Below are 57,671 nucleotides of genomic sequence, written 5' to 3'. Positions count from 1 at the left end.
CACGGTGACGCTGTCCACCACGACGCAGGTCGCAACCACCACCGTGGAGACCGAGAATGTCGTGGTGGGCTATGAGACCGTCTACAGCTGCACCATTACCCTCTGCTATGAGGAGATGGAGCCGATTTATGAAACGGTGCAGGTTCCGGTAACCACCTATTCCACCGTCACCACCACCACCGAGGTGGCGGGCACCGCATCCCTCTATGGCAATGCACCGGGCATTCTCGCCCAGTCCATCGGCGGCGGCGGCGGCGCGGGCGGCTTCGCGGTCGGCGCCTCCCTGTCGGGCTCCGACGGCGCGAGCCTCGAAGTGGGCGGCGGTGGCGGTTCGGGCGGCGCAGGCGGCGCGGTCACCATCTTCAACAGTGGTCTGGTGAGCCTCCTAGGCCCCATGTCCGGCGGCCTCATCGCCCAGTCGCTGGGCGGCACAGGCGGCGCGGGCGGCTTTGCGGTCGGCGGCGGGCTGGACAGCGGGGTCGCGGCCAATGTGGCCATTGGCGGCGGTGGAGGCAGCGGCGGATCGGCGGGCACGGTGAGCGTGACGCAGACCAACATCACGCTCATCACCAATGGCTCCCAGTCGCCCGGCATCATGGCGCAGTCCATCGGCGGATCGGGCGGCAATGCCGGTTGGGACGTGGCGGGCTCGCTGGCGAGCGGCGCATCGGCCGCGGTCGCGCTGGGTGGTGACGGCGGCAGCGGCGGGACCGCCGGCAGCGTCACCGTCCTGCAGGACAGCAACTCGCCCATTATCACCAACGGCCTGATCTCGCCCGGCATCATCGCCCAGTCCATCGGCGGCAATGGCGGCAATGGCGGCTTCAGCGCCGGCGCGGCGGGCTCCATCGTGTTCGCGGCGGATGTCAGCATCGCCGGCAATGGCGGGTCCGGTGGCGGGTCCGGCACGGTGACGGTGACGTCGGACGCGGCGATCGCCACCAGTATGGCCCAGTCGATCGGCATTCTCGCCCAATCCATCGGCGGCAATGGCGGCAATGGCGGGTTCGCCATCGGCGGCAGCGGCTCCACGGGCGGCGGCGATGCCAAGGTCTCGGTGGGCGGCGCGGCGGCCACCGGCGGCAGCGGCGGCTCGGGCCAGATGGCGGGCGCGGTGAGCGTTTATGCCACCGACATCAATACCGATGGCACCCTTGCCCCCGCCATCCTGGCCCAGTCCATCGGCGGGGCCGGCGGCAATGGCGGATCGAGCCGCGTGTTCAGCCTGTCCGGCACGCCGGATGAGACCGATGGCATGGCGGCGAGCGTCGCCATCGGCGGCAGCGGCGCTTCGGGCGGCAATGGCGCGGGGGTTCAGGTGGTGCAGGCCGGCTCCATTCTCACCGGCTATTCGGGCATCGTGAACGACCAGTCGGCGGGCATCATCGCCCAATCCATCGGCGGTTCGGGCGGCAATGGCGGCTCGGCGGATGCCAATGCGGTCGCCAGCACCGCCTCGGTGGCGGTGGCCATCGGCGGCGGCGGCGCGGAGGGCGGGACCGGCGGCACCGTCAGCGTCGCATCCAATGAGAGCCTCACGTCCGGCCAGATCACCACCACCGGCGCCCATTCCAGCGCGATCATCGCCCAGTCCATCGGCGGCGGCGGTGGCCATGGCGGCTGGTCGCAGGCGAGCGCCTCCAGCAATGATTATGCGGCCGGCATCGCTATCGGCGGCTTCGGCGATGGTGGAGGGGCGGGCGGCGCGGTGAGCGTGAGCAGCGGCGGCACCCTCATCACCTATGGCCTCCTGTCTTCCGGCATCCTGGCCCAGTCCATCGGCGGCGGCGGCGGCAATGGCGGCGCCGCCTCCAGCACCAGCGATGCAGGCGAGGGCCAGGAGCTCCAGGGGGGCGTGACATCGGTGGCGGGAGCCGGAGCCGGGCAGACCGCCAGCAATGTGAGCTCGGCGGTGTCGGGCAGCTCCAGCAGCGCGCCGGAAAGCAGCGATGACGGCGCGGTCTCGGGCATAGCCGCGTCGGTTACATTGGGTGGCTTCGGCGGGGCCGGTGGCGACGGCGCCACGGTGACCATCTCCTCCATCTCTTCCATTTACACCTTCGGGGACCAGTCCTCCGCCATCCTGGCCCAGTCCATCGGCGGCGGCGGCGGCAATGGCGGCTCGGCTGCCAGCAACGCCAACGGCGATTCCTATGCCGCCTCCTTCAGCCTGGGCGGAGGGGCCGGCAATGGCGGCGCCGGCGGCACGGTCAGCGTCGACGTCACGGGCTATTTCGCGACCACCGGCATGGGGTCCGCGGGCATCTTCGCCCAATCGGTGGGCGGTGGCGGCGGCAATGGCGGGTCGTCCTCCAGCACCGCGAGCAGCGGTGGACAGGCCGCGATCGCCATGAGTCTCGGCGGCACGGGCGGAAGCGGCGGCGATGGCGGCACGGTGGACGTGACCGTGGGCAGCTCCGAGGTCGGCTATGTCAATACGCTGGGCGCGAACGCGGCGGGCATCTTCGCGCAGTCCGTGGGCGGGGGCGGGGGCAATGGCGGCTCCAGCTTCGCCAGCTCCAACGTCACCCCGTCGAGCGGATCTTCCAACTCCGCCTCCAGTTCCACCGGCAGCCTCTCCGGCTCCGCCAGCGGCGACGAGACTTCCTCGGCCGCCGGCCAGCAGGGGGACAAAGGCGGCAGCCAGGCCGGATCGGACGGCGGCTATTCCCTCGCCATGGGCCTCGGCGGCAGCGGCGGCACCGGAGGGGCCGGCGGCGGGGTGAGCGTGACCAACGCTGACATCATCGTCACGGGCGTCGACCTCACCGGCACCACCACCAGCCTCTCGAGCGCCAATTCGCCGGCCATCTTCGCGCAATCGGTGGGGGGCGGCGGCGGCAATGGTGGGTCCAGCACCGTCAATTCCTCCGCCAGCGAAAGCAGCCTGTCCCTCTCCATCGGCGGCTCGGGATCGGGCGCGGGCACCGGTGGCGGCGTGAGCGTCACCAGCCAGGGCACCCTCTACACGGCGGGCGACAATTCGAGCGCGGTCTTCGCCCAATCGGTGGGTGGGGGCGGAGGATCGGGCGGCGCCTCCTCCAGCACGTCGGGGTCCGGCGGCACGGTCTCCCTCGCGCTGGGCCTGGGCGGCAGCGGCGCGGGAGGCGGCGACGGCGGCACTGTGACCGTCACCCTCAACGCGCCCGACAGCTATTCCGGCGTGCCGCTCGGCATCACCACCTTGGGAGACGCCTCCTATGGCGTGTTCGCCCAGTCCATTGGTGGCGGCGGCGGATCAGGTGGAGCCTTCACGGGAGCGGCGACGGCCGGCAGCGGATCGGGCGACGCCAGCGCATCGGCCTCGTCCTCCGGCACCTCGTCTTCCGCATCGAGCGGCGTAGCGCTGGCCATGGGGCTTGGCGGCTCCGGGGGCGCGGGCGGATCGGGCGGAGACGTCTCCGTGACCTCCGCTACCAGCATCCTCACCCAGGGCATGCACGCCACCGGCATTCTCGCCCAGTCCGTGGGCGGCGGCGGCGGCGCGGGCGGCGCGGTCACGTCCAATGCCAATAGCGGCACCTATGCGCTCTCCTTCGGGCTCGGGGGCACGGGCGGAACGGGCGGCACCGGTGGCAGCGTGAGCGTGGACAGCGAGGCGGCGATCACCACGTCGGGTCTCCAGGCCTATGGCATTCTCGCCCAGTCGGTGGGCGGCGGCGGCGGCCTCGCGGGAGCCGCCAACTCGACCACGGCGGGTGGCGGCGACGCCAACATCGCGCTGGCCTTCGGCGGCTCCGGCGGCAGCGGGCAGACGGGCGGGAGCGTCAGCGTGTCGGCCACGGCGGCGCTCGTGACGTCCGGCGCGGGCGCCACGGCGATCCTCGCCCAGTCCATCGGCGGCGGTGGCGGCGCGGGGGGCTCCTCCACCTCCAGCGCCTCGAGCGGCAACATCGCTGCCGGCCTGGGCCTCGGGGGATCGGGCGGCACCGGCAATGACGGCGGCTCGGTCTCCGCCAGCGGCTGGGCGGCCATCACCACCACCGGCGCGAACGCGGCGGGCATCATCGCCCAGTCGGTGGGTGGCGGCGGCGGCCTCGGCGGATCGTCGACCTCGGGCGCGGGCGGCGGCGGGCATGTGACCACCTCGCTCGCTCTGGGCGGCACCGGAGGCGCGGCGGGCGACGGCGGTGCGGTCTCGCTGACCTACGACAATTATTACAGCGTCATCCAGCTTTCCACCGCCGGCGCATTCGCCCATGGCCTTGTGGCCCAGTCGGTGGGCGGCGGTGGCGGCATCGGCGGCAGTTCCAATGGCAGCGCGACTGGATCTGGCGATGTCACCGCCACCTTCGCCCTTGGCGGGGCAGGGAGTTCGGGCGGCGATGGCGGGGAGGTGGATGTCTCCACCGACTCGGCCCAGGTCTTCACCGCCGGCACGGGCGCCATCGGCCTCCTGGTGCAATCCATTGGCGGCGGTGGCGGGGCTGGCGGCAGCAGCGACGTGATGGCCTCCGCCTCGTCCGATAGCGGCTCCGCCAGCTATGCGGCCGGCATCGCCCTCGGGGGCAGCGGCAGTGGCGGCGGCGCCGGTGGCGTGGTGAGCGTTCAGAACTGGATGTCCACATCCACCTCGGGCGCGCTGGCCCCGGCGGTGCTGGCGCAGTCCATCGCCGGGGGTGGCGGACTGGCCTCGGGATCGGCCGAGATCACTGGCAGCGCCGCCACCAGCAGCATCACCCTTTCCCTCGGCGGCTCCAACGGCCTCGGCGGCACGGCGGGCAATGTGACGCTCGACAATTACGGCTCCGTCACCGCCTTGGGCCTTGCCTCCCTGGGTGTGGTGGCGCAGTCCATCTCCGGTGGCGGCGGCGTCGCCGGTGTGCTCGCCAGCGGCGACGGCTCCACCGTCGTCACCACCGATGACACGATCACTCTGGGCGCGACGGGCTCCGCCAGCGCCGCCGCTGGCACGGTGAGCCTGCTGACGGGCAACAATGTCAGCACCGCCAGCAAGTGGGCTGTGGCCATCGTTGCTCAATCCATCGCGGGCGGCGGCGGTGTCGCGGCTCGTGTCATGGATGATGTTTCCAGCAGCAGCAGTTCCGGCACCGTCACCCTCGGCGGCAGCGCCGGCGGTAATGGCGGCGCAGTGAGCGCCTCCATGATCAACGGCTGGAACACCACCACCACCAGCGAATACGCTCACGGCATCGTCGCTCAATCCATCGGCGGCGGTGGCGGCATGGTCCTCGCCAAAGCGCAGACCCTGACCTTGGGCGGCAGTGGCGGAGGCGATGGCGGCAGCGTCTCCGTTTCCACCGCAGGGACCATAGCCACGGCCGGCTCGACCGCGCTCGGCATCATCGCGCAGAGCATCGGTGGCGGCGGCGGCATCGGCGTGGCCTCCAACAACGTGGTCTTCTCCGGCGGCAGCACTTCCGGCGACGGCGGCACGGTCGATGTCACCGTGGGCGGAGCCATCCTGACTTCCGGCACCAATGCGGTGGGTGTGCTCGCCCAATCCATCGGCGGTGGGGGCGGCGCAGCCTTGGCCGACAACGAGACACTGACCAGCAACACGCCGTCCGGCAGCGGCGTCGGCGGCGCGGTGACGGTGAACATCAACGCGGCCGTCGCCACCACCGGCAAGGGCGCGACGGGTGTCATTGCCCAATCGGCCAGCAATGGCGGCGGGCTGGTGATGAACGGCACCACCATGGAGCTGGTGAACGGTTCCACCTCCAGCTCGGGCAAGGTGACGGTGAACGTCAATACGGGCGGCTCGGTGACCGTCACCGGCTCTGGCGCCAGCGGCATCCTGGCCCAGGGCAATGGCGACCCGATCATCACCATCGCCTCGGGCGCCTCGGTGGTGGGGGGTGCCGGCGGCACCGCCATCACCAGCGACGGCCTTGAGACCTACATCACCAATCTCGGCACGCTCGGCACCGTGGACGGCGCCGGTGGGCTGGCCATCCGCACCACCGCGGGCTTCGCCGAGATCTCCAATGGCGGCGTCCTGATCGGCGACCTCGCCCTGACCGCGGGGGCCGCGAACCTGGTGACGAACCTCGCCTCCGGCACCCTCGTGGCCGGCAGCGCGCTGGATCTGGGCGGAACCGGCCTGCTGGTGAATGCCGGCACCCTGGCCCGTGGTCTGGCGAGCGTCGGCACCACCGTTATCGACGGCGACTTCCAGCAGAAGGCGGGCGGCACGCTGGTGGTGCGTATGGATCAGGACGCCACCCAGGCGGACAGCTATGTGGTGACCGGCTCGGCCCAATTGTCGGGCACCGTGCGCGGTGCGCTGATGGACCCGGCCCATGCGCGGCCGGGCCGTTTCTCCGCCTCCTTCTTCTCCGCCCAAGGCGGGATCGACCTCGATGCGCTCTCGGTGGCGGGCAACACGGCCATCTTGAGCTACAGCCTCCAGCCGGCCGGCGGCGGCCTTGCTTTGGGCGCCGCCGTCGATTTCACCCCCGCCGGCCTCTCCGAACGCGGCCAGCTCACGGGCGCGCTGATCGGCGCCATTCAGAACCGAGGGTCCTCGCCCTTGTTCGAGAGCATCGTCCCCGCTTTGCTCGACGTGCCCGACGCGGCGAGCCTGGGCGGCGCCTATGACATCGTCTCCGGCAATGCGGCCTCCCTCGTGCCCATGGCGATGATGAACGCCACGGCATCCAGCCTTTTCGCGGTGACCGGGGAAATCGATCGCTGGCGCACCGGAAGCGGCGTCGGGGTCGCCCCCATGGCACAGCAGGGCGAGGGCGCGGCGGCGTTCGGCCGGGGCTTCTGGTTCGCGCCCATGGGCACAGCCACCTGGGGCGGCGGCATTTCCGGCAGCACGGTGGGGGCCACCATGGGGCTCGACGGGGAGCTGCCGGATGCACCGCTGCTGCTTGGCGGCGCGGTGAACTATTCGTTCTCCAGCCTGGATGCGTCCGATTACGGCGCCAGCACCAGCACGAACTACGGCAATCTCAGCCTCTACGGCGCCTATGTGGCCGGGCCGGCCTATGTGTCGGCCACCGCCGCATTGGGATATGGCCACACCTCCATGGGCCGAAACCTGAACGGCCTGGGCCTCGCTCTGTCCACGGATTCCGGCTTCGACAGCACCGTTCTGGGCGGGCGGCTGGAGGTGGGCTATGCCTTCGCCATTCCCGGCAGCACGGCCAAGGTCACGCCGTTTGCGGCGTTCCAGCCCATGCAGCTGTGGCAGGGTTCGGCCGCCGAGCTGTTCGCGACCCGGGGACCCGGGCTGAGCTATGACGCCACCTCCATCACCGCGCTGCCGCTCTATCTGGGCACGCAGCTCGATGCCCACTGGACGCTCGATGACAGGCGCACCCTGACCCCCTTCCTGCGGATGTCGTGGATGCATGACTTCAGTCCGGATCGGGACGTGCCGCGCAGCTTCTCCGAGCTGCCGGGCTTCTCCTTCGCCAGCAACGCTCTGCCCACTGTGAGCGACGCTGCGGACATTCATGCGGGCATCGAGCTTGCCGCCGGCGCGGGCCTGTCGTTCACCGCCGCCTTCGATGCCCAATTGGCGCAGGGCTACAACAGCGCCGGCGCCAGCGGCGCATTGCGCATCCGCTGGTAGAAGCGACGGATGCGCCGTTCAGCCCACCTGTCGCCCGAGGGCAGGGCCGATGCCGGGCGGCATCGGCTTGTCCTTTCGCTAGGCGCCAAGCGGGCAGGGGACCTGCCGAGGGGGCGACGAAGCGGGAACCGGTTCGCGTGTGGGATGCCTGTAAAAACAAGAGGGTCGGTCATTTCCCCCGCGGTGATCCGCACCTGGCGGATCAGCTGGCCGTCGCGCCGCGACGGTGTGACATGCCGGTGGTTGAAGATTGTTGGCGCGAGGTCGACGTCTTCGGTTTCGCGGCTCCTGATCCATCGAGACACGACCATGAGGCCGTGCCTCGCAGGGTGGCCTTGCTGGTCAGAGCGAAGAGGCTGCGGCGGCGTTGCCCGCTTCCGGCGCGCCGCCGGCCGATAGCTTCGCCACATCCAGAAAGGCTGTGAGCGCGGGCGAGACGTAGACCTGTGCCCGCCGGATGAAGAGCGTTTCCACTTTTGCCTCATCCTCCGGCAGGGGCAGGAGGGAGACGGCGTGCTTGCGCGCCTGGGCGGCGGCGAGGTCGACCGGCAGCAGCGTCAGCCCCATGCCGGCGGAGACGCAGGCCAGGATGGCGTCGAGGCTGCCATATTCGAGGGTGCGCGCCACGGCGATGTTCCGGCGCGCCAGGAGCTGCTCCAGGCGCTGGCGATAGGAGCAGCCGCGACGGAAAACGAAGATGTTCGCCTGTCCGCGATCCGCGAAGAGATCGAGCGTGCGCACATCCGGTCCCGCCACCACGGTGAGCTCTTCCTCAAACGCCCGGCGGGCGACAAGGCGGGGGTGAGCCACCGGCCCGCAGACATAGGCGCCCTCCAGCTCCTGTTGCAGCACCAGCTCCGTCAGCTCGGCGGTGGTGCCGGTGCGCAGGGTCAGGTCCACATCCGGATAAAGGCCGGAAAAGCTCACCAGGCGGTCGCTGAGGCGGAGCGCCATGGTGGTTTCCATGGCGCCGATCAGCAGCGGCCCGCGCGGCCGGTCGGATGCGGTCACGGACAGGCGCGCCTCGCGCAGCAGGCGTCCCACCTCCGCCGCGAAGGGCAGAAGCCGCTCGCCCGCCGAGGTGAGCTTCACGCCCCGCGAATGCCGCTCGAACAGGATGACGCCGAGGTCGGCCTCCAGCTTCTTGATGCGGCTGGTGACGTTGGACTGGGCGGTGTTCAGCCGCGTCGCCGCCCCGCCGATGGAGGCCTCACGGCTCACGGCGAGGAAAAATTCGAGGTCGGCGCTCTGCATCAGTCATCTCATTTTCAGATGACTAAGATCAAATCAAAGCATTTTCCGAATGTCAAAGCCATTGCTAGCCTCGAAAATGATCAGGGGAAAATCTGATCATAAATGAGGCAATCGGCGGCCGGACCCGTTCCCAACCGCGGCGCCGCATTCCGTGACGCGCATGCGCTCCGCTTCGGAGGACGGCTGCGGCGCGCGCGTCGGCCTTCCAAAGACGGGAACAAAAACATGACCTTCCAGACCACCCCGCAGCACGCGTCCCCCGGGGGGAGCGCCGCGCTCGGCCTTTCCGCCACCGCCATTCTCAGCGGCTTCTATCTCGCCTTCACCGCGCTCTGTGCCTTCGCGCCGGAGCTGCTGGCCGCGCCGGTCCTGCCCGGCGGGTCCTTCAACTGGGCGTTCGCCCTCGGGCTTGGGGTGATCGGCCTCGGCTTCGTGCTGACCGTGGGCTATGCGGTGGCCGCAAACCGGCGGGAAGACGCCGCGTTCGCGCGGCGCTCCCTGCTCTCGGCGGAAGGGGCGGCGCGATGAACATGCTCGCCATCGGGTGCTTTCTCGCCATCGTGGCGCTGTCGCTCGCCATCACCTGGTGGGCGGCGCGCAACACCAAGGGCACCAACGACTTCTATGCCGCGGGCGGCAATGTCACGAGCCTGCAGAATGGCCTTGCCCTTGCCGGCGACGCGCTTTCCGCCGGCGCCTTCCTCGGCCTTACGGGGCTGATCTTCGCCAGGGGTTTTGACGGCTACATCTATGCCATCGGCTATTCCACGGGCATGCCCATCGTGGTGTTCCTGCTGGCGGAGCGGCTGCGGCAGCTGGGCAAGTTCACCTTCTCGGACGTGGTGAGCCTCAATCTCGATGAAACGCCCATGCGCATCTTCGGCGCGGTGGCCTCGCTGGTGGTGATCGCCTTCTACCTGATCGCCCAGATCGTCGGCGCCGGCGCCCTCATCGAGCTGCTGTTCGGCATCGACTTCAAGGTGGCGGTGACGCTCGTGGGCGCATTGATGATCTGCTACGTCATGTTCGGCGGCATGATGGCGACCACATGGGTGCAGATCGTGAAGGCCTGCCTCATGCTGGCCGGTGGCGCGCTGATCGCGGTGCTGGTGCTGCAGCGGTTCGGCTTCGACCTGTCGGCCCTGCTCAAGGGGGCTGCCTCGGCCCATGCGCGGGGCGCCGGCGTGCTCGCGCCGGAGGCCGCTTCCCGGTCGCCTTTCTCGGCCCTGTCCCTGGCGCTTGCGCTCATGTTCGGCACGGCCGGGCTGCCGCATATCCTGATGCGCTTCTTCACCGTCCCCGATGCCCGCGCCGCCCGCAATTCGGTGGTGTGGGGAACGGCCTTCATCAGCACCTTCTACGCCGCCACCGCGATTTTCGGCCTTGGCGCCATCGTGATCCTGTCCGGTGATGCCTCCGCCGTCGGCGCGGATGGCAAGGTTATCGGTGGTGTCAACATGGTGGCCATTCACCTCGCCCGCATCCTGGGCGGCGACGTGATGCTGGGGCTGGTTTCGGCGGTCGCCTTCGCCACCATCCTCGCGGTGGTGGCGGGGCTGACGCTGGCCGGGGCCTCCGCCGTGAGCCACGACCTCTACGCCCGGGTGGTCCTGAAGGGTCGCGTGGACGAGGCGCGGGAGCTGAAGATCTCGCGCATGGCCACGGTCGCGCTCGGCCTCTTCGCCATCGCGCTCGGCATCGCCTTCCAGGGGCAGAACGTCGCCTACATGATCTCGCTGGCCTTCGCCATCGCCTGCTCGTCCACCTTCCCCGTGCTGGTGCTGTCCATCTATTGGCGCGGATTGACCACGCGCGGCGCCATCGCCGGCGGCAGCATCGGGCTGCTGGCGGCCGTCGGGCTCACCATTCTGGGTCCCTCCATGTGGGTGAAGGTGTTCGGCTTCGCCGCGCCGGTGGTGAGCCTGGATCCGCCCACCCTCATCTCAATGCCGCTGGCCTTCCTCACCTGCTGGCTGGTCTCGGTGGTGGAACGGCGGGGCGCCCGCGCGCTGCCGGACGCCGCCTGATCCGCGCGGCCGGGCAACTGGCCGGGATGCTCCTTCCGCACTTCTGACGGGCGCGGCCCATCTGGTCGCGCCCGTCCTCGAAAAGGTAATCAGGACCCAATGACCAAGATCAATCCGCAAGCCCTCAACACGTTCCGCGAGCTGATGGAGATCCGCTCCGGCCCCGCTTTGTCCGCCGACGAGGTGACCCTCACCGGCCGCGATCCGTTCTACGCCACGCCGTTCCGCATCGGCGAGGTGACGGCGGCGGTGCTCGCCGCCCGTGGGGTCGCGGCCAATGACCTCTGGGAGCTGCGCACCGGACGCCGCCAGGCCATTGCCGTGGACGCCCGCGCCGCGGCGGCCACCTCCCTTTCCGGCGGCGAGGAAACCCTGCTGAAGGGCGAGGACGGCCAATACCGCTCCATTCCCGCTTCCGCCGCCATGAAGCACATGGTGGCGCTCACCCAGCCCTGGGCCACGGCCGACGGCGGCTGGCTCCTGCCGCACACCAATCTGCCCCATCTCGAACGCCGGGTGCTGCACGTGCTCGCCTGCAACAGCACTGTGCAGGATGTGGCCACGGCGGTGGGGCGGTGGGGCGCCGATCAGCTGGAGGAGGCCCTTGCCGCCGCCGGCGCCTGCGGCGGCAAGGTGCGCACTCCCGAGGAATGGCTGTCCCATCCCCACGGCGCCTATCTCGCCGCGCGGCCAGTTGTCGAAATCACCAAGGTGGCAGACAGCGCACCGGAACCGCTGCCGGCGGGCGGCGATGCGCCCTTGGCGGGGCTGCGCGTGCTCGATCTCACCCGCATCCTCGCCGGCCCGACCGCCGGGCTCAGCCTGGTGGAGCATGGCGCCGAGGTGCTCATGGTGACGGCGCCGGAACTGCCGCAGGTGCCCGCCTTCGTGCGCGACACCAGCCATGGCAAGCGCAGCGCCTTCCTGAATTTCACCCGACCCAAGGAGGCGGCCCGCCTGCGCGAGCTCGCGCGCACCGCCGACGTGTTCATTGACGGTTATCGGCCCGGCCGCTTGGCCGCCCATGGCTTCGGCTTTGAACAGCTCATGGCGCTGCGGCCGGGATTGATCCATGTTTCGGTGAACTGCTTCGGCTCCGGCGGTCCGTTTGCCGATCGGGCCGGATGGGACCAGGTGGCGCAGGCCGTCACGGGGATCTGCCACACCCAGGGCACGCTGAGCGGAGCCGGGCGGCCGGAGCTGACGCCGGTCTTCATGTGCGATTTCATCACCGGCTTCCTCGGCGCCTACGGGGCCATGCTGGCCCTTGCCCGCCGCGCCCGCGAAGGGGGCAGCTACCGGGTGCAGGTGTCCTTGTGCCAGTCGGCCATGCTGCTCCAGCGCGAAGGGCTGGTGGCCGACTTCGCCGACGCCTCCGGCCACCTGTCGCCGCAAGAGTTCGAAGCCCTTTCGGTGCGCGTCGACGGCACCAGCTATGGTGATCTGAAGACGCTCGGCCCGGTGCTGCGGATGTCGGAAACACCCTGCGGCTGGCCCCGCGCGACGCCCCGCCTCGGCAGTGATCGTCCCGAATGGCCGCACTGCGACGGGCCGATCCTCAGGACCGCACAGGCCATGCGCTAAGGCCTGTCGACCTTCCGTGCGTGTGGCGCGGCTTATCTCACACCACCACCGTGTTCCTCATGGCGCGGCTCCCTCTCCCGCTTGCGGGGGAGGGCTGGGGCAAAAGGTTGGGCCGGGGCCCCGGCAGCGACGCGCTGGGCAGCGCCGTGGAAATCTCAAAAGTCTGCAATCTCCCGCCTCTGCGTCACCGAGGCGGTTGTGGCGCAGGCACTCCGAGCCCAGGCGGTCCTGCCCGCGCCCTCACCCTTCCCGCGAGTGGGAGAGGGGATGAGCCCCCGGCAAACCGCGCCTCTGAAATGTCGATCGACCCTATGTGTTCAGGCCTGAGGCGCAGCGGCTGGAGCCGGGGGCGCTGGTGCTAGCGGGATGGCTAGAATGCAGCCCGCGCGGTGATCCAGGCGTGTGGTGGTGCGGCTCCATTCCCGGAGGTTGGCGAAGAGGTTCTCCCCTGCATGGCGCGGAGGCGTCCTGTCGCCCGGATGGGAGGGAACGTGACGCACTGAGCCCTGCCGCCCGCGTGGGAGAGGGCGAGAGGGGGCGATGTCACCCAAGGCGTTTGCGCGGTGTCGGTGGATCGGCGGCTTGGGCGCCGTCACCGTTCCAGAACGCAGCATGCCGCGCCCGCGCATCAGGCGGGTGCGGCATGCTCGGCAAGGCCGGCCGGTCAGGCCCGGCAGCTCACGCCCGGCGCGCGCCGGTGTGGATGATGGTGCCCACGTGCTCGCCGCGCAGGGCGGCGGTGAGGCGGCCGGGAACGAGACCGTTCACCACCTGCACCCGGTCGATGCGGCGGGCATTGCCCATGATGTCCAGCAATGCGCGATCGAAGGGCAGGGTGCCGGTGGCCTTCGAGAGCTCGGCGGAAGTGGTCTCCGAGATCAGGTGGGCCTTGTCGGCGTCCGGGCCCTTGGGGTCGGCGGTGTACACGCCGTCCACGTCCTCGACGATGGTGAGCCCTGCCGCGCCGAGGGCATCGGCGAGCAGGAACGCACCGGAGTCAGCCCGATGGGTCGGGATGCGCGAGCTCGGGAACTCGTAGTGGTGGTAGGGCGGGAAGGCGCTGCCCACCACGGCGCGGGCCGCGGCCAGATGGATCGGCAGCTGGCTGGCGATGGTGGGGTGCTCCACATAGGAGACGCCATCGGGCGCGAGCAGCGCGGCCAGGATATGGCCATTCTGCCCCGCCTCGCTCGCCGCCAGCGGCGACAGCGAGCCCACCGGCAGGCCGAGGTCGAGGCCGATGGTGTAGAGGTGGCGGGCGCGGATGCCGGCGCCGGTGAGGATCAGCAGGCGGTGCTCCGGCAGCAGCTTGCGCAGCTCATCGACGATGGGAAGGATCGCCTCCGGACCGCGGTCCATGATGGAGCGGCCGCCGATTTTCACCACCTGCAGCCAGGGCAGGAGGCTGATGGGGCGCACATCCGCCACCGGATGAACCAGCTGGCCGTCGAGAAGGGTCTGGGTCGCGAGCGGCGAGGCGACGTGCTTGATGCTGTTGTTGAGTTCGCTCATGGCCTGGCTCCTCAGCTCGCGGTGATGATGGTGCCGACGTGCTCGCCGGCCAGGGCGCGGGTGAGGTTTCCGGGCACGAGGCCGTTCACCACCTGCACCTGCTTGATGTGACGGGCCTGCTTCAGCAGATCCAGCACCGGGAACTCGAGGATGGAGTCGTGCAGGCCGCGCGCCTTCATCTCGTCGACCGAGATCTTGGGAATGAAGGTGGCATCCTTGGAGGTCTTCGGATTGGCCGTGAACAGGCCGTCCTCGTCTTTCACATAGATCATCGCCTTGCAGCCGAACTGCTCGGCGAGCAGGAAGCAGCCCGCGTCGGTGCGGTAGGGCGGGATGACGCCTTCCGCCGAGGGGCGGATCCACAGCGAATAGGGGGGCATGCCGCTGAAGATCACGGCATTCACCTCTTCGATGGCCAGCGGCACGGCCGACATGCCGGCCCCGCTCACGGAGGAGATGCCATACTTGGCCATCAGCTGGCCGAGCATCTCGGCATTCTGGTTCGCGACCGAGGAGCCGAGCTGCGCCAGGACGCCGGCCGGCAGGTTGAGCTCGGCGGCGATGGAATAGAGGTGGCGGGCGCGGGTGCCGGCGCCGGTGCCGATCAGCATCTTGTGCTGCTTGCGGGCGGCGACGATCTCGTCGACCAGCGGATAGACGGCTGCGCGGCCGCGATCCATCACGCTCTGGCCGCCGATCTTGATCACGGTCGCGTCCGGGAGAATGCGATAGTCCGAAGCGGTTTCGGCAGCCGCCAGGAGCTGGGCGTCGGTGAGCGAGCGCTCCATGAGAAGCGTCTCGAGCTCGCTTGTCGTGTTGGCCATGTGATGCCTTTCACTGCTGGGTTCTATTTATCTTCTTTGTTGGGTCAGCTGGATACCGACCGGCCCTGTGTCCGGCAATATGCGGGAACGGTGCATCTTTTACCGCAGCCGGAAAATAAGACGGGAAACGCAAGAGAAGCGCGCGTTCCACCGGTGGCGCGGAAGCTGTATCCGTCGACTCACAGGATCGTGACCCTGGGGCGTGGGGTCCGCGGGTCCCTCCCGCCAGGGTTTTCAAGGGTTTTTCACGGCGTCAGGTCGGCTGTCGTGGGCGCGCCGCCGTGGCGGGGATGACGCGTGGTCCGCGTCCTTCGGCATTGCGGCGCGGGCGCGATCCTGGCAAGTCCTGTCGAGGCATGCTGTCACGGCGTTCCGGCGTGGCGCGGGAAAGGGGGCCGGCGCGGTCCGCAGGTGGGGAGGAGACGAGATGGCACCGTCCAGGAAGAAGGAGGCAGGTCCTTCACCCGCAGAGGTTGCGCCCGAGGCGGCGTGGCCCCTGTTCGACCGGCCGGGTTTCCTGGCCCGGCGCGTGCACCAGATCCATGTCAGCCTGTTCGCCGAGCTGTGCGCGCCATTCGGGGTGACGCCAGTTCAGTATTCCCTGCTGTCGGCCCTGGCCGATCGCGAGGCGGCGGACCAGACCACCCTGTCGCGCCTGGTCGCCCTCGATCGCACCACCACCACCGGGGCGCTGAAGCGGCTGGAGGCGCGCGGGCTGGTGCTGCGCGGCACCTCGCCGACCGATCGCCGCTCGCAGAGCTGCTCGCTCACGCAGGAAGGGCGCGCTTTGCTGGAGCAGATGGAGGCGGCAGCCCGCCAGGCCCATGCCGCCACCGTGGAGATGCTGAGCCCCGAGGAGACGCGCCAGCTCATCGGCGCCATGAAGAAGATCGTCGCCGCCCACGCCGCTCGTCAGGTGAAATTCGAGCTTGGCTGATCTCGGGCGGGGACTGCGGTCCCGCCCGAGGCCCGTGGCCGTCGCGGGGGGCTAGAACGCCGCCGCCGCGCCGTCGCGGCGGGGGTCACTGGCGGCCGCATAGCCTTCCACCGCCGGATCGCCCATGCGCCAGATGAACTGGCCGGCGCCGAAGTCGTGGTAGGGGTCGGCGTTCACCGTCAGCTTGTGCCCGCGCGCGGCCAGCTCGTCGCGGGTGGCCTGGGGCATGGCGGCTTCCATGTCGAGGGCGAGGCCGGCATTGAAGCGCCAGCGCGGCGCGTCGCAGGCCGCCTGCGGATTCTGGCCGAAATCGAGCATCCGCACCAGGGTCTGCACATGGCCCTGGGGCTGCATGTTGGCCCCCACCACGCCGAAGCTCATCACCGGCGCGCCATTCTTGGTGAGGAAGGCGGGGATGATGGTGTGGAACGGCCGCTTGCCCGGCGCCACCGCATTGGGGCTCGCCGGGTCGAGGGAGAAGCCGTGGCCCCGGTTCTGCAGCGAGAGGCCCCATTCGGGCAGCACCACGCCGGAGCCGAAACCGTTGAAATTGCTCTGGATGAAGCTCACCATCATGCCGCTGGCGTCGGCCGCCGTGAGGTAGATGGTGCCGCCCTTCACGGGATTGCCCGGCGCGAAGGGCTGGGCGCGCTTCATGTCGATGAGGCGGGCGCGGGACTGGAGGTAAGCGGGGTCCAGCATGTCGTCCGCCGACACGCGCATGTGCGTGGGGTCGGCCACATGGTGGTAGACATCCGCGAAGGCCAGCTTGATGGCCTCGATCATCAGGTGATGGGCGTCCGCGCCATCGGGGTCGAGGCTGGCGATGTCGAAATGGGAGAGCATGCCCAGCGCCATCAGCGCTGTGATGCCCTGGCCGTTCGGCGGGATCTCGTGCAGCGTGTGGCCGCGATAGTTCTGGGCGATGGGCGTGACCCATTCCGGCGCGTAGGCCGCAAGATCGGCTGCGGTGATGGCGGCGCCCGCGGCCTTGGCGGCGGCCCCGAGGGCCTCGGCGATCTCGCCGCGATAGAAGGCCTCGCCCTTGGTGTTGGCGATGGCCGTGAGGGCGCGCGCGGCCCCTGGCATGCGGAACAGCTCGCCGGCGCGCGGCGCGCGCCCCGCCGGCAGCAGGGTTTCCGCGAAGCCCGGCTGGCGCACGAGGTCCGCCAGCGCCGTCGCCATTTCCCATTTGACCGCATCAATGGGGGGAACCAGATAGCCGCGCTCGGCAATCTCGATGGCGGGTTCCAGCAGGTCCGCGAAGGGCAGGCGCCCGTAGCGTTCCGACAGCGCCACCCAGCCACCCACCGCGCCGGGAACGGTCACCGCGTCCCATCCGCGCTGGGGTGGGCGCTTGGCATCGGCGCCGTAGCGGGCGCGGAAATAGTCGATGCTCCAGCCCTGCGGCGCGCGGCCAGAGGCGTTGAGGCCCTGCAGCTTCTGGCCATCCCACAGAATGCAGAAGGCATCCGAGCCGAGGCCGTTATTGCACGGCTCCAGCACCGTCATGGCGGCCGCCGCAGCGATGGCGGCATCCACCGCATTGCCGCCCTTCCACATCATGCGCAGGCCCGCCTGCGAGGCCAGCGGGTGGGAGGCGGACACCACATTGTTGCCGAACAGCGGCAGGCGGCGGGAGGCGTAACCGGCGGTCCAGTCGAAACGGGTCATCTCAGCTCCGGGCGGGTTGAAGGGGAGGGGCTCACGGCTGGCGCACGCGCGGCGCGGCGGCCGGCGCGGGAGCTGTGAGATAGCGCAGCACCACCTCCACCACCTGGGCGCGGCGGCGGGCCAGCCAGTCCGGGTCCGAAAGATCGAAACCGAACAGGGCGGAGAGGGTGTCGCGCTGGGCGACATGGGTGATGGAGAGCGACAGGATGGTGAGGTAGAGCTCCGCCGCCGCCGGATGGGTGGTGAACACCCCCTCGCGGACCCCGCGCGCCACCAGCTGCCCGATGGCGTCCAGCAGCGGCTGAACCGAGCTCGCAAGCTGGGGCAACTGGCGGGCGAAGGGGGCGCCGGCCATGTTCTCGTTGCGGATGATGGCGACGAAATCGGGCGTGTCGCGCAGATAGTCGAAGGTGAATTCCACCAGCCGCCGCACCCCCTCCAGCGGCGGCAGCGCGGCGAGGTCGAGGCCCTGCTCCAGCCCGCGCAGATGGGCGTAGGTGGCCTCCAGCGCGGCGCGGTAGAGCCCCTCCTTGTCGCCGAAATACCGGTAGATCATCTGCACATTGGTGTCCGCCGCGCGGGCGATGCGCTCCACCCGTGCGCCGGCAAAGCCCTCACGCGCGAAGGCGGCGCGGGCGGCGGCCAGGATGCGCGCGCGGGTCGCAGCCGCATCGCGCTTGCGGGCGGGCGGGGCGGGGCGCGCCTCCGTCATCTCGGCGGCAGGGGGCAGGGACACGCTTCGGGCTTTCGTCGCGAACGGGAAAAGGCTCTCTCGACATATATACAAAAATTTACTTACATGTCATCCGCCATCGCGCCACCTTTGTCGCGGTGGCGGCCGCCCAGCGGCGGCCCGCCGTTCCTCCTGCCCCAGGTTTTGCCATGTCCGGTTTCCGTTCCCCCGTCAGCCTTCCTTTGCCCCCCGCCTGGGTTCTGCAGGCGGAGAGGGTCGGGGCCTTCCTGCCCGGGCCGCGGATGGAGATCGCCGGGGCGGCGGAGGGGCCGCTTTCGGGCCTCGTCTTCGCGGTGAAGGACGTGCTGGACGTGGCCGGCGTGGTCACCGGCAACGGCCATCCCGATTGGGCCCGCACCCATGAGCCGGCCCGCGCCCATGCGGCGGCGGTGGCCCGTGCCCTCGCGGCCGGCGCAACCATGGTGGGCAAGACTATTTCCGATGAGCTCGCTTATTCGCTCACCGGCGAAAATGTGCATTACGGCACGCCGCTCAACAGCGCCGCGCCGCAGCGGGTGCCGGGCGGCTCGTCCAGCGGCTCGGCGGCGGCCGTGGCGGCGGGCCTGGTGGATTTCGCCTTGGGCTCGGATTGCGGCGGCTCGGTGCGGGTGCCGTCCAGCTATTGCGGAATCATGGGCATGCGGCCCACCCATGGGGCCGTTCCGGCGACGGGTATCGCCCCGTTCGCGCCCAGCTTTGATTGCGTGGGCTGGTTCGCGCGGGATCCGCAGGTGTTCGCGGCGGTGGGCGCGGTGCTGCTGGACGCCCAAGCGCCGGCGCCGCGGCCTTCCCGCCTGCTGCTGGCCACCGATGCCTTCGCCATGGTGGACGATGCGGTGCGTGCCGCGCTCGCCCCCGCCGTGGCGCGGGTGGAAGCGGCGGTGGCCCCGGCCGAAAGCGTGGTGCTGGCGCCCGAGGGGCTCGCCGGCTGGTCGGCCGCGTTCCGGGCGCTGCAGGCGGCGGAGATTTGGCAGAGCGTGGGCGGCTGGATCGAGGCGGTGCGGCCCCAGTTCGGCCCGGGCGTGGCCGAGCGCTTCGCCGCCGCCGCGGTTCTCAACCCCGCCGAGGTGGAGGCGGCCCGCCCCGTGCGCGAGGCGGTGATCGGGCGCACCAGCGCCCTGCTCGCTGAAGGTACCGTCCTGGTCCTGCCCACCACGCCGCGCTGCGCGCCGCTGAAGGGCTCGGCCGCCGCCGATACGGAGGTGACCTATCGCCACCTGGCCATGAACCTGCTGTGCACGGCGGGGCTCGCCGGCCTGCCGCAGGTTTCCCTGCCGTTGGCTGAGGTGGATGGCGCGCCCATCGGCCTCTCGCTCGTGGGGCGGCGCGGCAGCGACATGGAACTGGTGGAACTGGCCGCCGCCATCTGCGCCGGCTAAGGCGAGCGGGGCGCGCGGAAAGCCCGCGCCCCGCCGGGTGGCCCCCCATGGGAACGGGTCCCATGGGGGAAGAAGGATCAGCGCTCGGCGGAGGGGTCGCCCTCGATGTCCTCGGCGGGCGTCTGGCGGGTCACCGAAACCGGGTCGCTGCCGGGGAAGGTTTCCTCCAGGGCTTCGTCCAGGCGCTTGTCGGCGGCCGCCGCCTCGGCGCCGGCGCTGGAAGCTGCGCGCATGGTAATGATGCCGGTGAGCAGGTTGTCACGCCACTGCGCCAGCTCGGTCATGGAGCGGCCGTCGGCCTCGGCGTTCACGCCTTCCACCAGCTTCTTCTGCAGCGCCTCGGTCATGTCGGGGGTGCCGAGGTCGGCCCACCAGCTTTCCACCGCCGGCAGCAGATGCTCCATGAAGTGGGCGAGGCCACCCTGGCCGCCGCCCAGGTTGAAGGTCATGTGCGGGCCCATGAGCGCCCAGCGCAGGCCCGGCCCCTCGCTCACCGCGGCATCGATATCGGCCACCGAGGCCACGCCCTCCTGCACCAGATAGATGGCCTCGCGCCACAGGGCCGCCTGCAGGCGATTGGCCACATGGCCCGTGACTTCCTTGTGGATCTCGATGGGGTGCTTGCCGATGGCCTTGTAGAAGGCCATGGCGGCGTCGATGGCCTCGCGGCTGGCCTTCTTGCCGCCCACCACCTCCACCAGGGGGATCAGGTGGGGCGGGTTGAAGGGATGGCCGATGACGCAGCGCTCGGGGAAGCGGCAGCCTTCAGAGAAGCGGGTGACCAGCAGGCCCGACGAGGAGGAGGCGATCACCACTTCCTTGGGGAGCACGGCATCGATGAGGGGCAGGAGCTTGCGCTTCACCTCATAGCGCTCGGGCGCGTTCTCCTGGACGAAATCGACACCCTCCACCGCCTTCACCGGGTCGGGCTCGAAGCGCCAGACCTTGGGGTCGCCCTTGGCGGTGCCGAGGGCCTGAAGCACCGGCCAGGCGCGGTCGATGAGCTGCTGGGTGTGCTCTTGCGCGCCGGGGGCGGGGTCGCTCACCACCACCTCGAGGCCGTGCGCCAGGAAATGCGCCGCCCAACTCGCACCGATGGTGCCCGCACCAATGACGGCGACGCGACGGACGGGGGTGTGGACGGCTTGCGACATGGCAACACTCCTTGCACGCTGTTGAATGGGCCGATGGAAGGGGCCCAACGGGACCGCGCCCCGCGGGGCGCGTCAAGGCCGGGTCTACGCCAGGACGCGCCCGGCGTCGATGGCCCCTGAAGAGGTAGCGCGCGGCGCCCCGCATGCCGGATGCGCCCACTCTTCCCCGCCCGCCTTCGTGATAAGAGGGCGTGGTTGTATAGCGGCGGAATGCGGGACGGAATGGGCGAGGCGAGGGGGCAGATGCGGGGGGCGTGGCGAGCCGCGGGGCGGCTTCTCGCCTGCGGGCTGGTGGCGCTGGCGGCGTTGCTGCTCGGCGCGTGGACGGCCACGGCCCTGTGGTATCAGGCCGGAATGGGGTGGCGCGCGCCGCTGATGGGGCTGGCGCTGCTCGCCGCCTTGGCCCTTGTTCCGCTGAGTTTTCTGCGGCCGGGCCGGGCGCTGGCGGCGCTGCTGCTGGCGCTGGTGGCGGTGGGGCTGTGGTGGTCTTCCATCGCTCCGTCCAACCATCGCGACTGGGACCCCGACGTGGCGCGCGGCGTGACCGCGGATGTCGAAGGCAGCCGCGTAACCTTGCACAATGTCCGTGATTTCCAGTGGCGCACGGAAAATGACGCCGCGCCGCGCTGGCAAACGCTCACTTTCGATCTGGACCAGCTCGACCGTGTGGATGTCTATTCTTCCGTCTGGGCAAGCCCCGCCATCGCCCACACCTTGGTGGGCTTCGGCTTTTCCGATGGGCAATATGTGGTGTTCTCGGCCGAGATCCGCCGCGAGCGGGGCGAGAAGTTCTCGGAAATCGGTGGCTTCTTCAAGCAGTTCGAGCTGGTGCTGATCGCCGCGACGCCGGGCGACATCATCCATCTGCGCACCGATGCGCGTGGCGAGCGCGTCTCCCGCTATCCCCTGAGGTTGACGCCGGCCCAGATGCGGGCTGCCTTTCTCATCTTCGCGAACAAGGGGAACATGCTGGCGGATCATCCGCAATTCTACCAGACCATCACCACCAACTGCACCACGGTGGTGTTTCAACTGGCGCGGCTGGTGGAGCCGGGCATGCCCTTCGACTGGCGCATCCTCGCCTCGGGCTATCTGCCCGGCTATCTCTACGATCACCGCCTGATCGCCACCGACACCCCGCTGGCGGAGGTGGAGCGCAAGGCCGTGCTGGCGCCCGGCGCCACCCCATGGAACGCGATCGCGCCCGCCACCCGCCATTGACAGGGCATGGCGCATCCCCTGGTATGGTCTTCAACTACCATCCAGGCCAGAGGCAGGCCCCGGTTTGCGAGGACGCGGACATGCGCTTTTCCCCTCTCCACGCGGCCCGTCTGGTTTTGGCCGCCTTGTCTATGGCGGCCGGCCTTGCTGTGTGCACGGTGCCGGCGCGGGCGCAGGCGGCCTTGCCGCTCTTCAACAAAGAGGGGCACGCCATCATCGCCAATCTGGTGGATATCGAGGTGGCGGGCGGCCCGCCGGCCCGGGTGACCTTCGATACCGGCTCCACGGGCCTGCGCATCCTGGAAAGCCATGTGGGGCCGAATGTGCGCCGGACCGACCAGCCGGTGCGCGAGGTCTATGGCGACGGGACCGAGCTCCAGGGCTATCTGGGCTATGCGCAGGTGGCCTTCCGCACCATTGGCGCCCCGACCTTGCGCACCGTCGGCGAAGTGCCGGTCCATGTGGTGACGCAGATCACCTGCTTGGAGGCCAAGCCCCATTGTCCGGGGCTGGTGAAGGATACGGTGGGGGTGATGGGGGTGCGTTTCGACAGGAAGGGAGCGGGCATGCTCAGCCCGTTGCGCTTCCTGCCCGGCGCGCTGGGCAACGGCTTCGTGGTGGATGTGGCGCGCGAGGATCCGCGGGTGCTGATCGGGCTGGACGATCAAGCCATGCGCGGCTTTCGCTTCGCCCGCCTGCGCCCCGCCGATCCCGCCGCTACGGAAGATGGGAAGCTGCCGCTCTGGATCGCGGACAGCATCCAGGCCTGCTTCTCGGTGGAGGGAGGCGCACCCGCCTGCGGGCCGGTGATCTTCGACACCGGCGGCAGCGCCATGGACATCAATCTGGACGCCATTTCCCCCGAGCTCCTGGAGGGCGATTTCGTGCGTGCCGGTGCGCGGGTCGACATGGAGGTGCCGGACACCTTCCGCCTTGGCTTCCACTCGGAAGGGCACCATGACGTGCGCATCCGCCCCGGGCACGGCTCCAATTCCGGCGAGCGCTTCTTCCGCCACTATGTGGTGGCCTTTGATGGGGAAAATGGCCGCATCGGCTTCCTGCCGCGCTCTCCGGAAGGGGCGGCGGCGTGGGAGCGGCGCTGAAACGCCACTCCCTTGGGCGCGCGGCGGGGCAGGCCGGTTCGCGCTCTGGAGCCCATCCCGCTCGCCCCCGCTCGCGGAACCTGCTCCATGGAGCCTTCAGGCACCGCAGGCGTCTGAAGGCGGGGGGCGTTGACACGTCCTCGTGACATGAACCGGGTTCATCGTTCCCGAAAACGCTCACGTCTTGCCCCCGGCCGATCACCGGGGGCCGACAGGGATCGCGCAGGCCCGCGGCCTCAGCCGTCCACCCGCTCAGGCACCGGCAGGCCGAGCCATTCGGAATAGAAGGCGTCGATGTCCGGCTCGAAGTCGCGGATCACCGGATACCAGGGCGTGGGGGCCTCCACGTCGTGGAGGGTGCCGCATTCGCCGCAGAAATATTCGCGAATCACCTGCCAGGTAGGCGTCGGCGCCATGAGGCGGGGATAGATCTCCTCCATCTTCTGCGGCGTGTCACGCACGTGAATACGGGCGTGGAGCTTCCAATTGTCCTGCCAGCCGCAGAAATCATGGCCACACTCGCAACGCACGGTCCATTTCTTGGAAACCTTCTGCTGCACGATGTAGAGCTTGGGGCCCAGGGGCAGGATGATCTTGTCATCCCACGGCACGCGCTCCTGCAAAATTTCCACATAAGTGGCGAAGCGATCCGGATCCTTGGGGGTGGAGAGCATCTGGTGCAGGGTATCGGGATCGATCTTGCCTTCCACCAGGTCTTCGATCTTGGCGCGGGTATAGGCCATCTGAGTGTTCCTCCCATTGATCTTGAACTTTGAGAAAAAGGTGGGCGGCAGCGGGGACGGGCCGCCGCCCAGTTGGAGGGTCACTCCTCCACGAGCTGCACGGTGTGCACGTCCGGCAGTTCGGAAAGGTCCATGGAGTAGCGCGAGCCATAGGTGGGCACGCCGATCTCTTCCTCCGGCAGGGTCCAGCTCTCAGGCAGGGTCCAGAAGCTGCGGAAGTGCTGCTCGAACTTCGGCCCCAGCTTGAAGGAGGCGGAGAACATCTGCCGCACCTGGGTGGAGGCGTCCTTGGCCAGGATCTTCTCGCGCTCGCCCTTCATCCATTCGGTGGTCGGCACCGACTTGGCGATGCGGTCCTTGCGCATCTGCGCGCGGGCCGCCTCGGTGGCGGGCAGGTCCGCCACATAGAGGCCATCGGCCCCCTTCTTCACCACCACGCCATAGACATCGCCGGCGAGGCGCTCGAGCACGTAGCCGCCATTGATGTCGTCGGCCACGCTCGCCGGCTCGCGATCCAGCGGGTCGCCGAAGCCGGGACCGCCGCGCATGGTGTTGAGATAAAGGTCGTAGTCCGCGAACATCTCCTCGGTGGTGATGGCCTGCTTGTCGCGCTTGATCTGCGCCTTGGGCAGCATGGCATCCCAGGTGGGGTTCTCGGGGTCCACGTCGCCGCCCAGCGGAATGTCGGCGCCGGAGGCGATCAGCTCCTTCAGGTCCGTCTTGTGGGCGGCGAAGCGATAGCCGGAGGCGGCGGGGTAGCCGCCCATCAGCCCCCAATCGGAGGAGATGTGGCCGTTGCCCATGAAGAACATGGTCCAGTCCTTGGCGTTCCAGACCATGCGCAGGCTCTCGAAGCCGCAGCCGCCGCGATACTTGCCGGAGCCGCCCGAGGACGCCTTGATCTGCCGCCCGAGATAGACCAGCGGCTCGGCCAGCTCCCAGATCTCCATGTCGCCCATGTCGCCTTCCGGGTTCCAGATGGCGGCGGCGTGGGAAAGGCCGTCCTGCACCGCGGTGGCGCCGGTGCCGTTGGCCGCGCACTCGAACGAGTTCACGGCATGGATCTCGTCATACTGGTTGAAGCCGCCGCCCTGGAGCCAGTTTGAAGTATTGGCGTTGCCGGCGTTGACCTCCTCCAGATAGCCGCGGCCGAAATAGGAGCGCGAGAGCCCGCGCCACAGGGCCGTCCAGGCCGAGACCAGGAAGTGCCAGGAATAGGAGAAGGCGACGCGCCGGTCGTCCGGGTTCATCCAGGTGCCCTTGGGCAGGCGGAACTCGGTGCCATAGGCGGCGCCGTCATTGATCATTTCGGAGGGGATGAGGGTTTGCGTCATCATCACCCAGATGCCCGAGGTGAAGCTCACCTGGTGGGCGTTGTAGGTGTGCCAGCCCCACCGGCTCGCGCCCTCGAAATCCAGCCGCCATGTGCCGTCCTTGCGGATGGTCATCTCGCACGGGGCGTGCATGATGGTGTCGAGCTTGGCGAAGTCGGAGGGCACCCGCACGTCCTCATGGGCGTAGGGCACGTCCACGAAGCCCACCTGGCGATAGGTGCCGGGGATGGTCATGGCCTTGATGCGGGCCTGCAGGCCCAGCCGGCCGTGCTCCACCGCCTCATAGGCGAACTTCCAATAAGCCTCGATGCCCTCCTCCGAAATCACCTCTTCCACCAGCTTGCGGATCATGTGGCAGCCGGCGACGCGGGTGCGCTCGTCCAGCATCCAGTAGCGGGTGGTGCGCACCATGCGCTGGCTTTCGTGCAGCCAGTCGCGGAACAGTTCGTCATTGGCGCCGATCTTGCGGCAGGTGACCGAATAGCCGTCGCCGAAGCGCTGCACCTGGCCGGTGGACATGGAGCCCGGACCCACCGAGCCGGTGTCGATGACGTGGGTGACGCCGCCCACCCAGCCGATCAGCTCCCCTTCCCAGAAGATGGGCACGATGGTGTGGATGTCGCAGGGGTGGACGTTGCCGATGAGGGCGTCGTTGTTGCAGAAAATGTCCTTGTCGTTGACGCCTGGATTGGCCTCCCAATTGTTCTCGATCATGTATTTGATGGCCGCACCCATGGTTCCCACATGGATGATGATGCCGGTGGAGGTGAGAATGCTGTCACCCGCCGCATTGTAGAGGGTGAAGCACAGCTCGCCCTCCTGCTCCACGATGGGGGAGGCGGCAATCTTCTTGGCCGTCTCGCGCGCATCCACCACGCCGGCCCGCAGGCGGGAGAACAGCTTGTTGTAGAGGATGGGTTCGGCCTCGCGCAGCTCCAGCTTGGTGAGGCCGGCATAATGGCCCGAGGCCTTGGTGGCCGCCATGAGCCGGTCGCGATGCTCCTTCAGCGTCTCGCCGCCGCGCACGACGCCGCGGGCCGCGCCCTGAAGGCTCTTCTGGTTCACACTGACGTTCATGATCGAATTCCTTGGGTTGTTTCCATCGACGGGTCTTTTCGCGCGCGCCGCGGCTGGCTGACCGCGACGCGCCGTGCCCTCACATTGGCTTGGCCTCACACCTCCTTGAGGTGGAACAGGCGGTGGCCGTCGAGCCAGGTCTCGAAGCCGTCGGGCACCACGAAGGTGGTGGCGTCGGATTCGATGATGGCGGGGCCGGTGACGCGGTTGCCGGGGCGCAGGGCTTCCATCTTGTAGAGCTGCGCATCCACCCACTTCTTCTTGCGATAGAACTTGCGGGTGCCCACCTTTGCTTGCTCCGGCGGGGTCTCGCCTTCCTCAGGCTCCTTGGGAATACGGGGCTTGGGGATGGGAACCGTGCCGCGCATGATGGCGCCGGTCACCGAATAGCCCAGCTCCGGAGAGCGGGCGGAGGCGGCATAGACGCGGCCATAGGTGGCGTTGAAGGCCTCGGTGGCGGCATCCCAGTCGGCGGCGGTGCTGGCGCTGGGAATGGGGCTCTCGATCTCCAGGTCGTTGAGCTGCCCGCGATACTGCATGCGGTAGCCGGGCTGCAGCTTCACCTGGTCGGGCGAGTAGCCGTTCAGCTTGAACTCTTCCAGCACGTTGTGGGTCAGCTCCTCCCACGCCGCCTGCAGCGTCTGCGCGGCCTTCACCTTGTCGGCTTCGGGTGCGTCCGGCGGCATGTTGATGTCGAGGGACTTGTCGTAGCGATACTCGAAATCCGCCGCCGCGCAGCCGAAGGCCGAGAAGCCGGCCGCCCAGGCGGGCACGATCACGTCCTCGAAGCCCAGGCCCTCCGTATAGCCATAGGTGTGCACCGGGCCCGCGCCGCCATAGGAGAAGCACACGAAGCTCGCGGGCGAGTAACCCTTGCCCGAGATCATGGAACGCAGGTAATCGCGAAGATCACTGTCCAGGAGCTCGATGACGCCGGCGGCCGCATCTTCAACGGAGAGGCCCAGGGGATCGGCGATCTGCACCTTGATGGCGTCCACCGCGCGCTGGCGGTCGAGTTTCACGGCGCCGCCCAGGAAGTTGTCCGGGTTGAGATAGCCGAGCACCACGTGGCAGTCGGAGATGGACACCGTCTCGATGCCCGAATCCTTCCAGCACACGCCCACCCGGTAGCCGGCGGAATCCGGGCCGAGCTTGATGGCCTTGGTGTAGGGATCGAGCCGGATGAAGGAGCCCGCGCCCGCGCCCACCGAATCCATGGCCACCAGCGGCAAAGAGAGCACCAGCCGGGCCATGTCCGGATCGTTCTTGATGGTCATCTCGCCCTGGGTGATGAGAGCCACGTCGAACGAGGTGCCGCCGATATCCGAGCAGGCGATGTTCTTGTAGCCCAAGACCTCGCCCAGATATTTCGCGCCGATCACCCCGCCGATGGGACCGGACACGATGGTGCGCGCCAGCTCCTTCGCCTTCCAGGAGATGGTGCCGCCATGGGTCGCCATCACGCGGAAGTCAAACTTGGTGCCGCGCTCCTTGAAGGCGCTGGAGATCTTGTTCAGCGTCTGGCGCGAGGGCTCGGCGGCGTAGCCTTCCAGGATGGTGGTGTTGGTGCGGTGGGTTTCCTTGCGCACCGGATAGTAATCGGCCGAGGCGAAGACCGGGATCGACTTGCCGCTCTTGGCCACTTCCTCGATGACGATGTCGCGCACGCGGCGCTCATTCTTCGGGTTCTTGTAGGAGTGGAGCAGCGAGATGACGATGCCTTCCACATCGTTGGCGATCAGCTCGCGGGCCGCCTTGCGGGCGGTGTCCTCACGCAGGGGGATGACCTCGGTCCCCATCATGTCCGTGCGCTCGGTCACGCCGCGGGTGAGCTGGCGGGGAACCAGCGGCGGGTCGAAGCGGTGGGTGTTGAGGTGGATGCGGTCCTCATAGGCATAGCCGAGATGGCTCTGCACCGCGCGGCCCATGCGGTGGAAGTCCTCCATGCCGCCATTGACGATGAGGCCGCATTTCAGCCCCTTGCGCTGCACCACGCGATTGAGCATGGCGGTGCCGGAATAGACGCCGGTCTGGAGCTGGGCGAGGGCATCGTGCAGCGACATGCCCCAATTGGCGAGGCCGTCCTCGGACGAGGCGATGAGGCCGATGGATTCGTTCTGGGGCGTGGACTGGGCCTTGCCGACGACGAAGTCGCCGCTCGCATCCACGAAGAACGTATCCGTCATGGTGCCGCCGGCATCGATGCCGAGCACCTGGACGTTACGCAGGTTTCCAACGGGCACGTTCACGAGGTGTCCTCCCTGTATCAGGCCGGCCTCGTTCGAGGGCCGGTTCACGGGGGAAGACCTCGCGAAAGACATGCCAGCCGTGCCAGCTGCGGGCAATTGTCCCTTTTTCAATGGTTTGACATGGCAGGTCAGCCTTATTTCCATTTCTGAACTGTCCGAAACTCGGACATCTGTCGTCCGAACATCAGCGATCGGACAGGAAGCACTTGCGAACGGGTCCGAGTGGACTTGTGTTCCCGCCGCTCCTGGGCCTATCCTTCGACCAAAGTCGATCGACGCGCGACGCAAGCCGGGCGGACAGAATTCGACGGTGAAGGGAGAAACCGCCGTCTCAAGGGCGGAGCTGAGGCTCGGGAAACGCCCTCGCTGACGGCCAACGGCTCAAGGTGCCGCGCCGGGACCCGCGCGCCCGAGGCCGGGAGGGCATTGCCGGTGACAGTCAGCACCATCGCCATTACGACGTCCGGCGTTTCGTGCGCGTCCTCCACGCCGACGGCGCAGGAGCTGAAGCGGGCCTGGGAGAGTTTTCATCAGGAAGGGGTGGCCTCGCCCGCCGTGCGGCCGGCGGTCATCGCCTCCTGGCAGCGTTCCCGCGCGCACCGCATCGCCGCCAGCCGGGCCGAGGCGCCCCTGGTGAGCGAGGCTGAGCTGCATCGCCGCCGCCAGCAGAATCTGCGCCTCGTCCATGCCGCCCGCCCCGCTATGGACGAGGCCCGCGCGCTGCTCGCCGACGCCCATTCCATGCTCATCCTCACCGACCCCTCGGGCACCATATTGGAGACCGAGGGCGATGCCCGCGCGGTGGATACCGGCCTTGCGGTGAAGCTCCAGCGGGGCGGGGTGTGGCAGGAGGCGGAAATCGGCACCAACGCCATCGGCACCGCGCTCGCCGCCGGCAAGCCGGTGCAGATCCACGGCGACGAGCATTTCTGTGCGGCGGTGCAGCGCTGGACCTGCGCGGCCGCTCCGGTGCGCCACCCCACCGAGAATAATGTGCTGGGCGCGGTGGATATTTCCGGCTCCACCGACACCTTCAACCCGCAGAACCTCGCCCACGCGGTGGCCCTCGCCCACCAGATCGAGGCGGTGCTGGCCCGGCGCATCGCGCTGGAGCAGGACCTGGTGCTGCGCCACTTCCTCAACAAGCGCTCCTTGTGGCTGAGCGAGGAGGTGATTGCCTTCAGCCGCACCGGCGCGCTCATCTTCTCCACCGACCGGGCGCTGAAGGAGCTGGTGCGCCGCAACGATACGGTGCTGGCCGGTGGCCGCCTGATGCCGGTGCGAGAGAGCGACCCCAGCGAATGGGTGCAGCGCATGGGTGAGCTTCTGCCCGGCGCGAGCCTGGAAATCGTGCGCGAGGAGGGGGAGGAGATTGGCGGCGTGGTGGTGCTGCACGCCCCCCGGCGCCTGCGCACCAGCGGGCGGGAAGCGCCCCATCTGGCTTCGCCGGAGGCGCCCACGGGCTTCGAGGACATCATCGGCGAGAGCCCCACCCTCATTGCCGCCCGTGAGAAGGCGCGGCGTATGGCGGAAAGCGGCGTTCCGGTGCTGCTGGAAGGCGAGACGGGCGTGGGCAAGGAAGTTTTCGCCCGCGCCATCCACGGGGCGCGGCTGCCGTGCGGGCCGTTCGTTCCGGTCAATTGCGGCGGGCTCCCGCGCGATCTCATCGCCAGCGAGCTGTTCGGCTACGAGAAGGGGGCCTTCACCGGCGCCGATGCCGGCGGGCGCGCCGGGAAGGTGGAGGCGGCCAATGGCGGGCTGCTCTGCCTCGACGAGATCGGCGAGATGCCGCTGGAACTGCAATCCTATCTGCTGCGGGTGCTGGAGGATGGCGTTGTGTATCGCGTGGGCGGGCACGCGGCGCGCCGGGTCGAGCTGCGGCTTGTCTCCATGACCAATCGCGACCTTTCGGCGGAGGTGTCGGCCGGGCGCTTCCGGCGCGATCTCTATTACCGCATCGCGGCGCTGCGGCTCGCCATTCCGCCGCTGCGGGAGCGGGGCGACGATATCCTGTTGCTGATGGAGCATTACGCCCGCCGCTCCGCCCTTGCCGCCGGGCGGCCCACGCCCCGCTTTTCCGGCCCGGTGCGCGACGCTCTCAAGGCCCACGCCTGGCCCGGCAATGTGCGCGAACTGCGCAACGTGGCTGACATGCTGGTGGCCATGACCGACCCTACCCGCCCCATCGAGCTGGACGACCTGCCGGCGGACATTCGCGGCCCGGGCGCCGTGCCCGTGGAAGAAGGCAACGATCTCAAGTCGCTGGAGCGCTCGGCCATCCTGGCGGCGGTGGAGGCGAGCGGCGGCAATCTCTCAAAGGCGGCCAAGAGCCTCGGCATCGCCCGCTCCACCCTTTATCTGCGCCTCGCCGCCTGGGAGCGGGACAGCGTCCCGCGCGAGCGACGGCAGTGAGGCACGCGAGTGGGAGCTTTTCCGCCGGCCCAATGCCTTGCGCGGGGAAAGCGGCTTCGCGTTTTCAGCCGCGAACTGTCTCGATTTTCGCAAAAACGCCACTGGGCTTGAACGCCTTTGAGCGAAGTGGCAACCCGCCCGTGTCAAGGAACGCCTGAACCCAATGATTTAGAACGTTTCCTCGATTTCGTGACACCCGGAAATGCTCTAGGCTCCGCGCCACAGCATGGCCAGCATTCAGGAGGCGGCTCGTGTCGCAGGAACTCTCCCCCTCTTCGCTTTACGACATTCCGCTGAAGCGCATCGACGGCACGCCGGCCACCCTTGGGGCCTATCGCGGCAAGGTGCTGCTGATCGTGAACGTGGCGTCCAAATGCGGCCTGACCGCGCAATATGAAGGCCTACAGAAGCTCTATGACGCCCGCCATGGGGAGGGGCTGGAGGTCTTGGGCTTTCCCGCCAATGATTTCGGCGCCCAGGAGCCGGGCACGGAAGCGGAGATCGCCTCCTTCTGCAGCCTGAATTACGGTGTTTCCTTCCCCATGTTCGCGAAAATCTCGGTGCTGGGCGCGGAGCGGCACCCGCTCTACACGGCGCTGGAGGCGGCCCAGCCGGAGGCCGAGGGCGCCGCCAGCATGCGCGAGCGGCTCGCCAAGCGCGGCCTGACGCGCGATTCCGGGGCGGATGTGCTGTGGAATTTCGAGAAGTTCGTGGTGGGGCGGGACGGCGCCGTGGTGGCGCGCTTCTCCCCCGATGTCACGCCGGATGACCCCCGCCTCGCCAAGGCGCTGGACGCCGCCTTGGCTTCGTGACGCCCTGAGCAGGGAAGGTGCGCACGAGCGTGGGGGGCGGCCCCGACCTGCCCACAGCGTGCTACCCCACCTTGCCAAAGGTGCCGGGCGAGGCCTTGGGCTCGCGAGGCCCTGAGCTGCGCGGGGGGGGCGAGCGGGCGTGCGGGTGCGCGTGCTCCATTTGGGCCACCGACCGCGGTACTTCCCGCCGGTTCGCGCGTCGGTAGACAGGCGCGCGCGGCCTGTGCATGGTGCGCGCCCCTCCAACGGTCGCGCCATTCCCGTGATTTCTTACCGCTCCCATAGCCTTCCATCGGCCGTCCACCTCGCCGCGTTTGATGCGGCGCGCGGAGGGCGCCCATGCGCATGATGACCGCCCATCCGCCCCTGTTCGTCGTGGAGCCGGCGCGGCCGTTGCTGGTGGCGCGCTTCGCGACGCCTCAGCGCATGGTGTCGTGGTCCATCACCCGGCCGGGTTTCGTGACGGCGCGGGCGGTGGCGTGGCTGGAGGTGCGCAACCGCGATCTCACCGCCGATCTCGACGTGCTCTCGTGGTTCAGGGGCCGGCTCGACGCCGCCGGCCTCGGCGAGGCGGTGGGGCTGCTAACGTCGCGCAATGTGGATCACCACCACTGGGCCCAATGCGCGGTGGAGGGGGTGACGGCCGCCTGCCTCGTCACGCTGGGGCTCAACAATGGGGAGCGTGTGGGCGCGCGCTTCTCGCCCGAGGCGGCCGCGCATCTGTCCGCCGGCACGGTGAACATGCTGGCGGCGGTGGACGTGCCCCTGAGCGATGCGGCTTTGCTGGAGGCCTCCTCCATCGTGGTGCAGGCGCGCACGCGTGCCATTCTGGAGGCCGATTTCCGCCGCGAGGGCGCCGCCGAGCCGGTTTCCGGCACCGGCACCGACTGCGTGGTGATGAGCGCCCCCGCCAGCGGCGAGGGCCTGCCCTATGCCGGCCTGCACACGGCGGTGGGCGAGGCCGTGGGCGCGGCGGCCTTGGCCGCTACCCGGGAGGCTGTCGCCACCTGGCTCGCGGATCCGGGCCGGTTCGTGACCTGAAGGGTCTGAGCCGCGTCACAGGCCCCGGTTCCGGACCGGAGCCTGTGACGCGCGTGCCCTGATGGCCTCGCGTCAGGCGAAGCGGACATCCAGCGTGCCGACGCCCTCGACACCGCCTTCCAGATGATCCCCACGGGAAATGTGGCCCACGCCCGCCGGCGTGCCGGTGAAGATGAGATCGCCGGGGGCGAGGCGGAACAAGGTGGAGAGGGTGGCGATCACTTCCGGCACCTTCCAGATCATCTGGTTGAGGTCGCCCTGCTGCTTCAGCGCGCCGTTCACATTGAGGAAGATGCGGCCGCTCGCGGGATGGCCGATGCGGCTCGCCGGCACCAGGGCCGAGCACGGGGCGGCATCCTCGAACGCCTTGGCCGGCTCCCAGGAGCGGCCCATCTTCTTCAGTTCGGCCTGGATATCCCGGCGGGTGAGGTCGAGGCCGACCGCATAGCCATACACATGGTCCAGCGCCGAGCTGGCGGGAATGTCGCTGCCGCCGGACTTCAGCGCCACCACCAGCTCGATTTCGTGGTGCAGGTCCTCTGTGCCCTTGGGATAGGCGGCGGTGGCGCCGTTGGGCACCAGCGTGTCCGGGTTCTTCTGGAAGAAGAAGGGCGGCTCCTTATTGGGGTCGTGGCCCATCTCGATGGCGTGGTCGGCATAGTTGCGCCCGACGCAATAGATGCGGTGAACCGGGAAGACGGTGCTCTCGCCCACCACAGGCAAGGTGGGGATGGGCAGCGGGGGGAAGACGTATTCGGTCATCGCAAGCTCCGGGCAAAGCAGGATCGCTCCTGATTAGGGTGTTCGGCAGCCGGAGAAAAGACATCCCGGCCCCGCGCGCGCCATTTCACACGCGGGGGCTGCGACCATGCGGGACAATGACTCTCACGCTATATTCATATAGATATAGCATGCGGGCATTTGCCCCGCGATGTGCACACGGCCTACGGCGCGGCGGCCGGTTTCCTCCCGGCGCCGCGCCGCCTTTTTCGCGTCTGGAGCCAGCCATGCAGTTCGGCCTTTTCTGCACCTATGAAAATCCGCGGCAGGACTATGTGTCCGCTTATGCCGAGCAGACCGAGCTGGTGCGCCTGGTGGAGGATCTGGGTTTCGAGGAGGCGTGGGTCGCCGAGCACCATTTCAACCCCGGCGCGGCCAGCCCTTCCTGCCTTGCGCTCCTGGCCTATCTGGCCGGGCAGACGAGCCGCATCCGGCTCGGTTCCGCCGCCGTGCTGCTGCCGTTCCGCGAGCCCATTTCGGTGGCGGAGGACGTGGCCACGGTGGACATCCTCTCCGGCGGGCGGCTCAATCTCGGAGTGGCGAAGGGCGGGCCGTTTCCGGTGCAGAACAAGCATTTCCACACCGAGAAGGAGACCTCCCGCGCCAAGACGCTGGAGGCGCTCACCGTCATCGAGAAGCTGCTTTATGAGCCGTCCGTGACCTTCAAGGGTGATTTCTTCGATCTTGACGGGGTGGAGCTGGTGCCCCGGCCGGTGCAATCCCCCATCCCCACCTTCTTCGCCACCGCGACCGGCGAGGCGCTGGAGCTGGCCGCCGCGCGCGGCTACGGCGTGATGGCGGCGCCGCCCTTTCCCCTGGACGGCGCGCGCGAGAGTCTGCGCATCTACCGGCAGGCCGCGCCCGCGGCGGACCCCCGCTTCACCCTCATCCGCTTCTACCATGTGGCCGCCACCCGCGAGCAGGCGGTGGCGGAAGCGCAGGCCTTCCTGCGGCCGTTCGTGGAACGCATGCAGGCCACCACCCAGCAGGCCCAGCCGAACTGGACGCCCTGGTTCGCCCTCGACCGGATGATTGCCGATTCCCTGGTGGGCACGGTGGATGATGTCGAGACCAAGCTGGCCGCCTTCGCGACCGATCTCGCCCCTCGCACAGTGCTGCTGAAGCCCCTGTGTCCGGATTTCGCCAAGCGCCGGGCCGATATCGAGCTGTTCGCGAAGGTCATCCGCCCCAACTGGCGCAGCGCCGCCTGAGGCATCGTCCCTAAGATCGTTCTCTCAGTTCTCGGGAGACGGCGCCCCGTCCTCGGGGTTGGCCTCCGGGGCCGCTGGTGCGGGCTCTTCCTGTGCATCGGGGGCGGGCGACTCCTCGGCTTCGTTCGGGGCCGGGGGCTCCTCGGCGTCCGCGGGCTCGGAGGGGCTGTCGGCGGCGGGTTCCCCGTCATGCAGGGTCGCACCCTCTTCCCGCTCGGGAAGGGTGAGGGTGGCATCGACCCCATCCTTGCTCAGAGTGACGCCGCGCGCCTGCACGGACTGGAGGGTCCAGCCTTCATGCTCCTCCCCGGTGCGAAGGCGGAAGACGTGGTCTGATTGCGCCTCCTGGAAGAGCGCGAAGCCCTGGTCCGGCCCCGTGACCGTGCCCACGAGACGCAGGTCCGGTGGCCCTTCAGGCGCGCTTTCGCTGCTCGGCACTTCCGGCTCCTCGGGCGGCGGCTCGCTGGCCTGCGCGTCCGGCGGGGGGCGCCGGGAGGGGGAGAAAATGGGCCGCTCGCGCGTGGCTGAGAGGGTGGACAGGGGAATGGACCAGAGTGGGTTGCCGGTCGGCGCGCCAGGCGCCGCGCCGGGTCGCGCGGGCAAGCCGAGGTCGACGCGTGCCGGCGCCCCCGTGTCGTCCGCCAGTGCCGGGCACGCCATGGCGGAGGCAAGGAGCATCGCCGCGCGCAGGCGCCCCGCGAGCCATCGCAGCCTTCTCATGGTGTCCCCCGCCATTGGCCATAGACGGTCAGCGTCACCAGCAGGCGCTGGGGGGCGTCCTCGGTCGCGGCGCGCTGGCCCTGCGGGTGCACCGCCAGCTGGCCGACAAACAGGAATGGCAGGCCCGATTCAAGATCGTAGAGCAGCTTTTGCAGGTCGGCCTGGGCAATGGAGAGGCTGGCGTCGACGGCGATGAAGTCCGGACCAAACGGCGTGTCGCGCAGCTCCACCCGGGATGAGGTGATCTGCCCGCCCGCCGCCGCCACGGCGCGGGACAGGCGCTGCATCAGGCCGGCTCCGGCGATGGTCACGGTGGGGCCGTCCAGGAAAGGGGAGCCGTTCGCCTGCCCGGTTCCGGGCGCGCCCAGGGGCGTGCGGCGGGCCTGCAGCTGGGCCAGCGTTTCTCCAGCTTCGTCGACGGCAGCGCGGCGGGCTGTCAGGTCCAGCAGCGCCTCGGCGGTGGCCAGCAGCAGAAGCAGCACGAGCCCGACATAGGCCAGGCTGGCGAGCAGCGGACGCAGGGCCAGCGCGCGCCCGTTGGCCGCGCCCTTGTGCGTCGTGGCGTTGGTCCCCTCCACCTTCATGGGGCGGCTCCCGCTTTGCTGGCGTCGGGCGGGGCGCTGTGGGGCACGATGCGGGCTTCGATGTCGAAGCGTTCGCCATGGCCGTGGGGCACGGGCGTGGTGGGGGCGACGAAGGTCACGCCCGTGAAGTGGCCGGATTGCTCCAGGAGTCGCACCAGCCCGGCCGGCGCGGCGGAGACCCCGGCAATGCGCGCCCGGTCCTCGCTGATCTGCAGGTCGGTGACGTAGGTGTCGTCCGGCAGCACGCGCGACAGGTCCTCCAGGGTGAGGGTCGTGATGGGCGCCTCGCGCTTGCGCCGTTCGAGGGCGCGCAGGGCCGGGCCATCGGCCCCCAGCCCGTCACGCGCGGCCAGCAGCAGGCGCCGCGTGGCGGCGGTGCTCTGTTCGATGCCCGCCAGCTCCTCATTCAGGCTGCGCACGGCGAAATCGGAGATGACCAGCGTGGCGGCGGCCAGCAGCGCTGTACCCGCCAGCAGCCCCATCAGTATCTTGCGGATGCGCCCCGCCTCGCAGGGCGCGCCGTCGTGCTGCTCCAGCAAGCGCACGGGCGTGGGGCCGGTCGCCTCCTCCAGGGATGCGACGATGGAGATGGGGCCCACCGCGAGCCCCCGCAGCCGCGAAAGGAGGGGCGCGATGGCGCCGCGCGGCGTCGCCGCCACCGTCAGGCGAATGCGCTCGCCGGGGGCCTCCTGTGGCGCGGTCCAGCCATAGAGCGCCTCCTCGGCCGTCCAGGGGGTGAGGCGGTCGATCTGCGCCCGCACGATGCCGGGCAGGTAGGGCTCGGCCCCCTTGGGCAGCTCCAGGGGGCGCGCCAGCAGACGCCGCCCGTCGAGGCGGAGTTCCACCGGCTGGTCCTTCAGCCGCGCCGCGATGGCCTGGGGCACATCGGGTCCATTCGGGCCGTCGAGGCGCAGGGCCATGGTGGCGCCGTTGGACAGGGCGAGCTGGAACACGCCCCCCGCCGCCTCGGTCAGCCGCAGAGCCTCGCGGTGGCGGGCCCGCGCCAGCAGCTCCGCCATGAAACCGGCGACCGTGTCGAGCCAGGCGGAGAACAGATCCATCAGCCCCGTGAGGGTCATTGCCCGCTCTCCAATCCCCCAGGCTCCGCCGACAAGCGCCCGTGTGCAGGCCCCGGCGCGTCCTCGTCCCAGGCCAGCACGCGATAGGGCACGTCGCCGGCCACGCGGAGCAGGATCACCGCTTCGATGGTCCGCTGTCGTCCGCTATCGAAATCCGCGCGGATTGTCACCCTGACAGCGTCGGAGCGGCCGGGGTCTTGCTGCGGTTCGTCCGTCTTGTCCCCGGCCCGGGCGAAGTCGGCGGCGGCCTGCGCCACCGGGCCGGCGATGGCGGCGTTCACCTGCGCCTGGCCGCTGAAAACGGTGACGTGGGGCAGCGCCGCCGCCACCAGCTCCGCCGGCAGGCCGGGAATCAGCCACAGCTCGTCCACATGCACGAAAGGCGCGCCGCGCGGTTCATAGCCGAGCTGGGCTTCGCGATAGAGGGCGGCTTCCGACGGGGGGGATTCCTCCGGGTCGCTCGATCGCCACGCGACGACGTGGCGCGCATCGGCCTCGGCGGCCTTCGGGTCGGCGCCGAGGGCGGTGAACAGGCCGGCCAACAGCTCCAGCGGGGCGACATTGAGGTCGATGCGCGCGGTTTCCTCCACATAGCTCACGGCGACCCGCGCCTTGCCCATGCGAAAGGAGAAGCTGCCGCTCGCCGGCCGCGCGGTCGCCGGCTGGGCCAGCAGCTGGAAGGCGGTGAGCTCCAGCGCCGCACGCGCCAGGGGGCGGGCGGCGGCCTCCTCCTGCAGCGCCGACGCGTTGCGCGCGGTGGCGGAGACATAGGCCGCATAGGCGCCGGCAAAGGTGGCGAGGGCCACCAGAATCCAGAGGACGGCGACGAGGATGAAGCCATCCTGTCCGTGCGCTCGAAGGATGCGGGCAGGGCGTGTCACGGCGCCTGTCCCTCCGCCGGTGGGGCCGGGCCGAAGTCCGAGGTGCCGGAGCCGTTGCAGATCGGCAGCATGGCGCTGCTGAGGCAGGAGGCCGGCGCTTCCACATGCAGTTCCGCGACGGTGGACACGTTCAGCGGCCGGCCCGTGCGCCCATCGCGCACCACGATGCGCACGGCGCGCGGCAGCTGGTCGACATCGGACCAGGAGCCGCGCCACAATCCGTCCTCCCCGGAATAGGAAAAGTCGATCTGGTAGGGCGCCCGCAACAGCTGCACGGGCGCGCCGAACCGTGGCGCGGCATCGCCGGCGGCGCGGGGCACGTAGGGCGCGGTGCTGCGCGTCAGCCCGCCGCCCTCGGCAGCGAGGCGGACGATTTCGAGGCCCAGCCGTGCATTGGGCCCCAGCGCCGTGCGCACAAAGGTGACGGCGGAGGGACCGCCCGCGAACAGCGGGCGCGGGCGTTCCGTCGTGGCGGGCACGAAGGTGGCCGCGCCGATGTCGGCCGAGATGCGGCGCAAGGCGAGGGCAACCCGCTCCGCATTATCCACCCGCTCGATGCCGCGCTTCCAGTTGGGCAGCCATTGCGCCGTCAGAACGGACAGGCCCGACACCACCAGCGCCGCGAGCACCAGGGCAACCAGCATTTCCACCAGGGTGAAGCCGGCAGAGTGGTGCGCGGGACGGGTCATTGCGCACCACCCGTTGCGGCGGCGTGGCGGCATCCACCAATTTCTCCGCCGTCGCCCTGTTTCCAGTTGGGCAGCCCCTGCGCCGTTAGGAGGGAGTGGCCCGACTCCGCCCGCGCGGCGCGCACCGTGGCGAGGCGCCGTTCCACCGCAGCGAAGCTGGCGGGCCGGAGGGAGTGGCAGATCATAGAGCGCCATCCGGTGCGGCGGGCGTGGCGTCGTCCGCCGCTGCCTCCGCCGTCGCGTGGTTTCCAGTTGGGCAGCCGCCCCGCAGTTAGGGTGAACAGCTCCGATACCGGCCCCGCGGCACGCACCAGGGCAACGCGCATTTTGACTGGGGTGGGGCCGACGGGCTGATGCGGGGGACCGATCATTGAGCGCCATTCGGCGTGGCGGGTTGGGCGTCGTCGGCCAATCTTTCCGCCGTCGCCTTGTTCCCCGATGAGCAGCCAGCGCGCCGCCGGGACGGACAGGCCTGATATCACCCGCGCTATCATCCGCACGGCGGGCACCGGGGCGACGCGCCTTTCCATTGGGGTGCCGCCGGTGGGCTGGTGCGCGGGGCCAGTCCTTGTGCGCCATCCGCTGTCCTGGACGTGGCGGCGCCTGCCGCTGCCTCGTTTCCCGATGGGTAGCCACCGTGCCGGCAGGGCGGGCAGGCCCGATATCACCCACGCAGCGCGCACGGGGGCGATGCGCCGTGCCACCGGGGTGAAGCCGGCGGGACGGTGGGCGGGACCGATCATCGCGCGCCATCCGGTGCGCTGGGCGCGGCGTTGGTCTCCCCTTCCGCCGTCGTCTTGTTTCCCGATGGGTAGCCACCGTGCCGGCAGGGCGGGCAGGCCCGATATCACCCACGCAGCGCGCACCGGGGCGATGCGCCTTGCCAACAGGGTGAAGCCGGCGGGTTGGTGCGTGGGAGGGGTCATTGCGCGCCATCCGCCGGGCTCGGTGTGGCGTCGTCGGCGGCATCCCCCTCCGCCGTATCCGCGGCGCCGGTGGGCACGAGGCGCACGGTTTCGATCTCGACGGCGTCGCCGCCGGGGCCGGTGACGCGGATGCGCACATGGCGCGGCAGCCAGGATGCGTCGTCGGGGATCGCGCCCACATCCATCGGGCTCACATCCATGCGCCAGGCGTGGCCCGCCACGGCGCCTTCGATGCGCCCGTCACGGAGCCGGGCGCGGGGGGGAATGCCCGCTTCCACCGCCTGGGCGGCGGCCATCAAGGCGGCGTGGCGCTCCAGTGCCCGGGTGGCGCGGGCGTTGCTCCCGATCAGCAGGCCGATGGCGGTGATCACTGCCGCCGTGACCGCCAGCGCCACCAGCACTTCCACCAGGGTGAAGCCCGCCTGCCCGCCGTCGCGTGCGGCCATGGCCCGACCCTTCGCTTCCGGTCGAGACAAAGGCTGGCTCCCACACGCGTTCCAGGCTCCTGGCCCACCCGCTGCCGCACTCGGGGATTGTAGGGCGGGCGTGATCGCATGGCCGGGCCCGGTGGGCGCGCGGCTGGCGGGGGTGCATGGCCCGGGCGTGGCGGGGTCCGCGCGCATGCGCGGCGCCGACGGGGGGGCACGTCGGGCGTCTGCGGGCCTGTCAGGAGGCGTGGCGCGGGACAATCTCCACCCCTCCCGTCAACCAGTTCACGCGGACCTCGAAGCTGGTGCCGCCGCGGGACAGCGTGACCACGCCGCCGCAGGACATGCCGCTGGGAAAGAACTCGATCCGCGCCTCAACCTCCTGCCCGCCGCACCGGCGGGGCAGAAGCGCCTCAATATGCACATCGGTGGGCAGGCGTAGCAGGCGGCCGGTGGAACCGGAGCGCAGGCGGCCATCCGGGGCGTCCACCAGGGTCGCAACGCGGCGGCCCTGGCGCATGGCGGCGGAGCGATCGGCCTTCAGCACCGCGGCTGCTTCCACCGCCAGGGCCTCCAGCCGCGGACGCGAGGTTCCAAGGGGAATGCGCGGCAGAGCGAGCGCGGCCAGGGCCGCCACGATGATGAGCGCGCACACCACCTCCAGCAGGGTGAAGCCGGCCTCGCCCGCTTGCCTCTCCGGGTCTGGTCCCGCCGCTTCGCGGGGGCCTGTGCGGCGCGCGTCCACCGGCGGTCGCCCGTCAGCTGGCCGGCGTGAGGCGGATGGCGGCGCGCGGCCGCCCGCGTGGCGTGTTCCGCCCCATCAGGGTGTTCCGCTTTTGGCGGAGCTGGAGAGGTCGGCGGCGTTGCCGGTGCCGCCCTCCTGGCCATCGGAGCCGCGCGAGACGATCTCGTAGGGCGCGTTGGGGCCGGGGGCGCGATAGAGATAGGGCTTGCCCCACGGGTCCTGGGGCACGGTCGCACCCTTGAGGTAGGGGCCGTTCCACGTGCCGACGCCGGCCGGGCGCTGGACCAGGGCATTCAGCCCCTCCGAGGAGGAGGGGTAGCGGCCGGCATCCAGGTAGAACAGATCGAGGGCGCTGGCGAAGCCCTGGATCTGGATTTTCGCGGTCTTCACCTTGGAGTCGCCGAGATAATTGAGCACGCGCGGCCCCACCAGGGCGGTGAGCAGGCCGATGATGGTGATGACCACCAGCAGCTCCACCAGGGTGTAGCCCCCCTCGCCCTGACGGCGACGGAGCTTGAGGGCGCGGGCCCGGCGCGGGGCAATCCACATGCTGTTCATCCAATGCTTTGGCTGACCGACAACAATGCGGTCATGACCGAGACGATGAGCCCGCCCACCACCACCGAAATGGTGATGATGGACACGGGGCCGACAATGGCGACGAGACGCGCCAGGGCGCGCTGCAGCTTCTCCTCGTAGAAGTCGGCGATGCGGCCGGACAGCAGGGCGAGCTGGCCCGTCTCCTCCCCCAGGCGCAGCATGCGGATGGCCATGGGCGGCAGCGCCTCGCCGCTGGCGAAGGCATCGGAGAGGCGGCCCCCGTGGCGTACCTTCTCCGCCGCCGCCGACCACACTGCCCCGTCCGGCCCGCTGGCGACCACCTCCACCAGGATCTTCAGCGCCGCCGTCAGCGTCACGCCATTGCCGATGAGGATGGAGAGGTTGCGGCAGAACATGGCGGAGCGGCGATAGACGAGAATGGTGCGCACCAGTGGCAGCCGCGCCAGAAGCCCGAGGAGCGCCGCGCGCGTCCTGGCCTGCCGCAGCCCCAGCCACAGCGCCAGCGCCAGCAGCGCGGCGAGGAGGGCCAGCGCGTCGGTGTGGGCCTGAAGGGTGTCGGAGGCATCGAGCAGGAATGCCACCATGGGGTCGAGCTTGGCGCCCATGTCCCGCAGCACGCCGGAGAATTGCGGCAGCACGAACAGGAGGAAGAACACCAGGACGGCGCCCGCGGCCGCCAGGACGAAGGCGGGATATTGCAGCGCTTCCACCACTTTGCGGCGGAGCGCCTCGGCCCGCGCGCGCTCCTGCGCCAGAAGCTCCAGCACCCGGTCCAGAGTGCCGGAGGCCTCGCCCACGCGCACCAGCGCCACATAGACCGGTGGAAACAGGCTCTCCCGGGCGGCCAGGGCCTCCGCGAAGCCCTCGCCGGAGAGCACGGCGGCGCGGATGCGGCGCACCGGCTCGTGCATGCGGCCAAGATCGGCGTCTCCGCCCAGCAGGTCCAGCGCCTCGTCCAGGCGCGCGCCCGCCCGCAGCAGCAAGGCAAGATCGCGGGTGAACAGCGTCACGTCCTGGGCGCGCGGCGCGGCGCCGAACGATGGCAGGCGAAAGCCGGGCCGCGCGCCCGGCCGGCCGGCACCGCGGCCGGCCGGCATGGTCTCCACCGGCACCAGGCCCAGATATTCGATGCGCCGGCGCACCTCCGCCTCGGTGGGGGCGGAAATCTCGCCGCTCACCAGTTGGCCGGCCTGGGTCAGGGCCTTGTAGCTGAAGGTGGCCATGGTCAGCGCACGGTGGTCACGCGCAGCACCTCGCTCACCGAGGTGAGGCCGGCGCGGCATTTGGCGATGCCATCGTCGAGCATGGTGGACATGCCGGCGGCGATGGCGGCCCGGTCGAGGGCGCCCGCTCCGGCGCGGTGGTCCATCATCTCGCGAATGTCGTCGTCGAGGGTGAGGATCTCGAACACGCCCAGCCGGCCGCGATAGCCGGCGCCTCCGCAGCGTTCACACCCCTGGGGCTCATAGACGGTCTCGCCCGGCGCGAGGCCGAGCGCGGCATAGCGTGGATCGCCGGTGGTATCGGCGTGGGACAGGGTATGGGCGCGCTTGCAGCGCTCGCACAGCTGGCGCACCAGCCGCTGCGCCACCACCGCCCGCAGGGTGGATTTCAGCAGGAAGGCCTCGACCCCGAGATCGAGCAGGCGCGGCACCGCCGCCGCCGCGGTGTCCGTGTGCAGGGTGGTGAGCACCAGGTGGCCGGTGAGCGCGGCGTGAACGGCGATGTGCGCCGTTTCCGGATCCCGCACCTCGCCCACCATAATCACGTCCGGGTCCTGGCGCAGGAAGGAGCGCAAGGCGGTGGCGAAGGTGAGGCCGATAGCCGGTTTCACCTGGCTTTGGCACACGCCGCGGATTTCGTATTCCACCGGGTCCTCGATGGTGAGGATCTTGCGCGTGGGCGTGTTGAGCATGGACAGCACGGTGGCGAGCGTGGTCGTCTTGCCGGAGCCGGTGGGGCCGGTCACCACGATCATGCCGTGGGGCATGGCGATGAGGCGTTCCAGCGTCGCCGCATCGCGCGCGCCGAGGCCCAGCCGATCCACGCTGAGCAGGCCGCGATCCCGCGGGAGCAGGCGGATGACCGCCGTCTCGCCGTGCTGGGTGGGCATGATGGCCACGCGAATGTCGATCTCGGAGCGTCCGAGCTTCAGGCGGGCGGCGCCGTCCTGGGGCAGGCGGCGCTCGGCGATGTCGAGGCCGGACAGGATCTTGACGCGGGAAATGACCGCCTGTGGCAGCACATCGGCGGGAAAGGCCACCTGCCGCAACAGCCCGTCGATGCGCAGGCGCACCTCCAGCGCGCCCCGATAGGGGGCGATATGGATGTCGCTGGCCCGCAGCTCCATCGCCTTTTCCAGCAGGTCGCCGACAGCACGCACCACCGGTGCGCCGCTGGCGAGGTCCCGCAGGCTGTCAATGTCGTCGTCGGCGCGGGGCGCGGAGGCTTCGGCGGCCGGCTCGTCGGCCCCCAGGCGTTCGGCCAGCACCGTGGCGATGTCCTCGAACGCGGCCACCACTGGGGTCACGTTCTCCTGAAGCACGATCTCGGCGGCGCGCAGCACGCTGGCGTCCGTGGGGTCGCCCAAGGCGAGCCGCGCGGAACCGTCCGCGGCGCGGAACGGCACGGCCGCCACCTCGCGCAGGAAGCGGGCCGAGAAACGGTCGGCGAGCGATGTGGCGGCCAGCAACTGGGGCAGCTCCATGCGCTCCAGGCCGAAGAAGGTCGCGACCGCCTGGGCGAACTCCGCCGATGACAGCTCCGTGGTGTCCCACAATCGCCGCAGCGTGGAGCCGCCGCCTTCCACCCCAGCAGCGCCATCGGCGCCGACCACATGGCCGTGCTGCGCCAGGTATCGGCAAAAGGCGTCGACGCCATCCGCTCTCATGCCCGCAGCCCTCCGGCGGCGCGGGCGCGCTTGATCGCCAAAATTGAACGGAGGCCGGACGCGACGGCGCGGGACCCGAGCTGGAAAACACGCTCCATGGGCGCTGTCGATGCTCCGCTCATCGGCGGGACGGGGTTGAAAGCCGCGTCCATGCGGTACCGCCCATGCCGCGAACAATCCCAGCAACGCCGCGCGGCGTCAACGTGCCTCGGCCGTGGACCTGGGGGAGAAAGCCGGAGGCGAGGCGCTCCGGCGACGGCAGGGGCAGCGCAGGTGCACATGCATGATGTTCTGCTCGTCTTGCGCGCATCATTGTGGCTCAAGGCGTGTGGACAAGGGGCTATCCTGTGGATGGGCTTCCTTCCTCTTTATGCTTCCGCTTGAGCAGGGGTTGAAGGGCGTTAACCGAAAATTTAGAAATTTGAACTCTCGCCGGCAGGCGACCTCGGTCCCGAGGCCGGGCCGCACGCCGACATGAGGGAGAGGGCGGGGCCAGTTTGCGGAACGATCGGCCAGACCGGTTTGCCCCACGATCGGGATTTTTCCGCTCGTTCGGCGCCCTCCGCCTTGGTGCCCTGCTCGTCGCGATGGGTTTGGCGGCCTGCTCCGGAATCCAGGATGACACGCGCCCTCAGGGCGTGATGGACCAGGTGAGCGCGCTCGATTTGTCGCCGCGCCAGACGAGCGCGGTGCCGGGCTCTCCCCAGATTCCCGACAATCGCCGCGCGGTGGAATATTTCGCGTCCGGAGGTGATCCGGCGGCGTCGTTCCCGGCGGAGGGGGGCGGCGCGGGCGCCGCGGCCGCCGGCTCCGGCTACGATCTCAATTTTGAAGATGCGCCCGTCGCCACGGTGGCGAAGGTGGTGCTCGGCGACATTCTCGGCCAGCCCTACGTCATCGATCCGCGGGTGCAGGGCAATATCAGCCTGTCATCGGTGCGGGCGGTGCCCAAGGCGGACCTGCCCTATGTGCTGGAAACCGCGCTGAAGGCCAACAGCATCGCCATGGTGCACGATGCCTCCGGCTATCGGCTGGTGCCGCTCAGTGAAGCCGCCGGCTCCGGCAGCGTCAGCATGGGCGGCGGTCGCCCCGAGGCGGGCTATGGCGTTTCCGTCGTGCCCCTGCGTTATGTGTCGGCGGCGACCCTCATTCCCCTGCTCGACAGCTTCGCCCTTCAGGCCGGCTCGGTGCGCTCGGACCCCTCACGGAACCTGCTTTTGATCCAGGGCACGGCGGCCGAGCGCCAGCAGGCCGTGCGCACCGCCCTCTCGTTCGACGCGGACTGGATGCGCGGCCAGTCGGTGGGCATCTATCCCGTGCGCAACAGCGCGCCCGAGGCCGTGATCTCCGAACTCGAGAACATTCTCGATTCGGGGGAGGGCGGCCTCAGTCGCAACCTGGTGAAGCTCCAGGCCATCAACCGCCTCAACTCCATCATGGTGGTGGCCAAGAAGCCGGAGCTGCTGCGCACGGCGGCCACCTGGATCGACCGGCTCGACCGCTCCGACAGCACCGTGGCGGTGCGCGTCTACCGGCTTCGCTATGGCGATGCGCGGCAGATGGCCAAGGTGCTCAATGATCTGTTCGTGGGCAGCGGCGGTTCGGCCGGGATTGACCAGGCGGCGAGCCAGATCGCCCCGGGCTCCGGCATGTCCGCCTCGGGCGGAGGGCAGAACCTGACGGTGCAGCAGCGCCTGGGCCAGCCCGCGCCGCCCCAGGCGCAAAGCCAGCCGGGTGGCGAGGAGGGCGAGGACGCCGGCGCGCCCGGCGGCGGGCGCAATGCCGCGCCGGCGGGCAGTGGCGGGCCGGTGATGACGGGCGTGCGCATCACGGCGGATGCGGTGAACAACTCGCTGCTCATCTTCGCCAGCCAGGAGAATTACCGCATCATCGAACGCACCCTGATGCAGCTGGACCAGCCCCAGCTCCAGGTGGCCATCGAGGCCACGGTGGCCGAGGTCACCTTGAATGATACCCTGGCCTATGGCGTGCAGTTCTATCTCACCAGCAAGGATCTGGGCTTGGGGCGCAATAACGGCTCGGCCCTGAACACCCTGTCCAGCAGCGTCACCGACCAGGCCATCAACCGCGTGCTGCCGGGCTTCAACCTGCTGGTGGGGCGAGAAAATCAGCCGAAGATGATCCTCGACGCCCTGCACACCGTCACCGACGTGAAGGTGCTCTCCAATCCGTCGGTGGTGGTGGTGGACAATCAGAAGGCCACGCTCCAGGTGGGCGACGAGGTGCCGGTGTCGACCGGCAGCGCTACCGTGCTGTCCAGCTCCAACACGGTGGTCAACACCATCGAATACAAGAATACGGGCATCATCCTGAATGTGGTGCCGCGGGTGAACGTCAACGGTCAGGTCCGGCTCGACATCGAGCAGGAGATCAGCAACGTCACCCAGACCGACACCACCGGCGGCAATGGCGGCAGCTCCGGCAGCACGCTGACGCCCACCGTCTCCCAGCGCAAGGTCAAGAGCACCATCGCCGTGGCGAGCGGGCAGACGGTGCTGCTCGCCGGCCTCATCATGGAGCGCAGCAATGGCGTGCGCCAGGGCGTGCCGGTGCTGGACCAGATCCCCGGCGTCGGCGACGCCTTCGCGCACACCAACAATACGGTGAAGCGTACGGAGCTCATCATCTTCATCCGGCCGCAGATCATCCGCGACAATGTGGATGCGCACACGGTGGCGGAAGAACTGCGCGCCAAGATGAAGGGCTCGGTGGGCGTGCCGCCCGGCGGCCCGCAGCCCATTCTCAACCGGTGAGCCGCGCCATGGGTGCCCCCTGCGAGCTTCCCATGGACCGCGGCGCCCCGGCTCATGTCGCGGCGCCCCATCGCCTGCTGGCGCGCGGGTGGGCCGCCCTGGGGGCGGGGCCGGCCATTGTCCTCTCGCTTGTGGTGGCTGGCGCCATGGCGGCCAGCTTTCTCCTCGCCGGGGGGCTTGAGGGCCGCTGGGAGGCCATGGTCGGTGCTCTCGCGGCGGTGGCCTTCGTGCCGGTGGTCGCCGCCGTGGCGTTGGTGGACGCGCGCTTCTTCATCATTCCGAACAGCCTGAACGCGGCGGGCCTGGCGCTGGGGCTCGTTTACGCCGCGACCCTGGGCGGGCAGCTGGTCTTTCCCCTGGAGGCCGCCGCGCGCGGCTTGGCGCTGGCGGCGGCATTCTGGGCCTTGCGCGGCGCCTACCGTGCGCTGCGCGGTCGTGACGGGTTGGGCCTTGGGGATGTGAAACTGGCCGGGGTCGCCGGGGTGTGGCTGGAGGTGGGCGAGATCCCGCTCGCCATCGAGATCGCCGCCCTTTCGGCCCTGCTGGTGATCGGCGTCGGGCATCTGGCCGGCCGGGGGCGGCTGCGGCTTGAGCGGCGCCTGCCGTTCGGCCTGTTCCTTGCGCCTGCCATCTGGATCACTTGGGCGTTGGGTCGGGCGCTGGATCTCGATCTGATGGCATGGGGAGGGTTCTGAGCCATGGCGGGGCACGGTCAGAACACCGCTGGGTCGGGTCGGCGCGGGCGCGTGGCGCCGTGGGGTTCCGCCTTTGGCCGTCTTGCCTTGGCGGCGCTGCTCGGGCTTTCTCCGATGGCGGCGGGCCCCGCTTTCGCCGGCGCGCGCGCGGACGAGACCGCGAAGGCCATGTCGCTGTACGCGAAGGGCGATTACATGGCGGCCGCCGCCCTGCTGACGCGGCTGGCGGAAGCGGGCCACGCACGGGCGCAGGCCATGCTCGGGCTGCTTTACGAATACGGCCACGGGGTGCCGCAGGATTTTGCCGCGGCCGCCTGGTGGTACGGCTGTGCGGCCGAGCGCGGCGACCCCAGCGGGCAATATCTTCTGGGCGTGCTGTACGACAAGGGGCGGGGCGTGCCGCGCGACGCGGTGCTGTCTCAGAAATGGCTGATCCTGGCCGCGTCGCGGGCCGGACGCCAGGAGCGGGAGACCTATGCCCGCATTCGCGACGCGGTGGCCAGCAAGATGAGCCGGGCGCAGATCAATCTGGCCCAGCAGCTGGCGCTCCAATGGAGCCCTTCCGCCCCCATGGCCGCGCGCTGACGGACCTGAACAGAAGGTTCGCGCATTCCGTGCATGTAATCACGTCGCTTGGAAATGTCCCGGCGAGGTGAGTTTTCCCGCGCGGCGCTGGCCGCCGCGCGGGACATGCACTCAGTTCTGCAACGGCGGCTGCGTGGCCAGGGTGAACGTCGGCGGGGCGGCCTGGCCGGCGGTCACCTTGGTCGCCGTCTCCACGGCGCTCTTGCACCAGCTGTCCTTGCTGGAACACTGGACGACATTGGGATCCAAAGTCTTCGTGCCAGACGGGGTGAAGGCCGGCCAGATCTGGTAGGGCGGCGTGCCGGAGGCGCTAAACGACTTTATGGTGAACTGGTATTGCCTGTTCTTGGTGTCCGTCAGCGTGATCATGCAGGGCGATGGCGTAATGTTCGGATCAAGGCCGATCGCGCCGGGCGTGGAGGAGGGGAACAGCGCGTTGGTGGTGCTGGAACAGAGCCCATAGGCCTTCCAGCCAACCTTGCCAGGGCCCGCCGATCCAAGGTTCAGGGATGCCGTGTACCAGTTATAGGCGGCGGGAGGGCTCGAGGGCAGCATCGTGGCGCTTGGCAGGCCCTTGCTGCCGCCGATGGCGAACACCAGGCCATTGGCCGGGCGCTTCTGAAGGCTGACCAGATCGTCCACCGAGAAGGCGTAGGCCGTGGCACCCAGAAAACCCTTGCTGGTGGGGCCATGGATCAGCTGGGTATAGGGGTTGAACATCCGCGCGCCGGTGGAATTCAACATGGGGTAAGCGTAATTGTATTGGATCGTGTCGTAATTGACGCGCGCGTTACCGTAAAGGCTGGGTGGATCGTTGGCCTGTGGCAGCGCGGGTGCGGTGCAGCCATTGTTATTGAACGCGGCCCATCCATACAAGAAGAAGAGGTAGGTGTTGATATTTGGCAGGCCGTTGCTCTGCGGGGCCAGAAAGCTCGGTCCGGTAGTCTTGTTCCAGCAATTGTTGGCCAGGAAGCTCTTGTAATTCTGGTTGAAGCTCGCGGAAATGGGTGCGTACAAGGCGTGGGACGGGCAGTTTTTGTAGGGAGAAGTGGTGCAGTTTTTCCAGTTCGCCTGCATGTTCGCGATCAGCGTCGGCGGCGTGATGCCGGATTTCGCGATGAGCAGCGGCTGCTGCGTCTTCGGGGCGTCGATATAAGTGGGGTCCATGTAGAAGTTGAAGGCGGAAGCGGCGGATGGCACGCGAATGCCCGCATTGGGGTAAAGCCGCTTTTTGGATGCCGTGACCGGATTGTTGTAGATGGGCCATTTGGTGGCTGCGGTCAGGCTGGAATTGGCGCCGGTGAAGGTCTTGAGCCGGGTCCGCCAATCGCTCACCGACATGACGCTGCCAATATAGCCCACCTTGCCACTGCTGGTGAGGGGAGCAATGGCCACCGGCAGGTAGATCTGATCAACGTACGACACATTGTAATTGGCATCGAGGTCCGCCACGATCGCGGTGTTCGACTGGTTCAGGACGTCAGCGAAGGTGAATTCGCTGAGCTGATACGGAGTCTGCAGGTCGATGGCGCTGCCCGGGATCGTCGTGACCCGGTAGGTCCGCATGTCGTTGCTGTCGCAGGCATTGCCCTTCAGGGCCGTGTTGCAGGCGGGGGCGGGGCTCCCAGAGGCCAGCGTCACGGCCTTGCCCTGGCGGCCGGCGTTCACATTGTAGCTTTGCTTCAGCGCGGCCTGGTCGTCGAACACGAAGACGCGGGCGCTCTGCCACCAGTCCACATAAGTATCGGCGGCGGGATCGCGCTTCGTATTCAGCTTGGACCACCAGGGCAGCGTGATGGAGACGGTCGCGCCGTTGGCAATGCCTTTGGTGGGGTTCACGTAGATATAATAATTATTCTTGACCGCATAGCATTGCGACGTGTCGGCGAACGCGCCCTGAAGCCAGAGATCGCCGCCGGTGGGGCAGTTGATGGCGGCTGCGTCGAGGTGTTGCGAGCCTTGGATGACAATATAGATGGTTCCGCCCGTATTGTTGACGATGCGGACTTCTTTATAACAATGCTTTTCCGTTCCAATCTTGCAGGTAAGCGGCGCGCTGGCCGCCTTCGCTTCCGGCGTCGGGAAGCCCAGCAACAGGGCGGCGAGGGTGAGCCCGGTCGCTGCCGTCGCGCCCCTTGGGGCCGGTCGTTGGGAGGCGAAACCTGTTTTCGTCTGCATCGTGCTTACTCCCGGCTGTCTCGGGTCCCTGCCGCCGCCCTGGCAGCTGCGGGATGGGCTGGGTGCTGATGGGGAAGGTGGCCCGACGGGGCGAGAGGCCCAATCGTCGGTCGAGGCGTCAGTTGAAGCGATAGTTGAGCCCCGCGCGCACGATCACCCCGTCATAATTGACGCGGGTGACGGGCACGTTGGCGAACATGGTGGCCCCGGGTACCCCGCCGACCAGGGCGTTGCCATCGGGATCGACCGCGCCCACGGGAGACGAGGCAAAGGTCTCGCTCCCGAGATCGTAATAGAGCGCCTCCGCCTTGACGCTCCAGCGGGAGGCGAGCAGCCATTCGCCGCCGCCACCAACGGTCCAGCCGGTGCGGGTCTTGGAGCCGCCGCCGGCACCGCCGAAGGTGGGGTAAAGGTCGGGGAAGTTGTCGGCGAACATCACCGAGTTGGAGGTGCTGGCGCTGACGCCGCCATAGGCGAGGCCGCCGGTGGCGTAGATCAGCAGGCCGGGCATGGGCAGGTAGCCGGCGCGGGCGCGCACGGTGCCCAGCCAGTCGATATTGGCGGTGACGGTGCCGCCGCCGATGGCCGCATCCGTGAAGCCGGAGGCATCGGGACCCGTTTGGGCGAAGCCGGAATAGCGCCCCTGGCCGCGCAGGCCGGCGCCCTGGATATCTGCTTCGATACCCGCGACCAGCTGCGACCATTGCATGTTGTAGCCGGCCTGGACGCCGCCCACGAAGCCCGATTGTGAAAGGCTGGCGCTGCCCGTATTGGCCGCCGCGGTGAAGCCTGCGGGGGTGAGCCAGAAGGGATCGCCGGCCAGATTGTCGATGACCGGGATCGCGCGGGTGTCTGCGCTGCTGGAGGTGCCCCAGCCGTAGCCGGCATTGAGGCCGCCATAAAAGCCGGTCCAGGCCTGGGGCGCCGAGGTTGCCGGTTCGCTCGCCGCCGCCCCGGCATTGAAGTGATAGTTGATGCCGCCGCGAACGATCACCCCGTCATAGGTGATGCGCGTGGAGGCCTGATTGGCGAACAGAAGGCCGCCGGGCGGGCCGGCCGAGCCGTCCGTGTCGATGGCTCCCGCGGGCGCGCCCGTGAAGGTGGCGCTGCCGAGATTGTAATAGAGCGCCTCGGCCTTCACGCTCCAGCCCGGCGTCAGGGCCCATTCGCCGCCGCCGCCGGCGGTCCAGCCCAGCCGGGTCTCGGCGGCGCTCGCGGTTCCGCCGAAGGTGGGGTAGGTGAAAGGCTGGTCGTCCGCGAAGGCGAGGGAGGCCGTCTGGGTGGCGGTGACCCCGCCATAGGCCAGGCCGCCCGTGGCATAGACAAGGATGGCGGGCGTGGCCAGATAGCCGATGCGGGCGCGCACCGTGCCCAGCCAGTCGAGGCTGCTGGAGACGTGAATGCCGCCGGCGGCCGTGTCGATCAGCCCCGAGGCGTCGGGGCCGTAGGCGACGATGCTGGCCAGTGCGCCGCTGCCGGAGATGCCGGCCCCCTGGAGGTCCGCCTCGATGCCGACAACAAGGCCTGGATTCAGCTGAAAATTATAGCCCGCCTGCAGGCCACCGATGACGCCGGAAGGGTTGAACGTGGACGTGCCGGTGCTGGCAAGCGCCGTATAGCCATAAGGCGTGCCCCAGGCGGGGCTGCCGGAAATGGCGTCCAGCAGCGCGACGCCCGTGGTCTGAGCCGACCCGGAGGTGCCCCAGCCATACCCCGCATTCAGGCCCGCATAGAAGCCGCTCCACGCGGGCGGCGGGGGCGAAGGGGCCTTATAGGAATTCAGATCCGCCGCGAGAGCCGGAGCGCCCGCCAGCATAGCCCCGATGGCCGTGCCCATGCCGAGCACATGGAATAGACCCTGCCTGCGCATACGCCCCCCGCCCTTGGTTCCCGCCTGGAATCCTGCCCCGATCCCAGGTGATGCACGCCCATTTGTGATGGCACTTCAACGCTATGCTTGCTGGAAGGTGGCGCGACCCCAGGTCGTCTCAGTGTAGTTCCGCAACGTCCAGGATGTTAGTTTCGCCCGCTTCGTAAAGATGACTGTCTCTCACGTGCCACGACATCTTGATCTGGTATTTTAGGGTGTCATTTCCTGCGGTGTCGACTGCATTTTTCTGGATAATGCCTCTGGGGCAGGGCATGCGGGTGGGGAATGCGCGCAGGAAAGCGGGGCGGGGGTGCGTGGATGCGCGGCGCCCCGCGCCGGTTCGTCCCGCGTCGGGTCTAGGCGGGATCAGCCGGCGGGATCAGGCGGCGGGGGCGCGCGGCGCCCTCACCGGGCCGAGGTCCACCTGGATCTCGTTGCCCTCGATGCGCAGGGGATAGGGGTGCAGCGCATTGCGGACCAGGTGGGTCACGCACTTGCCGCTGGTGGCGTCGAACCCCCATTGGTGGTGCGGGCAGGTGATGACGGCGCCATTGAAAGTGGAGCCTTCCAGCGGCACGTCCGCATGGGGGCAGCGGCCGCGGTAGGCCTTCAGCTCGCCGCCCGCCGGCCAGAGCAGCAGCACACTCTTTTTCCCGGCCTGGAACAGGCCCATGCCCCCTTCGCTGACGGCGTCGGTGTTGCAGATCGAGGTGAAAGCCATCGCGCTTGCCTTCTGAAACGGATCCTTCCCGTTGCGAGGCAAATTACGGACCACGAACAAACGCCTCCACCTTGTCCGTTGGAAGGGCTCCAGTGTCGCAAAAGCGACGACGATGCCGGGTATGGGCCGCGCGTGGCCGGTGATGCCGCATTGCAGCGGCCCCGGCAGATGTGGGAAGAAGGAACATCCGCCGACCGAGTTGCGGCAGTCCGTGCGGATCGTGACGAGCCCCGCTGAAGCGGGGGGATGCGCACGGCATGTGCGAATTCCGTGTCTTGGAGGCTCTTCGCTGATGAAGCGGACCGTGTCGCTTATCGTCCTGCTCCTCGCCGTGGTCGCGATCGGAGGGGTTGGCGCCTATTATTTCGCCTCGCGTGCGCGCAGCCTGCCGCCCGGCTTCGCCGCCGGCAACGGACGCATCGAGGCCACCGAGGTGGACGTGGCCACCAAGGCCGCCGGCCGCGTGGTCGACGTGCTGGTGGAGGAAGGCGACTTCGTGAAGGAAGGCCAGGTGGTCGCCCACATGGATGTGGAGGAGACCGCCGCCGCCCTGCGCACCGCCCAGGCCCAGGAACAGCAGGCCATCAAGTCGCGCGACACCGCCTCCCATGTGGTGGAGCAGCGCAAGGGCGAACTCGATCTCGCCACCAAGGAGCTGGAACGCCAGACCACCCTGGTGGCCAGCGGCTTCACCACCGTGCAGAAGGTGGACCAGTACCGCACAACCAAGCTCACCGCCCAGGCGGCGCTGGCGGCTGCCCAGAGCAGCCTTGCCGCCAGCGAATCGGCCATCCGCGCCGCCGAGGCGGAGGTGGAGCGCCTGACCCGCATGGTCCAGGACGGGACGCTGGTCGCGCCCAAGGCGGGCCGCGTGCTCTACCGGCTGGCGGAGCCCGGGGAGGTGCTGGCGGCCGGTGGCAAGGTGCTGACCCTGCTCGACCTCTCCAATGTCTACATGACCGTCTTCCTGCCCGCTTCCGACGCCGGCCGGCTGGCGCTGGGCGCCGAGGCGCGGCTGCTGCTGGAGCCGCTGCCGGACCGGGCGGTGCCGGCCAATGTGTCGTTCGTGTCGGCGCGCGCGCAGTTCACGCCCAAGCAGGTGGAGACCCAGAGCGAGCGCGACCGCATGATGTTTCGCGTGAAGCTGCGGGTGCCACAGTCGCTGGTGGAAAAATACATCAACGAGGCCAAGACGGGCGTCACCGGCATGGGTTATGTGCGGCTCGATCCCACCGCCCAGTGGCCGAGCTGGCTTGATTCCGACCTGGTGCTGCAGGCCGCCGTGGCGGCGAAGGGGGCCGGCGGCCAGCCGGCGGCCGACGACGCGGACAGGGTGAAGTCCGTGCCCATCTCCCCGGCGGAGGGAGCCGATGCCTCCAAGGGCGATCCGAAGGCGGGGGCGCCGAAGTGAGCGGCGCGTGCCGTCGGTGCGGGAGCGGATCGTGAACACACCATCGGAGCGTTCGTCCGGGACCCCCGCGCCTTCGGGCGCGGCCGGGGGCGGCCGCCCGGCGGCCGTGCGCCTCGCGGGCATTCGCCACCGCTATGGCGACACCACGGCGGTGGACGGCATCGACCTTACCATTGCCGAAGGGGCGTCGGTCGCCCTGGTGGGGCCGGATGGGGTGGGCAAGTCCACCTTGCTCGGGCTTATCACCGGTGCCAAGCGCATCCAGGCGGGAACGGTGGAGGTGCTGGGCGCGGACCTGGCCACGCGCCGCCAGCGCGACCTGGTCCAGCCGCGCATCGCCTTCATGCCCCAGGGGCTGGGGCGCAATCTTTATCCCAACCTCACGGTGGCGGAGAACATCGCCTTCTTCGCCCGCCTGTTCGGGGAAAATGCCGATGCCAAGGGCGCGCGCGTGGCGCCCCTGCTGGCGGCCACGGGCCTCACGCCCTTCGCCGGGCGGCTCATGCGCAAGCTGTCCGGCGGCATGAAGCAGAAGCTCGGTCTGTGCTGCTCCCTGGTGCATGATCCCGATCTGCTGGTGCTGGACGAGCCCACCACCGGCGTCGATCCGCTCTCCCGCCGTCAGTTCTGGGACTTCGTGGAAACCATCCGCGCCGACCGCCCGCAGCTGACCTTGCTGGTTGCCACCTCCGACATGGAGGAGGCGGCCCGCTTCGGGCGGGTGGTGATGGTGGATGAAGGCCGCATCCTGGCCGATGACAGCCCGGCGGCGCTGCTGGAAAGGACCGGCCAGCCCAATCTGGAGCGCGCCTTCATCTCCCTTTTGCCCGAGGATCGGCGCGGGGATGGGGACGGGGCCGAGCGCAGCGCCCCCATTCCGGACGACGCGCCCATCGCCATCGAATCGCGCGGGCTCACCCGGCGGTTCGGGGATTTCGTGGCTGTCGACCATGTAAGCTTCAAGATCCGCCGGGGCGAGATCTTCGGCTTCCTGGGCTCCAATGGCTGCGGCAAGTCCACCACCATGAAGATGCTCACCGGCCTTCTGCCGGCCAGCGAGGGCGAGGCCCTGCTGTTCGGCGTGCCGGTGGACCCCGCCGACATCGAGACCCGGCGCCGGGTGGGCTACATGTCCCAGGCCTTCTCGCTCTATGGCGAGCTGACGGTGCGGCAGAACCTGGAACTGCACGCCCGCCTGTTCTCCCTGGAGGAGGACGCGGCGGCCCGGCGCATCGCCAAGCTGACCGACGACTTCGACCTGACGGAGCATCTCGACGCCCTTTCCGACGGCCTGCCTCTGGGCGTGCGCCAGCGCCTGTCGCTCGCGGTGGCCATCCTGCATGATCCCGAGCTGCTGATCCTCGACGAGCCCACATCGGGCGTGGACCCGGTGGCCCGCGACGGCTTCTGGGACCACCTGCAGCGCCTGTCGCGCGAGGAGGGGGTGACCATCTTCGTCTCGACCCACTTCATGGGCGAGGCGGAGCGGTGCGATCGCATCTCCTTCATGCATGCGGGCCGGGTCATCGCCACCGGTGCACCCGAGGAGCTGCGCCAGGCGCAGAAGGCCGCCTCGCTGGAGGAAGCCTTCATCGCCTATATGGAGATGGGCGGGCGCGAGGCCGAGACCGATGCCCGCCTGCCGCCGCCCGCGGCCACCAGCGCCCACCGCTCCAGCTTCTCCTGGTCGCGGCTCGGCGCCTATGCCTGGCGCGAGACGCTGGAGCTGCGGCGTGATCCGGTGCGGCTCGCCTTCGCCTTGCTGGGCACCGCCATTCTCATGATCATCTTTGGCTACGGCATCACGCTGGACGTGGACAAGTTGCGCTTCGCCGTGCTCGATCGTGACCAGACCGCCGAAAGCCGCGCTTATATCGATGGCTTCGCCCACTCCACCTATTTCGTGGCCGAGGCCCCGCTCGCGGACCCCGCCGACCTCGACCGGCGGTTGAAGGCCAATGACATCGCCTTCGCCATCGAGCTGCCGCCGGATTTCGGGGCGGATCTGAGATCCGGCCGGCCTACCGAGGTGCTGGTGACCATTGACGGCGCCATGCCGTTCCGCGCCGAGACCATACAGGGCTATGTGCAGCAGGTGCACCTGCAGTTCCTGCAGCAGGCGGCGCAGGAGGCGGGGCGCAGCCTCACCACCGCCGCCAGCCTGGAGATGCGCTACCGCTACAACCAGTCGTTCAAGTCCGTGGACGCCATGGTGCCCGCGGTGATCGCGCTGATGCTCATCTTCATCCCCGCCATTCTCACCGCCTTGGGCGTGGTGACGGAGAAGGAGCTGGGCTCCATCACCAATCTTTATGTGACGCCGGTGACGAAGCTGGAATTCCTGCTGGGCAAGCAGGCGCCCTATGTGGCGGTGGCGGTGTTCAACTTCTTCGTCATGGTCGGGCTGGCTCTCTTCCTGTTCGGGGTGCCGCTGAAGGGCTCGTTCCTGGGGCTGTTCCTGGGCGCGGTGGTCTATGTGCTGGCCACCACCGCCATCGGCCTCGTTTCCTCCACCCTCACCAATACCCAAGTGGCGGCCCTGTTCGGCACGGCTATCGGCACCATGATGCCGGCAACCCAGTTTTCGGGCCTGTTGCAGCCCGTGGCGACCCTGGAGGGGGCGGCCTGGGCGGTGGGCACCTTCTTTCCCACCACCTATTTCATGCGCATCAGCGTCGGCGCCTTCACCAAGGGGCTGGGCTTCATGGAGCTCGTGCCGTTCATTCTCGTCACGGCGGCCTTTTGGCCGGCGCTGCTGCTCATCGCCCACCTCATCCTGCGCAAACAGGAGACGTGAGATGGCCGCACCCGCTCCCCAAAGGCTCAGCCTGGGCGCCCGCCTCGCGGCCCGCGTGAACAATGTGCGCCACCTCCTGGTCAAGGAGCTCATTTCCCTGTGGCGGGACCGGGCGCTGCTGATCCTGGTGCTCTATGCCTTCACGGCGGCCATCTACATCCAGGCCAACGGCATGAAGCACGATCTTCACCGCGCCACGATCGGGGTGGTGGACGAGGACAATTCCGCCCTCTCCCACGCCATCCTGGACGCCTTCCTGCCGCCGCGCTTCCAGCCGCCGGTGTCGCTGGACCCGGGGCGTGTGGACAAGGAGATGGATGCCGCGCGCTACACCTTCGTTTTGAATTTCCCGCCGGATTTCCAATCGGACGTGCTGGCGGGGCGCTCACCCAGCGTGCAACTTCTCATTGATGCCACCGCCTTGATGCAGGCGGGGCTCGGGGCCACGGACATTTCCGGCATCTTCCAGCAGGAGGTGAACCGATTCGTGTCCCGCACCGGGCGCGACACTCCGGCCCCGGCGGAGC

General features: G+C 69.2%; 41 protein-coding genes (2 of these 41 running past the window's edge). 18 read left to right on the top strand and 23 right to left on the bottom strand.

From position 1 onward, the window contains the following. On the top strand, positions 1–7,549 hold the 3' portion of the coding sequence (locus L0966_RS09045) for an autotransporter outer membrane beta-barrel domain-containing protein (protein ID WP_234051563.1). 2,720 nt of this gene lie to the left of the window's left edge; only the last 7,549 of its 10,269 coding nucleotides appear in the window; its start codon lies beyond the left edge, outside the window; its stop codon occupies positions 7,547–7,549. A gap of 342 nt (positions 7,550–7,891) precedes the next feature. Here L0966_RS09045 and L0966_RS09040 read toward each other — a convergent pair whose 3' ends face one another. Continuing rightward, the gene (locus L0966_RS09040) at positions 7,892–8,803 is read right to left on the bottom strand and encodes a LysR family transcriptional regulator (RefSeq protein WP_234051562.1); all 912 of its coding nucleotides are present in this window, start codon (positions 8,801–8,803) and stop codon (positions 7,892–7,894) included. 225 nt (positions 8,804–9,028) lie between these two features. Between L0966_RS09040 and L0966_RS09035 the strand changes: the two genes are divergently transcribed. From L0966_RS09035 to L0966_RS09025, 3 genes are all read left to right on the top strand, one after another. Further along, entirely contained in the window at positions 9,029–9,331 is a 303-nt protein-coding gene (locus L0966_RS09035; protein ID WP_234051561.1) for a DUF485 domain-containing protein, read from the top strand. After that, entirely contained in the window at positions 9,328–10,830 is a 1,503-nt protein-coding gene (actP, locus tag L0966_RS09030) for a cation acetate symporter (protein ID WP_234051560.1), read from the top strand. Before L0966_RS09035 ends, actP begins: the two co-directional genes overlap by 4 nt. Positions 10,831–10,929: 99 nt before the next feature. After that, a complete protein-coding gene (locus L0966_RS09025; protein WP_234051559.1) occupies positions 10,930–12,414 on the top strand; it encodes a CoA transferase in 1,485 nt (494 codons plus the stop codon). 678 nt (positions 12,415–13,092) lie between these two features. On the opposite strand, the gene L0966_RS09020 is transcribed toward L0966_RS09025, so the two are convergent. Together L0966_RS09020 and L0966_RS09015 are read right to left on the bottom strand one after the other, a co-directional pair. Then, positions 13,093–13,926: a molybdenum storage protein subunit alpha gene (locus L0966_RS09020; protein ID WP_234051558.1), complete on the bottom strand. Its 834-nt coding sequence runs from the start codon at positions 13,924–13,926 to the stop codon at positions 13,093–13,095. A gap of 11 nt (positions 13,927–13,937) precedes the next feature. Continuing rightward, complete coding sequence (locus L0966_RS09015; protein WP_234051557.1) at positions 13,938–14,750, bottom strand: uridine kinase; 813 nt, start codon at positions 14,748–14,750, stop codon at positions 13,938–13,940. Between the two features lie 427 nt (positions 14,751–15,177). On the opposite strand from L0966_RS09015, the gene L0966_RS09010 reads away from it, so the two are divergent. Beyond that, positions 15,178–15,687 carry a MarR family winged helix-turn-helix transcriptional regulator gene (locus L0966_RS09010; RefSeq protein ID WP_234051556.1) on the top strand — a complete coding sequence of 170 codons (510 nt, stop codon included), beginning with the start codon at positions 15,178–15,180 and terminating at the stop codon, positions 15,685–15,687. A 51-nt stretch (positions 15,688–15,738) separates the two neighbouring features. Here the strand turns inward: L0966_RS09010 and L0966_RS09005 are convergent, their stop codons facing one another. Together L0966_RS09005 and L0966_RS09000 are read right to left on the bottom strand one after the other, a co-directional pair. Then, on the bottom strand, positions 15,739–17,361 hold the full coding sequence (locus tag L0966_RS09005) for a gamma-glutamyltransferase family protein (protein WP_234051555.1): 1,623 nt from the start codon (positions 17,359–17,361) through the stop codon (positions 15,739–15,741). A 31-nt stretch (positions 17,362–17,392) separates the two neighbouring features. Then, positions 17,393–18,097, bottom strand: coding sequence for a TetR/AcrR family transcriptional regulator (locus L0966_RS09000; RefSeq protein ID WP_234051554.1), 705 nt, complete (start codon positions 18,095–18,097; stop codon positions 17,393–17,395). Between the two features lie 146 nt (positions 18,098–18,243). On the opposite strand from L0966_RS09000, the gene L0966_RS08995 reads away from it, so the two are divergent. After that, positions 18,244–19,473 carry an amidase gene (locus L0966_RS08995; protein ID WP_234051553.1) on the top strand — a complete coding sequence of 410 codons (1,230 nt, stop codon included), beginning with the start codon at positions 18,244–18,246 and terminating at the stop codon, positions 19,471–19,473. 77 nt (positions 19,474–19,550) lie between these two features. Here L0966_RS08995 and L0966_RS08990 read toward each other — a convergent pair whose 3' ends face one another. Further along, entirely contained in the window at positions 19,551–20,627 is a 1,077-nt protein-coding gene (locus L0966_RS08990) for a 3-hydroxyacyl-CoA dehydrogenase NAD-binding domain-containing protein (protein ID WP_234051552.1), read from the bottom strand. 222 nt (positions 20,628–20,849) lie between these two features. Here L0966_RS08990 and L0966_RS08985 point away from each other — a divergent pair, with 222 nt between their 5' ends. Then, entirely contained in the window at positions 20,850–21,848 is a 999-nt protein-coding gene (locus L0966_RS08985) for a DUF4105 domain-containing protein (RefSeq protein ID WP_234051551.1), read from the top strand. Between the two features lie 80 nt (positions 21,849–21,928). Further along, positions 21,929–22,951, top strand: a complete 1,023-nt coding sequence (locus L0966_RS08980; protein WP_234051550.1) for a hypothetical protein — start codon at positions 21,929–21,931, stop codon at positions 22,949–22,951. Between the two features lie 236 nt (positions 22,952–23,187). On the opposite strand, the gene L0966_RS08975 is transcribed toward L0966_RS08980, so the two are convergent. The 3 genes from L0966_RS08975 to L0966_RS08965 all read right to left on the bottom strand — a co-directional run bounded on the left by L0966_RS08975 (position 23,188) and on the right by L0966_RS08965 (position 28,354). Next, on the bottom strand, positions 23,188–23,694 hold the full coding sequence (locus tag L0966_RS08975; RefSeq protein WP_234051549.1) for an acetone carboxylase subunit gamma: 507 nt from the start codon (positions 23,692–23,694) through the stop codon (positions 23,188–23,190). 80 nt (positions 23,695–23,774) lie between these two features. Continuing rightward, a complete protein-coding gene (locus tag L0966_RS08970) occupies positions 23,775–26,105 on the bottom strand; it encodes a hydantoinase B/oxoprolinase family protein (protein ID WP_234051548.1) in 2,331 nt (776 codons plus the stop codon). A 95-nt stretch (positions 26,106–26,200) separates the two neighbouring features. After that, positions 26,201–28,354: a hydantoinase/oxoprolinase family protein gene (locus tag L0966_RS08965; protein WP_234051547.1), complete on the bottom strand. Its 2,154-nt coding sequence runs from the start codon at positions 28,352–28,354 to the stop codon at positions 26,201–26,203. 432 nt (positions 28,355–28,786) lie between these two features. On the opposite strand from L0966_RS08965, the gene L0966_RS08960 reads away from it, so the two are divergent. The 3 genes from L0966_RS08960 to L0966_RS08950 all read left to right on the top strand — a co-directional run bounded on the left by L0966_RS08960 (position 28,787) and on the right by L0966_RS08950 (position 32,619). Continuing rightward, positions 28,787–30,766, top strand: a complete 1,980-nt coding sequence (locus L0966_RS08960; RefSeq protein WP_234051546.1) for a sigma-54-dependent Fis family transcriptional regulator — start codon at positions 28,787–28,789, stop codon at positions 30,764–30,766. Between the two features lie 251 nt (positions 30,767–31,017). After that, on the top strand, positions 31,018–31,578 hold the full coding sequence (locus tag L0966_RS08955; RefSeq protein ID WP_370640678.1) for a glutathione peroxidase: 561 nt from the start codon (positions 31,018–31,020) through the stop codon (positions 31,576–31,578). A gap of 339 nt (positions 31,579–31,917) precedes the next feature. After that, positions 31,918–32,619, top strand: a complete 702-nt coding sequence (locus L0966_RS08950; protein WP_234051545.1) for an adenosylcobinamide amidohydrolase — start codon at positions 31,918–31,920, stop codon at positions 32,617–32,619. Between the two features lie 72 nt (positions 32,620–32,691). Here the strand turns inward: L0966_RS08950 and L0966_RS08945 are convergent, their stop codons facing one another. Beyond that, positions 32,692–33,381: a fumarylacetoacetate hydrolase family protein gene (locus L0966_RS08945; RefSeq protein ID WP_234051544.1), complete on the bottom strand. Its 690-nt coding sequence runs from the start codon at positions 33,379–33,381 to the stop codon at positions 32,692–32,694. Positions 33,382–33,626: 245 nt separating this feature from the next. Here L0966_RS08945 and L0966_RS08940 point away from each other — a divergent pair, with 245 nt between their 5' ends. Beyond that, a complete protein-coding gene (locus tag L0966_RS08940) occupies positions 33,627–34,610 on the top strand; it encodes an LLM class flavin-dependent oxidoreductase (RefSeq protein ID WP_234051543.1) in 984 nt (327 codons plus the stop codon). Positions 34,611–34,634: 24 nt separating this feature from the next. On the opposite strand, the gene L0966_RS08935 is transcribed toward L0966_RS08940, so the two are convergent. From L0966_RS08935 to L0966_RS08890, 10 genes are all read right to left on the bottom strand, one after another. Beyond that, a complete protein-coding gene (locus L0966_RS08935; protein ID WP_234051542.1) occupies positions 34,635–35,330 on the bottom strand; it encodes a general secretion pathway protein GspN in 696 nt (231 codons plus the stop codon). Beyond that, entirely contained in the window at positions 35,327–35,914 is a 588-nt protein-coding gene (gene gspM / locus L0966_RS08930; RefSeq protein WP_234051541.1) for a type II secretion system protein GspM, read from the bottom strand. The genes L0966_RS08935 and gspM overlap by 4 nt, the downstream gene beginning before the upstream one ends. Continuing rightward, positions 35,911–36,993 carry a PilN domain-containing protein gene (locus tag L0966_RS08925; RefSeq protein WP_234051540.1) on the bottom strand — a complete coding sequence of 361 codons (1,083 nt, stop codon included), beginning with the start codon at positions 36,991–36,993 and terminating at the stop codon, positions 35,911–35,913. The genes gspM and L0966_RS08925 overlap by 4 nt, the downstream gene beginning before the upstream one ends. Then, positions 36,990–37,874, bottom strand: coding sequence for a type II secretion system protein GspK (locus L0966_RS08920; protein WP_234051539.1), 885 nt, complete (start codon positions 37,872–37,874; stop codon positions 36,990–36,992). Before L0966_RS08920 ends, L0966_RS08925 begins: the two co-directional genes overlap by 4 nt. Beyond that, a complete protein-coding gene (locus tag L0966_RS08915; RefSeq protein WP_234051538.1) occupies positions 37,871–38,563 on the bottom strand; it encodes a prepilin-type N-terminal cleavage/methylation domain-containing protein in 693 nt (230 codons plus the stop codon). The genes L0966_RS08920 and L0966_RS08915 overlap by 4 nt, the downstream gene beginning before the upstream one ends. Positions 38,564–39,485: 922 nt before the next feature. Beyond that, positions 39,486–39,935, bottom strand: a complete 450-nt coding sequence (locus L0966_RS08910; protein WP_234051537.1) for a type II secretion system protein J — start codon at positions 39,933–39,935, stop codon at positions 39,486–39,488. A gap of 220 nt (positions 39,936–40,155) precedes the next feature. Then, complete coding sequence (locus tag L0966_RS08905) at positions 40,156–40,662, bottom strand: prepilin-type N-terminal cleavage/methylation domain-containing protein (protein WP_234051536.1); 507 nt, start codon at positions 40,660–40,662, stop codon at positions 40,156–40,158. Between the two features lie 75 nt (positions 40,663–40,737). Further along, positions 40,738–41,211 (bottom strand): type II secretion system major pseudopilin GspG, encoded by a 474-nt coding sequence (gene gspG, locus L0966_RS08900; protein ID WP_234051535.1) that lies wholly within the window; start codon positions 41,209–41,211, stop codon positions 40,738–40,740. Between the two features lie 5 nt (positions 41,212–41,216). Then, complete coding sequence (locus L0966_RS08895; protein ID WP_234051534.1) at positions 41,217–42,446, bottom strand: type II secretion system F family protein; 1,230 nt, start codon at positions 42,444–42,446, stop codon at positions 41,217–41,219. Positions 42,447–42,448: 2 nt separating this feature from the next. Then, positions 42,449–44,113: a GspE/PulE family protein gene (locus tag L0966_RS08890; RefSeq protein ID WP_234051533.1), complete on the bottom strand. Its 1,665-nt coding sequence runs from the start codon at positions 44,111–44,113 to the stop codon at positions 42,449–42,451. A 641-nt stretch (positions 44,114–44,754) separates the two neighbouring features. Here L0966_RS08890 and gspD point away from each other — a divergent pair. Genes gspD through L0966_RS08875 form a run of 3 tightly spaced genes read left to right on the top strand, consistent with a single transcriptional unit; the run spans position 44,755 to position 48,167 of the window. Then, positions 44,755–46,887 carry a type II secretion system secretin GspD gene (gspD, locus tag L0966_RS08885; RefSeq protein ID WP_234051532.1) on the top strand — a complete coding sequence of 711 codons (2,133 nt, stop codon included), beginning with the start codon at positions 44,755–44,757 and terminating at the stop codon, positions 46,885–46,887. An 8-nt stretch (positions 46,888–46,895) separates the two neighbouring features. Then, positions 46,896–47,582, top strand: coding sequence for a prepilin peptidase (locus L0966_RS08880; RefSeq protein WP_234051531.1), 687 nt, complete (start codon positions 46,896–46,898; stop codon positions 47,580–47,582). Between the two features lie 3 nt (positions 47,583–47,585). Continuing rightward, positions 47,586–48,167, top strand: coding sequence for a tetratricopeptide repeat protein (locus L0966_RS08875; RefSeq protein WP_234051530.1), 582 nt, complete (start codon positions 47,586–47,588; stop codon positions 48,165–48,167). A gap of 111 nt (positions 48,168–48,278) precedes the next feature. Here the strand turns inward: L0966_RS08875 and L0966_RS08870 are convergent, their stop codons facing one another. The 3 genes from L0966_RS08870 to L0966_RS08860 all read right to left on the bottom strand — a co-directional run bounded on the left by L0966_RS08870 (position 48,279) and on the right by L0966_RS08860 (position 52,936). Beyond that, the gene (locus L0966_RS08870) at positions 48,279–50,345 is read right to left on the bottom strand and encodes a hypothetical protein (RefSeq protein ID WP_234051529.1); all 2,067 of its coding nucleotides are present in this window, start codon (positions 50,343–50,345) and stop codon (positions 48,279–48,281) included. A gap of 118 nt (positions 50,346–50,463) precedes the next feature. Further along, entirely contained in the window at positions 50,464–52,215 is a 1,752-nt protein-coding gene (locus L0966_RS08865) for an outer membrane protein (RefSeq protein WP_234051528.1), read from the bottom strand. Between the two features lie 379 nt (positions 52,216–52,594). Continuing rightward, positions 52,595–52,936, bottom strand: coding sequence for a Rieske 2Fe-2S domain-containing protein (locus L0966_RS08860; protein ID WP_234051527.1), 342 nt, complete (start codon positions 52,934–52,936; stop codon positions 52,595–52,597). A gap of 292 nt (positions 52,937–53,228) precedes the next feature. Between L0966_RS08860 and L0966_RS08855 the strand changes: the two genes are divergently transcribed. The 3 genes in view from L0966_RS08855 to L0966_RS08845 are tightly spaced (at most 31 nt apart) and all read left to right on the top strand, a layout consistent with a single transcriptional unit that may run on beyond the window. Next, the gene (locus tag L0966_RS08855; protein ID WP_234051526.1) at positions 53,229–54,347 is read left to right on the top strand and encodes an HlyD family secretion protein; all 1,119 of its coding nucleotides are present in this window, start codon (positions 53,229–53,231) and stop codon (positions 54,345–54,347) included. A gap of 31 nt (positions 54,348–54,378) precedes the next feature. Continuing rightward, a complete protein-coding gene (gene rbbA, locus L0966_RS08850) occupies positions 54,379–57,144 on the top strand; it encodes a ribosome-associated ATPase/putative transporter RbbA (protein WP_370640677.1) in 2,766 nt (921 codons plus the stop codon). Position 57,145: 1 nt separating this feature from the next. Then, positions 57,146–57,671, top strand: partial view of an ABC transporter permease gene (locus tag L0966_RS08845; protein ID WP_234051525.1) — the start only. 644 nt of this gene lie beyond the right edge of the window; 526 of the gene's 1,170 nt are visible here — the first part of the coding sequence; it begins with the start codon at positions 57,146–57,148; its stop codon lies off the right edge, out of view.

The organism is Xanthobacter sp. NM-59, assembly GCF_021401125.1.
Lineage (GTDB): Bacteria > Pseudomonadota > Alphaproteobacteria > Rhizobiales > Xanthobacteraceae > Xanthobacter.
The sequence above is the reverse complement of the archived record's forward strand: the minus strand, read 5'-3'. Positions and strand labels throughout refer to the sequence as shown.

Excerpts from the sequence above, each read along its gene's own strand:
- L0966_RS09040 (WP_234051562.1), bottom strand. The coding sequence starts at position 8,803 with ATGCAGAGCGCCGACCTCGAATTTTTCCTCGCCGTGAGCCGTGAGGCC.
- L0966_RS09035 (WP_234051561.1), top strand. The coding sequence starts at position 9,029 with ATGACCTTCCAGACCACCCCGCAGCACGCGTCCCCCGGGGGGAGCGCC.
- actP (WP_234051560.1), top strand. The coding sequence starts at position 9,328 with ATGAACATGCTCGCCATCGGGTGCTTTCTCGCCATCGTGGCGCTGTCG.
- L0966_RS09025 (WP_234051559.1), top strand. The coding sequence starts at position 10,930 with ATGACCAAGATCAATCCGCAAGCCCTCAACACGTTCCGCGAGCTGATG.
- L0966_RS09020 (WP_234051558.1), bottom strand. The coding sequence starts at position 13,926 with ATGAGCGAACTCAACAACAGCATCAAGCACGTCGCCTCGCCGCTCGCG.
- L0966_RS09015 (WP_234051557.1), bottom strand. The coding sequence starts at position 14,750 with ATGGCCAACACGACAAGCGAGCTCGAGACGCTTCTCATGGAGCGCTCG.
- L0966_RS09010 (WP_234051556.1), top strand. The coding sequence starts at position 15,178 with ATGGCACCGTCCAGGAAGAAGGAGGCAGGTCCTTCACCCGCAGAGGTT.
- L0966_RS09005 (WP_234051555.1), bottom strand. The coding sequence starts at position 17,361 with ATGACCCGTTTCGACTGGACCGCCGGTTACGCCTCCCGCCGCCTGCCG.
- L0966_RS08995 (WP_234051553.1), top strand. The coding sequence starts at position 18,244 with ATGTCCGGTTTCCGTTCCCCCGTCAGCCTTCCTTTGCCCCCCGCCTGG.
- L0966_RS08990 (WP_234051552.1), bottom strand. The coding sequence starts at position 20,627 with ATGTCGCAAGCCGTCCACACCCCCGTCCGTCGCGTCGCCGTCATTGGT.
- L0966_RS08985 (WP_234051551.1), top strand. The coding sequence starts at position 20,850 with ATGGGCGAGGCGAGGGGGCAGATGCGGGGGGCGTGGCGAGCCGCGGGG.
- L0966_RS08980 (WP_234051550.1), top strand. The coding sequence starts at position 21,929 with ATGCGCTTTTCCCCTCTCCACGCGGCCCGTCTGGTTTTGGCCGCCTTG.
- L0966_RS08975 (WP_234051549.1), bottom strand. The coding sequence starts at position 23,694 with ATGGCCTATACCCGCGCCAAGATCGAAGACCTGGTGGAAGGCAAGATC.
- L0966_RS08970 (WP_234051548.1), bottom strand. The coding sequence starts at position 26,105 with ATGAACGTCAGTGTGAACCAGAAGAGCCTTCAGGGCGCGGCCCGCGGC.
- L0966_RS08950 (WP_234051545.1), top strand. The coding sequence starts at position 31,918 with ATGCGCATGATGACCGCCCATCCGCCCCTGTTCGTCGTGGAGCCGGCG.
- L0966_RS08945 (WP_234051544.1), bottom strand. The coding sequence starts at position 33,381 with ATGACCGAATACGTCTTCCCCCCGCTGCCCATCCCCACCTTGCCTGTG.
- L0966_RS08940 (WP_234051543.1), top strand. The coding sequence starts at position 33,627 with ATGCAGTTCGGCCTTTTCTGCACCTATGAAAATCCGCGGCAGGACTAT.
- L0966_RS08935 (WP_234051542.1), bottom strand. The coding sequence starts at position 35,330 with ATGAGAAGGCTGCGATGGCTCGCGGGGCGCCTGCGCGCGGCGATGCTC.
- gspM (WP_234051541.1), bottom strand. The coding sequence starts at position 35,914 with ATGAAGGTGGAGGGGACCAACGCCACGACGCACAAGGGCGCGGCCAAC.
- L0966_RS08925 (WP_234051540.1), bottom strand. The coding sequence starts at position 36,993 with ATGACCCTCACGGGGCTGATGGATCTGTTCTCCGCCTGGCTCGACACG.
- L0966_RS08915 (WP_234051538.1), bottom strand. The coding sequence starts at position 38,563 with ATGACCCGTCCCGCGCACCACTCTGCCGGCTTCACCCTGGTGGAAATG.
- L0966_RS08910 (WP_234051537.1), bottom strand. The coding sequence starts at position 39,935 with ATGGCCGCACGCGACGGCGGGCAGGCGGGCTTCACCCTGGTGGAAGTG.
- gspG (WP_234051535.1), bottom strand. The coding sequence starts at position 41,211 with ATGTGGATTGCCCCGCGCCGGGCCCGCGCCCTCAAGCTCCGTCGCCGT.
- L0966_RS08895 (WP_234051534.1), bottom strand. The coding sequence starts at position 42,446 with ATGGCCACCTTCAGCTACAAGGCCCTGACCCAGGCCGGCCAACTGGTG.
- L0966_RS08890 (WP_234051533.1), bottom strand. The coding sequence starts at position 44,113 with ATGAGAGCGGATGGCGTCGACGCCTTTTGCCGATACCTGGCGCAGCAC.
- gspD (WP_234051532.1), top strand. The coding sequence starts at position 44,755 with ATGGACCAGGTGAGCGCGCTCGATTTGTCGCCGCGCCAGACGAGCGCG.
- L0966_RS08880 (WP_234051531.1), top strand. The coding sequence starts at position 46,896 with ATGGGTGCCCCCTGCGAGCTTCCCATGGACCGCGGCGCCCCGGCTCAT.
- L0966_RS08875 (WP_234051530.1), top strand. The coding sequence starts at position 47,586 with ATGGCGGGGCACGGTCAGAACACCGCTGGGTCGGGTCGGCGCGGGCGC.
- L0966_RS08870 (WP_234051529.1), bottom strand. The coding sequence starts at position 50,345 with ATGCAGACGAAAACAGGTTTCGCCTCCCAACGACCGGCCCCAAGGGGC.
- L0966_RS08865 (WP_234051528.1), bottom strand. The coding sequence starts at position 52,215 with ATGCGCAGGCAGGGTCTATTCCATGTGCTCGGCATGGGCACGGCCATC.
- L0966_RS08860 (WP_234051527.1), bottom strand. The coding sequence starts at position 52,936 with ATGGCTTTCACCTCGATCTGCAACACCGACGCCGTCAGCGAAGGGGGC.
- L0966_RS08855 (WP_234051526.1), top strand. The coding sequence starts at position 53,229 with ATGAAGCGGACCGTGTCGCTTATCGTCCTGCTCCTCGCCGTGGTCGCG.